At 67.3% G+C, this 56,248-nt stretch carries 48 protein-coding genes, 4 tRNA genes and 1 riboswitch (2 of these 53 running past the window's edge); of the genes, 18 read left to right on the forward strand and 34 right to left on the reverse strand.

What is annotated here, in order from left to right; genetic code table 11:
* The 6 genes from proB to PUN71_RS05895 all read right to left on the reverse strand — a co-directional run.
* A protein-coding gene (gene proB / locus PUN71_RS05870; protein ID WP_043451018.1) for a glutamate 5-kinase crosses the window boundary here: on the reverse strand, positions 1–780 show its 5' portion. 372 nt of this gene lie to the left of the window's left edge; 780 of the gene's 1,152 nt are visible here — the first part of the coding sequence; its start codon is at positions 778–780; the stop codon falls past the left edge of the window.
* Positions 770–2,359 carry a GTPase ObgE gene (gene obgE / locus PUN71_RS05875; RefSeq protein ID WP_043451016.1) on the reverse strand — a complete coding sequence of 530 codons (1,590 nt, stop codon included), beginning with the start codon at positions 2,357–2,359 and terminating at the stop codon, positions 770–772. The genes proB and obgE overlap by 11 nt, the downstream gene beginning before the upstream one ends.
* A 118-nt stretch (positions 2,360–2,477) precedes the next feature.
* A complete protein-coding gene (gene rpmA / locus PUN71_RS05880; RefSeq protein WP_009372867.1) occupies positions 2,478–2,741 on the reverse strand; it encodes a 50S ribosomal protein L27 in 264 nt (87 codons plus the stop codon).
* Between the two features lie 61 nt (positions 2,742–2,802).
* On the reverse strand, positions 2,803–3,111 hold the full coding sequence (rplU, locus tag PUN71_RS05885) for a 50S ribosomal protein L21 (protein WP_003803420.1): 309 nt from the start codon (positions 3,109–3,111) through the stop codon (positions 2,803–2,805).
* A gap of 264 nt (positions 3,112–3,375) precedes the next feature.
* Positions 3,376–4,893 carry a bifunctional hydroxymethylpyrimidine kinase/phosphomethylpyrimidine kinase gene (thiD, locus tag PUN71_RS05890; RefSeq protein ID WP_277797728.1) on the reverse strand — a complete coding sequence of 506 codons (1,518 nt, stop codon included), beginning with the start codon at positions 4,891–4,893 and terminating at the stop codon, positions 3,376–3,378.
* A 7-nt stretch (positions 4,894–4,900) separates the two neighbouring features.
* Positions 4,901–4,995: riboswitch (TPP riboswitch) on the reverse strand.
* Positions 4,996–5,140: 145 nt separating this feature from the next.
* Positions 5,141–8,665, reverse strand: coding sequence for an Rne/Rng family ribonuclease (locus PUN71_RS05895; protein WP_277797673.1), 3,525 nt, complete (start codon positions 8,663–8,665; stop codon positions 5,141–5,143).
* Positions 8,666–9,101: 436 nt separating this feature from the next.
* Between PUN71_RS05895 and PUN71_RS05900 the strand changes: the two genes are divergently transcribed.
* The gene (locus PUN71_RS05900) at positions 9,102–9,770 is read left to right on the forward strand and encodes a vitamin K epoxide reductase family protein (protein WP_277797674.1); all 669 of its coding nucleotides are present in this window, start codon (positions 9,102–9,104) and stop codon (positions 9,768–9,770) included.
* 64 nt (positions 9,771–9,834) lie between these two features.
* On the opposite strand, the gene ndk is transcribed toward PUN71_RS05900, so the two are convergent.
* From ndk to ileS, 4 genes are read right to left on the reverse strand one after another with little or no spacing between them, the layout of a single operon-like run.
* Positions 9,835–10,257, reverse strand: coding sequence for a nucleoside-diphosphate kinase (gene ndk / locus PUN71_RS05905; RefSeq protein WP_043451010.1), 423 nt, complete (start codon positions 10,255–10,257; stop codon positions 9,835–9,837).
* Positions 10,258–10,309: 52 nt separating this feature from the next.
* The gene (locus PUN71_RS05910) at positions 10,310–10,774 is read right to left on the reverse strand and encodes a DUF4233 domain-containing protein (protein ID WP_277797675.1); all 465 of its coding nucleotides are present in this window, start codon (positions 10,772–10,774) and stop codon (positions 10,310–10,312) included.
* A 2-nt stretch (positions 10,775–10,776) separates the two neighbouring features.
* Positions 10,777–12,135: a bifunctional folylpolyglutamate synthase/dihydrofolate synthase gene (locus PUN71_RS05915; RefSeq protein WP_277797676.1), complete on the reverse strand. Its 1,359-nt coding sequence runs from the start codon at positions 12,133–12,135 to the stop codon at positions 10,777–10,779.
* Positions 12,136–12,138: 3 nt separating this feature from the next.
* Entirely contained in the window at positions 12,139–15,453 is a 3,315-nt protein-coding gene (ileS, locus tag PUN71_RS05920) for an isoleucine--tRNA ligase (RefSeq protein WP_277797677.1), read from the reverse strand.
* 360 nt (positions 15,454–15,813) lie between these two features.
* Here ileS and PUN71_RS05925 point away from each other — a divergent pair, with 360 nt between their 5' ends.
* Positions 15,814–16,818: an endonuclease/exonuclease/phosphatase family protein gene (locus PUN71_RS05925; RefSeq protein ID WP_277797678.1), complete on the forward strand. Its 1,005-nt coding sequence runs from the start codon at positions 15,814–15,816 to the stop codon at positions 16,816–16,818.
* 9 nt (positions 16,819–16,827) lie between these two features.
* On the opposite strand, the gene PUN71_RS05930 is transcribed toward PUN71_RS05925, so the two are convergent.
* Entirely contained in the window at positions 16,828–17,586 is a 759-nt protein-coding gene (locus tag PUN71_RS05930; RefSeq protein ID WP_277797679.1) for an SDR family oxidoreductase, read from the reverse strand.
* Positions 17,587–17,604: 18 nt separating this feature from the next.
* Positions 17,605–17,976 carry a DUF488 domain-containing protein gene (locus tag PUN71_RS05935; protein WP_277797680.1) on the reverse strand — a complete coding sequence of 124 codons (372 nt, stop codon included), beginning with the start codon at positions 17,974–17,976 and terminating at the stop codon, positions 17,605–17,607.
* An 81-nt stretch (positions 17,977–18,057) separates the two neighbouring features.
* Between PUN71_RS05935 and valS the strand changes: the two genes are divergently transcribed.
* The gene (gene valS / locus PUN71_RS05940) at positions 18,058–20,679 is read left to right on the forward strand and encodes a valine--tRNA ligase (RefSeq protein WP_277797681.1); all 2,622 of its coding nucleotides are present in this window, start codon (positions 18,058–18,060) and stop codon (positions 20,677–20,679) included.
* A 354-nt stretch (positions 20,680–21,033) separates the two neighbouring features.
* Here valS and PUN71_RS05945 read toward each other — a convergent pair whose 3' ends face one another.
* The 6 genes from PUN71_RS05945 to PUN71_RS05970 all read right to left on the reverse strand — a co-directional run bounded on the left by PUN71_RS05945 (position 21,034) and on the right by PUN71_RS05970 (position 26,234).
* Complete coding sequence (locus PUN71_RS05945; RefSeq protein WP_277797682.1) at positions 21,034–21,648, reverse strand: mycothiol-dependent nitroreductase Rv2466c family protein; 615 nt, start codon at positions 21,646–21,648, stop codon at positions 21,034–21,036.
* 15 nt (positions 21,649–21,663) lie between these two features.
* Entirely contained in the window at positions 21,664–22,944 is a 1,281-nt protein-coding gene (gene clpX, locus PUN71_RS05950) for an ATP-dependent Clp protease ATP-binding subunit ClpX (protein WP_043450993.1), read from the reverse strand.
* A 174-nt stretch (positions 22,945–23,118) separates the two neighbouring features.
* Positions 23,119–23,778, reverse strand: coding sequence for an ATP-dependent Clp protease proteolytic subunit (locus PUN71_RS05955; RefSeq protein WP_018769476.1), 660 nt, complete (start codon positions 23,776–23,778; stop codon positions 23,119–23,121).
* Between the two features lie 37 nt (positions 23,779–23,815).
* Complete coding sequence (locus PUN71_RS05960; RefSeq protein ID WP_018761581.1) at positions 23,816–24,439, reverse strand: ATP-dependent Clp protease proteolytic subunit; 624 nt, start codon at positions 24,437–24,439, stop codon at positions 23,816–23,818.
* Positions 24,440–24,672: 233 nt separating this feature from the next.
* Positions 24,673–26,082 carry a trigger factor gene (gene tig, locus PUN71_RS05965; protein WP_277797683.1) on the reverse strand — a complete coding sequence of 470 codons (1,410 nt, stop codon included), beginning with the start codon at positions 26,080–26,082 and terminating at the stop codon, positions 24,673–24,675.
* 77 nt (positions 26,083–26,159) lie between these two features.
* A tRNA-Pro gene (locus PUN71_RS05970) sits at positions 26,160–26,234 on the reverse strand.
* Between the two features lie 131 nt (positions 26,235–26,365).
* Here PUN71_RS05970 and PUN71_RS05975 point away from each other — a divergent pair.
* Positions 26,366–26,439: transfer RNA gene (locus PUN71_RS05975), tRNA-Gly, on the forward strand.
* Between the two features lie 156 nt (positions 26,440–26,595).
* Here PUN71_RS05975 and PUN71_RS05980 read toward each other — a convergent pair.
* The 3 genes from PUN71_RS05980 to PUN71_RS05990 form a co-directional block, all read right to left on the reverse strand.
* On the reverse strand, positions 26,596–27,552 hold the full coding sequence (locus PUN71_RS05980; RefSeq protein WP_277797684.1) for an Fpg/Nei family DNA glycosylase: 957 nt from the start codon (positions 27,550–27,552) through the stop codon (positions 26,596–26,598).
* Complete coding sequence (locus tag PUN71_RS05985; RefSeq protein WP_277797685.1) at positions 27,552–28,046, reverse strand: ribose-5-phosphate isomerase; 495 nt, start codon at positions 28,044–28,046, stop codon at positions 27,552–27,554. The genes PUN71_RS05980 and PUN71_RS05985 overlap by 1 nt, the downstream gene beginning before the upstream one ends.
* An 86-nt stretch (positions 28,047–28,132) precedes the next feature.
* Positions 28,133–29,146 (reverse strand): hypothetical protein, encoded by a 1,014-nt coding sequence (locus tag PUN71_RS05990; RefSeq protein ID WP_277797686.1) that lies wholly within the window; start codon positions 29,144–29,146, stop codon positions 28,133–28,135.
* A 173-nt stretch (positions 29,147–29,319) separates the two neighbouring features.
* On the opposite strand from PUN71_RS05990, the gene pepN reads away from it, so the two are divergent.
* Together pepN and PUN71_RS06000 are read left to right on the forward strand one after the other, a co-directional pair.
* Positions 29,320–31,890 (forward strand): aminopeptidase N, encoded by a 2,571-nt coding sequence (pepN, locus tag PUN71_RS05995; protein ID WP_277797687.1) that lies wholly within the window; start codon positions 29,320–29,322, stop codon positions 31,888–31,890.
* Complete coding sequence (locus PUN71_RS06000) at positions 31,887–32,360, forward strand: OsmC family protein (RefSeq protein ID WP_277797688.1); 474 nt, start codon at positions 31,887–31,889, stop codon at positions 32,358–32,360. Before pepN ends, PUN71_RS06000 begins: the two co-directional genes overlap by 4 nt.
* Here PUN71_RS06000 and PUN71_RS06005 read toward each other — a convergent pair.
* A complete protein-coding gene (locus PUN71_RS06005) occupies positions 32,357–33,355 on the reverse strand; it encodes an NAD-dependent epimerase/dehydratase family protein (RefSeq protein ID WP_277797689.1) in 999 nt (332 codons plus the stop codon). The genes PUN71_RS06000 and PUN71_RS06005 overlap by 4 nt on opposite strands.
* Before the next feature lie 66 nt (positions 33,356–33,421).
* On the opposite strand from PUN71_RS06005, the gene PUN71_RS06010 reads away from it, so the two are divergent.
* On the forward strand, positions 33,422–34,105 hold the full coding sequence (locus tag PUN71_RS06010) for a mechanosensitive ion channel family protein (protein WP_043450978.1): 684 nt from the start codon (positions 33,422–33,424) through the stop codon (positions 34,103–34,105).
* Between the two features lies 1 nt (position 34,106).
* A complete protein-coding gene (locus PUN71_RS06015) occupies positions 34,107–34,565 on the forward strand; it encodes a globin (RefSeq protein ID WP_043450976.1) in 459 nt (152 codons plus the stop codon).
* 42 nt (positions 34,566–34,607) lie between these two features.
* Here PUN71_RS06015 and PUN71_RS06020 read toward each other — a convergent pair whose 3' ends face one another.
* Entirely contained in the window at positions 34,608–35,267 is a 660-nt protein-coding gene (locus PUN71_RS06020) for a DUF8185 domain-containing protein (RefSeq protein WP_277797690.1), read from the reverse strand.
* Positions 35,268–35,331: 64 nt separating this feature from the next.
* On the opposite strand from PUN71_RS06020, the gene PUN71_RS06025 reads away from it, so the two are divergent.
* The gene (locus PUN71_RS06025; protein WP_043450974.1) at positions 35,332–36,261 is read left to right on the forward strand and encodes an acyl-CoA thioesterase; all 930 of its coding nucleotides are present in this window, start codon (positions 35,332–35,334) and stop codon (positions 36,259–36,261) included.
* Positions 36,262–36,276: 15 nt separating this feature from the next.
* Here the strand turns inward: PUN71_RS06025 and PUN71_RS06030 are convergent, their stop codons facing one another.
* From PUN71_RS06030 to PUN71_RS06045, 4 genes are all read right to left on the reverse strand, one after another.
* Positions 36,277–37,725 carry an alpha/beta hydrolase gene (locus tag PUN71_RS06030; RefSeq protein ID WP_277797691.1) on the reverse strand — a complete coding sequence of 483 codons (1,449 nt, stop codon included), beginning with the start codon at positions 37,723–37,725 and terminating at the stop codon, positions 36,277–36,279.
* A 252-nt stretch (positions 37,726–37,977) separates the two neighbouring features.
* Entirely contained in the window at positions 37,978–39,660 is a 1,683-nt protein-coding gene (gene ettA / locus PUN71_RS06035; protein ID WP_277797692.1) for an energy-dependent translational throttle protein EttA, read from the reverse strand.
* 62 nt (positions 39,661–39,722) lie between these two features.
* Positions 39,723–40,277, reverse strand: a complete 555-nt coding sequence (locus PUN71_RS06040; RefSeq protein WP_277797693.1) for a DUF6993 domain-containing protein — start codon at positions 40,275–40,277, stop codon at positions 39,723–39,725.
* A gap of 184 nt (positions 40,278–40,461) precedes the next feature.
* Positions 40,462–41,016 carry a single-stranded DNA-binding protein gene (locus PUN71_RS06045; RefSeq protein WP_043450971.1) on the reverse strand — a complete coding sequence of 185 codons (555 nt, stop codon included), beginning with the start codon at positions 41,014–41,016 and terminating at the stop codon, positions 40,462–40,464.
* A 207-nt stretch (positions 41,017–41,223) separates the two neighbouring features.
* Between PUN71_RS06045 and PUN71_RS06050 the strand changes: the two genes are divergently transcribed.
* Positions 41,224–41,296, forward strand: a tRNA-Arg gene (locus PUN71_RS06050).
* A 49-nt stretch (positions 41,297–41,345) separates the two neighbouring features.
* Here the strand turns inward: PUN71_RS06050 and PUN71_RS06055 are convergent.
* The gene (locus tag PUN71_RS06055) at positions 41,346–42,569 is read right to left on the reverse strand and encodes an ROK family protein (protein WP_277797694.1); all 1,224 of its coding nucleotides are present in this window, start codon (positions 42,567–42,569) and stop codon (positions 41,346–41,348) included.
* A gap of 141 nt (positions 42,570–42,710) precedes the next feature.
* Here PUN71_RS06055 and xylA point away from each other — a divergent pair, with 141 nt between their 5' ends.
* Together xylA and PUN71_RS06065 are read left to right on the forward strand one after the other, a co-directional pair.
* Positions 42,711–43,898 (forward strand): xylose isomerase, encoded by a 1,188-nt coding sequence (xylA, locus tag PUN71_RS06060; RefSeq protein ID WP_043450968.1) that lies wholly within the window; start codon positions 42,711–42,713, stop codon positions 43,896–43,898.
* A gap of 3 nt (positions 43,899–43,901) precedes the next feature.
* Positions 43,902–45,320 (forward strand): xylulokinase, encoded by a 1,419-nt coding sequence (locus PUN71_RS06065; protein WP_277797695.1) that lies wholly within the window; start codon positions 43,902–43,904, stop codon positions 45,318–45,320.
* A gap of 151 nt (positions 45,321–45,471) precedes the next feature.
* Here PUN71_RS06065 and PUN71_RS06070 read toward each other — a convergent pair whose 3' ends face one another.
* Genes PUN71_RS06070 through PUN71_RS06080 form a run of 3 tightly spaced genes read right to left on the reverse strand, consistent with a single transcriptional unit; the run spans position 45,472 to position 48,691 of the window.
* Positions 45,472–46,311, reverse strand: a complete 840-nt coding sequence (locus tag PUN71_RS06070) for a sugar phosphate isomerase/epimerase family protein (RefSeq protein ID WP_277797696.1) — start codon at positions 46,309–46,311, stop codon at positions 45,472–45,474.
* Positions 46,308–47,522: a dihydrodipicolinate synthase family protein gene (locus tag PUN71_RS06075; protein ID WP_277797697.1), complete on the reverse strand. Its 1,215-nt coding sequence runs from the start codon at positions 47,520–47,522 to the stop codon at positions 46,308–46,310. The genes PUN71_RS06070 and PUN71_RS06075 overlap by 4 nt, the downstream gene beginning before the upstream one ends.
* Entirely contained in the window at positions 47,522–48,691 is a 1,170-nt protein-coding gene (locus PUN71_RS06080) for a Gfo/Idh/MocA family protein (RefSeq protein ID WP_277797698.1), read from the reverse strand. Before PUN71_RS06080 ends, PUN71_RS06075 begins: the two co-directional genes overlap by 1 nt.
* Positions 48,692–48,858: 167 nt before the next feature.
* Between PUN71_RS06080 and PUN71_RS06085 the strand changes: the two genes are divergently transcribed.
* A complete protein-coding gene (locus tag PUN71_RS06085) occupies positions 48,859–49,938 on the forward strand; it encodes a LacI family DNA-binding transcriptional regulator (protein ID WP_277797699.1) in 1,080 nt (359 codons plus the stop codon).
* Entirely contained in the window at positions 49,935–50,717 is a 783-nt protein-coding gene (locus tag PUN71_RS06090) for an alpha/beta hydrolase (protein WP_277797700.1), read from the forward strand. Before PUN71_RS06085 ends, PUN71_RS06090 begins: the two co-directional genes overlap by 4 nt.
* On the opposite strand, the gene PUN71_RS06095 is transcribed toward PUN71_RS06090, so the two are convergent.
* Positions 50,714–51,616, reverse strand: coding sequence for an aldose 1-epimerase family protein (locus PUN71_RS06095; protein WP_277797701.1), 903 nt, complete (start codon positions 51,614–51,616; stop codon positions 50,714–50,716). The two genes, PUN71_RS06090 and PUN71_RS06095, sit on opposite strands and share 4 nt — an antisense overlap.
* 77 nt (positions 51,617–51,693) lie before the next feature.
* On the opposite strand from PUN71_RS06095, the gene PUN71_RS06100 reads away from it, so the two are divergent.
* Complete coding sequence (locus tag PUN71_RS06100; RefSeq protein ID WP_277797702.1) at positions 51,694–52,410, forward strand: DNA alkylation repair protein; 717 nt, start codon at positions 51,694–51,696, stop codon at positions 52,408–52,410.
* Here the strand turns inward: PUN71_RS06100 and mptB are convergent.
* Positions 52,403–53,959 carry a polyprenol phosphomannose-dependent alpha 1,6 mannosyltransferase MptB gene (gene mptB / locus PUN71_RS06105; RefSeq protein WP_277797703.1) on the reverse strand — a complete coding sequence of 519 codons (1,557 nt, stop codon included), beginning with the start codon at positions 53,957–53,959 and terminating at the stop codon, positions 52,403–52,405. The two genes, PUN71_RS06100 and mptB, sit on opposite strands and share 8 nt — an antisense overlap.
* Positions 53,960–54,113: 154 nt before the next feature.
* On the opposite strand from mptB, the gene orn reads away from it, so the two are divergent.
* The 3 genes from orn (at position 54,114) to def (ending at position 55,650) form a co-directional block, all read left to right on the forward strand.
* Entirely contained in the window at positions 54,114–54,743 is a 630-nt protein-coding gene (orn, locus tag PUN71_RS06110; protein WP_082006999.1) for an oligoribonuclease, read from the forward strand.
* Positions 54,744–54,873: 130 nt separating this feature from the next.
* Positions 54,874–54,946: transfer RNA gene (locus tag PUN71_RS06115), tRNA-His, on the forward strand.
* Between the two features lie 131 nt (positions 54,947–55,077).
* Positions 55,078–55,650, forward strand: a complete 573-nt coding sequence (gene def, locus PUN71_RS06120) for a peptide deformylase (protein WP_277797704.1) — start codon at positions 55,078–55,080, stop codon at positions 55,648–55,650.
* Positions 55,651–55,693: 43 nt separating this feature from the next.
* Here the strand turns inward: def and PUN71_RS06125 are convergent, their stop codons facing one another.
* Positions 55,694–56,248, reverse strand: the 3' portion of a protein-coding gene (locus PUN71_RS06125) for an HNH endonuclease family protein (protein ID WP_277797705.1). 258 nt of this gene lie beyond the right edge of the window; the window shows 555 of its 813 coding nt (coding positions 259–813); the start codon falls outside the window, past its right edge; it ends in the stop codon at positions 55,694–55,696.

A 56,248-nucleotide genomic window follows, 5' to 3' on the forward strand; every position in this document is an offset into this window, starting at 1 on the left:
CGCAGCCGCAGCGTTGGGGGTGGACGTCACCAGGGCGTGGATTCCGGAACCTGCCGCCATGGTGGCAGCCTCCACTTTGGTCATCATTCCGCCGGTGCCCACGCCGGCCTTGCCGGCCTTGCCAATGGAGACGCCTTCGAGGTCGTGCGCCCCGGTAACCAGGGGGATGCGCCTGGCACCCTGGGCGGGCGGACCGTCGTAGAGGGAGTCGACGTCGGAGAGCAGCACGAGTGCGTCGGCCCGGACCAGGTGCGCCACCAGGGCGGCGAGCCGGTCGTTGTCGCCGAAGCGGATCTCGTGCGTGGCCACGGTGTCGTTTTCGTTGACCACGGGGACGACACCCAGGTTGAGCAGGCGGTCCATGGCGCGCAGGGCATTGGTGTGCTGGCTGCGGCGCATCAGGTCCTCGGCCGTGAGCAGGACCTGGCTGACGGTGACGCCGTGCGCGGCGAAGGCCTGGGTGTACCGGGCCATCAGGAGTCCCTGGCCCACACTCGCGGCTGCCTGCTGGGTGGCCAGGTCCCGGGGACGCTTGGCCAGGCCCAGGGGCGCGAGACCGGCGGCGATGGCGCCGGAGGAAACCAGGATGATTTCGGCACCTGCGTTGCGTTTGGCCGCCAGCGCATCCGCCAGGGCGGTCAGAGACTCCTCCGAGATGCCGCCCTTGATGCTGGTCAGCGAGGAGGATCCCACCTTAACGACGATCCGGCGGGCTCCTGCCAGCGCACTTCTGTCCGCGGTGCGCGCAGCCGGCTCCGCGGTCATGCCCCTAGAGGTCATCGTCCGCTTCCAGTCCGCTCTCCTTGACCGGCTTGGCAGCGCGGCGCCCGCTGACGGATTCGGTCCAGATTCCGGCTTTCCGTTCCGCCTCAAGCTCGGCGCGGGCGGCTGCCTTGGCATCCCGCCGCTCCTGCTGCTCTTCGCGCTTCTGGCTGCGCGTGGGCCGGTCGCCGATATCGGCGAACCGCACATCGGTGCCGCGCGGGGAGGCAAGAAGCTCGGCGCCGGCCATCATGGTGGGCTCCCAGTCGAAGACGACGCCGTCTTCGCCGCCGATAACCACAGTGTCGCCGGGCTTGGCGCCCTGCTTGAAGAGTTCGGTTTCCACGCCGAGCTTGGCGAGGCGGTCGGCCAGGTAGCCGATGGCTTCCTCGTTGGTGAAGTCCGTCTGCTTGACCCAGCGCTCGGGCTTTTCGCCCAGGACGCGGAAGAGCGGTTCCAGGTTCTTCTCTTCGCGGCGGATCTTGAACCCGGCCTCGTTGACGGCGCGGGGGCGCAGCACGGTGGGCTGGACCTTGGGCGGGGCGGCGGCAATGGCGTCGCGGGCCGCCTTGACGATCTCTGCCATGGCGAAGCCCAGCTGGCGCAGGCCCTCATGGCTGGTGGCCGACACCTCGAAGACGCGGTAGCCGCGGGATTCGAGTTCCGGCCGGACGAATTCGGCCATGTCCTTGCCGTCAGGCAGGTCCACCTTGTTGAGCGCTACCAGCCGGGGCCGGTGGTTCAGCGGAACCACCTCGCCGTCCTGGCCCGCGTAGCTCATGTCCACCGCATACTTCTCCAGCTCGCCTTCGATGATGGCGAGGTCCGAGAGGGGGTCACGCTCGGATTCGAGGGTGCCGCAGTCCAGCACGTGGACCAGGGCGGCGCAGCGCTCCACGTGGCGCAGGAAGTGGTGGCCCAGGCCGCGTCCCTCGCTGGCCCCTTCGATCAGTCCGGGAACGTCAGCGATGGTGAACCGGACGTCGCCGGCCTGCACCACACCGAGGTTCGGCACCAGGGTGGTGAACGGGTAGTCGGCGATCTTGGGACGGGCAGCGGACATGGCGGCGATGAGGCTGGATTTGCCGGCGGAGGGGAACCCCACGAGGGCGATGTCAGCGATGGACTTCAGTTCCAGGACGATGTCGCGGGACTCGCCTTCGAGGCCCAGCAGCGCGAATCCGGGGGCGCGGCGCTTCTGCGAAGAGAGCGCGGCGTTACCCAGTCCGCCCAGGCCGCCGGCTGCGGCAATGTACTCGGTGCCTTCTCCCACCAGGTCGGCCAGGACTTCGCCGTCCTTGGTCTTGACGACGGTGCCGTCCGGAACGGGCAGGACCAGGGTCTCGCCGTTCTTGCCGCCGCGCCAGTCGCCCATGCCGGGCCCGCCGTTGCTGGCGTGGCGGTGCGGTGCGTGGTGGTAGTCGAGGAGCGTGGTGGTCTGGTGGTCCACGCGGAGGATCACGTCGCCGCCGTTGCCGCCGTTGCCGCCGTCGGGACCGCCGAGGGGCTTGAACTTCTCACGGTGGACGGAGACGCATCCGTGGCCGCCGGTACCGCCGGATACATGCAGTACTACCCGGTCTACAAAGCTGGCCACGTGGATCTCCCTCAGATGCTGTTTACATGGCGCCCGGGGACGCCACATCGATTGTAATGCGGTTAAAAGAACAGTGGAGCGGACCCTCAGGCCCGCTCCACCGGTTCAGAACTTGTTGTTACTCTGCAGCTGCAGCAGCAACGATGTTGACCACGCGACGACCGCGGCGGGTGCCGAACTCGACGGCGCCCGGGGTCAGGGCGAACAGGGTGTCATCCCCGCCGCGGCCAACGCCGGCGCCCGGGTGGAAGTGGGTGCCACGCTGGCGGACGATGATCTCGCCTGCGGAAACGACCTGGCCGCCGAAGCGCTTGACGCCGAGGTACTGAGCGTTGGAATCGCGACCGTTGCGAGTGGAGCTCGCGCCCTTTTTATGTGCCATCTGAAATGCCTGCCTCTAAATTCTGGGGAATCTGTTGAAATACCTGAACAGTAACCGGTGGTTACTTGATGCCGGTGATCTTGACCTTGGTCAGTTCCTGGCGGTGACCCTGGCGCTTCTTGTAACCGGTCTTGTTCTTGAACTTCTGGATGACAATCTTAGGACCACGCAGGTCCTGGAGGATTTCAGCCGTAACAGTTACCTTGGCCAGGTCGGCGGCGGCGGAGGTGACCTTGTCACCGTCAACCAGGAGCAGTGCGGGCAGCTCAATGGTGCTGCCGGCTCCACCGGCGACGCGGTTCAGGGTAACGAAGTCTCCAACGGAAACCTTCTCTTGGCGGCCGCCTGCGCGGACAATCGCGTACACCACTTGGGAACTCACTTCTCTCGACGTTTATAACAAAATTTGCGTGCGTAACCGACTCATTAAAAGCCTGGTTTTTCGCTGTGCCTCAACGCCGTGGGGTCATAACCCAAGTGTTGGCGTAAGCACCGAAGATCCAGAATACGCTAAATCCGACTCCGGCCGCAAATGAGGCTGGTTCCGGCGGGCCGGCTGTGATAGCAACCACAAGCCGGCGGCGGCGCCGTCACCGTGCCGTTCCATGATACTGGTGCCGCCGCCTGCCGGCGGTCAGGAATGCAGCCGCGGCGCGTCGAAAAACTCGAGTTCGAGGCGGCACGACTGTTTGAAGGCGGTGACCATGGCTGACCGCTCATGGTCGGACGCGTTCCGTCCCGCTGCGTCCACGATGGCAATGGCCCTGCGGGTGGCCTCGGCGAAGCCCTCGTCAGCATAAGTGCGGAGCCAGTCCGCGTAGGCGTGCCCGGCCGGTTCGCCGGAGCCAAGGAAGCGGGCGTGCAGTTTTTCGCCCACCTCCGCGTAGAGCCAGAAACAGGGCAGGACCGCGGCGGCGAGGACAGCATAACTGCCCGACGCCGAGGCCGCAGTGAGGTGGTCGACGTACGCCTTGGTGACGGGGCCCAAGCCGGTGGGCGCGGGCCGGGTGCTGAGCCACGAGCGGTGCAGTTCCGATTCCACCTCGAGGCACTGCTGGGCGGAGCCGGCCCAGAACAGCTGCTCGGCCTCGGAGGGGGCCATGGCGCTGGCACGGGCAAGCACCCGCGAGTAGCCGTTGAGGTAAAGGGCATCCTGGGCCAGGTAATAGGCGAAGTCCTTTTCGGCGAGGCCGCCGGAGGCCAGGCCGTTGATGAAGTCCAGCGCGTAGATAGCCTCGAGGTCCTGCTGCGCTTCCGCCCACAGGAGGGCCGCGAAGCCGCCTTCCGGCAGGGCCGGGCGGACGTGGTGGAAGTGGTGGACCGGTCCGTTCCCCTGGCCTACCTCGAGCGTGCCGGAGCTTTCCAGGGCACCTGCCAGCCAGGGCTTGACCGTCCGGAGGGCAGCTTCCCAGTCGCCCACGCGCGCCTGCACGGTGGCCATGGCGGAGGACAGCGAGCAGCCGGTACCGTGGCTGTTGCGGGTGGCAACCCGGGCACCGTGGACTTCCACCACTTCCTGGCCCAGGAGGCCGCCGGTGTTGACCAGGGCGTCCGGGCAGCCGGGACCCGCGAGGTGGCCGCCCTTGACCAGCACGGTGGCCCCGGTGGCCGCTGCGAGGCGCCTGCCCTGGTCCAGCGCCGCTTCCCAGTCCGACGCCGGGTCCTCCCCCACCAGCATGGCGAGCTCGGGCACGTTCGGGGTGATGAGGTGGGCAAGGGGCAGCAGTTCCCGCAGCGCGGCTTCGGCCGATTCCTGCAGGAGCCGGTCACCGCTGGTTGCCACCATCACCGGGTCGAGGACCACGACGGCGGGGCGCACCTTTTCGAGCCACCCGCGGACAGTGCGGATGACCGCTTCATCACCCAGCATGCCGATCTTGACGGCGTCAATGCTGATGTCATCACTGACAGCATCCAGCTGCCGGGCCAGGAACCCGGCGGGAGGAACATGCACGTCCTGCACACCCCGGGTGTTTTGTGCGGTGAGCGCGGTAATGGCGGCCATACCGTAGCCGCCATGGGCGGCGATGCTCTTGAGGTCCGCCTGGATGCCGGCCCCGCCTGACGGGTCGGAACCGGCGATGGAGAGCACTCGGGGGACGGCACGGCCAGCGGGCTGCGGGGCAGCCTCCAGGACAGCCGGGAGGGGCATGGAGAGGGTCGAAGACAAGAGACATCCCTTCGCCGGTACTAGCCGGACAGGTTCAACGGGTCTGGATCTCAGCCGGCCTGTGCGGCACCCCGTGTCGGTTTCCAGACTAGCTGCTGACGCCCGGGCGCGGGAAAGGTGACAGCCCCCGGCATGCAGGAAGTCCCCGCCCGGTGGACTGTTCCCCCGTTATTCGGAGGGGAACAGTCCACCGGACGGGGACTTCCCGGCGCGGTGGTCCGGCGTGGGCTTAGAGCTCCGAGGCGGGCACCCCGACGCCGAGGATGATGGGTTCCTCCGCCGCCTTGCCCGGTTCCGCCGTGGCAGCCCCGGGTTTGCCGGACTCGGGTGCCTTCGCGGCGTGCGAGTGCCCGGCGCCAGTGGCCTGGACATTCTCGTGGTGCTGGACGGCGGTCTCGTTGGCGGCACCCTGGGCACGGCTGGCGGCCCGGTGGCGCCGGGGCCGGCGTTGGCGGGACTGCTCCAGCGTGTGGTCGGAGTAATCATTTTCCGCCGGGGCTTCCACCGCAGCCGGCTGCTGCACCGGCGCCGCTTCTTCCCTGGGCCGTTCGGCGTTCCTGGGCTGTTCGGCTTCGGCAGGCTGTTGGGCAGCCGCGTCCTTGGCCGGTGCATCCTCCATGGCAGAGGCGGGCTGGCCGAGGTGCGCGAACGCTTCGGCCAGGCGGTCCAAGGTGAGTGCCGGCTTGGGCTGGTGCTCCTCAGCGTGCTCCACGAACGGAAGCGGGACCTGCTCGCCGCCGAACGTCAGGACCGCCGCGGGACGCGCCGGGGAGCCGTCGTCGTGCTTCTCCCCGTCGGGTGCGGCAGCAGGCGGAACGGACGGCATCTGCCGTGCAGCGGCCACCTCGTCGTCGTGCAGGTGCGCCGCGTGCGCGGCCGCTGCGATGTTGGCCAGGGCAAGCCTGGTGGCCTCCGCTTTGGCGTGCCGCTCGGCATCTGTCGGGTCGGGCTGGACGGTGTGGACGTGGACTGCCGGGGCCGGAGCCGCTTCAGGCTGCTGGTTGCCGCGGCCGCGGCGGCGTTTGCGCTCCGGGCGGACCCCGGGCTGGGCGGCGTCGTTCCGGTGCCCTTCCGGGCGGTGCGCTTCGCCGCGGGGCTCGGGACGGTTGTCGGTGCGCTGGACATGGTGCTCGGCGGCCACGATGTTGGCGCGGCGGTGCTCCACGGGATCGTCGTGGGTCACTACACCGCGGCCTGCGCAGGCCTCGCACTGTTCGCCGAAGACTTCCAGCAGCCCGGTGCCCATGCGCTTGCGGGTCATCTGGACCAGGCCCAGTGACGTCACTTCCGCGACCTGGTGCTTGGTCCGGTCGCGGCCCAGGCATTCCACCAGGCGGCGGAGGACCAGGTCACGGTTGGATTCGAGCACCATGTCGATGAAGTCGATCACGATGATGCCGCCGATGTCGCGCAGCCGCAGCTGGCGGACCACTTCCTCGGCGGCTTCGAGGTTGTTCTTGGTGACCGTCTCCTCGAGGTTGCCGCCGCTGCCGGTGAATTTGCCGGTGTTGACGTCCACCACGGTCATGGCTTCGGTGCGGTCGATCACCAGGGAGCCGCCGGAGGGCAGGAAGACCTTGCGCTCCAGGGCCTTGTGGATCTGCTCGTCGATGCGCCAGGCGGAGAAGATGTCCTGGTCCTTGGTCCACTTCTCGAGCCTGCCCACCAGATCGGGCGCCACGTAGGTGACGTAGGCCTCGATGGTGTCCCAGGCTTCCTCGCCGGAAACGATGAGCTTGGAGAAGTCCTCGTTGAAGACGTCGCGGACAACCTTGATGGTCAGGTCCGGCTCGCCGTAAAGCAGCTCGGGGGCAAGGATCTTGGTGGACGCCGCCTGGCTTTCGATGCCTTCCCACTGGGCGCGCAGCCGGTTGATGTCGTGCGTCAGCTCTTCCTCGGACGCGCCTTCGGCGGCGGTGCGGACAATGACACCGGCGTGCTCGGGCAGCCGGTCCTTGAGGATGCGCTTGAGGCGGTTGCGTTCGACGTCGGGCAGCTTGCGGGAGATGCCGGTCATGGATCCGCCGGGCACGTACACAAGGTAGCGGCCGGGAAGCGAGATCTGGCTGGTGAGGCGGGCACCCTTGTGGCCCACGGGGTCCTTGGTGACCTGGACCAGCACGGTATCCCCGGACTTCAGCGCGTTTTCGATGCGGCGCTGCTTGCCTTCGAGGTTCACTGCCTCCCAGTTGACCTCGCCGGCATACAGGACGGCGTTGCGGCCGCGCCCGATGTCAACGAACGCCGCTTCCATGGACGGCAGCACGTTCTGGACCTTGCCCAGGTAGACGTTGCCGATCAGCGAGTCCTGCTGCGTCTTGGACACGAAGTGCTCAGCCAGGACGCCGTCTTCGAGGACCGCAATCTGGATCCTGTCGTCGCGCTGGCGGACGATCATCTGCCGGTCGACGGATTCGCGGCGTGCCAGGAACTCGGCTTCCGTGATGACGGTGCGGCGGCGGCCCGTGTCGCGGGATTCGCGGCGGCGCTGCTTCTTGGCTTCCAGGCGGGTGGAGCCCTTTACGCTCGTGACCCGGTTGTTCACCGGTGCTTCGCTCACCGGCCGTGGTGCACGGACGCGGGTCACCGTGTTGGGCGGATCGTCGTCCCCGCCGCCGGTCAGTTCAAGGTCCTGGTCCCCGCGGCGGCGGCGGCGACGGCGGCGGGAGGTGACACCGTCTTCCAGCTGTGCGGCGTTGTCTTCGTCGGCTTCGTCCTCGGCGTCAGTGTCTGAGCTGCCGGCCTCGGCGTCCTCACTGGCCCGGTCGCCGGTGCGGCTGCGGCCCCGCCGGCCCCGGCTGCGGCGCCTGCGGCGGCTGGAGGAGTCGTCGCCGTCGTCGGTTTCGTCTTCCTCAGGCTCCTCCACAGCCGGCACAGCGGGGCGGACCACGGTACTCAGGTCGGGTGCCTGGAAGATGACGGACGTGGGGGAAGCGGGTTCAAGGAACAAGGACCCGAACGGGCTGGCGGCTGCCGGGGCGGACCCGGCCTTGGACGGCTCCCCCGCCTGGGCTGCGGCGGGTTCCTGTGCCGGCGCGGGTTCCTGTGCCGGCGCGGGTTCCTGGGTCCGCTCCTGGGCTGATGCGGCAGCTGCTTCCACGGCGCCGGCAGCTCCACCGGCGGTGGTGGCCTGTGGGGTCTGGTCCTGGTCCTGTTCGGGGGCTGCTGCCGGGCCTGCGGCCTGCGTGGCTGGCGCTTCCTGGGCGGGAGCTTCCTGGGCGGCCGCCTCGGCATCGGCTGGTTCCCCAGCCTGCGCTTCCGCAACAGCGGATTCCGCCGGTACGGCCACGGCCTCTGCTTCTGGCTGCGGCGCGGCGGCGGGGGACGCAGCCTTGCGGGTGGCTACGCGACGGCGGCGCACGGGCTTGGCCTCCGCCTCAGCCGCCTCGGGGGCAGCCGCGGCGTCGGAAGCAGCTTGCGGTGCGGGGCTCACGGCCGCTGCCGCAGGAGCCTCGGCGACGCCGGTATCCGGCGAGGCGGCGTCCGCTTCACCGGCGAAGGCGGGCAGGGGCTCGGCGGCGTCAACTTTCTTCCGGGCGCGGGTGCGCCGGGCCGGAGCCTTGGGCGCCGCGAGGGCCTCTACTGCTCCGCCGTCGGCACCGGGGGTGGCGGCTGCCTCCGCAGGCGCCACGGCGCCGGCGTCCGCCGGGGCGGCCTCGGCCTTGGGAGCCGTCTTGCGGCGGGTGCGCACAGCCCTCTTGGGTGCAGCGGCCGCTGCATCTTCGTTAACGGCCAGTTCCTGATCATTGTCCATATGTGGCAACACTCCTGCCCCTGACGTACCGCCACATCCGGCACCCATTGGGGCACATATTGTCAAAACCCGCAGGCGTTGACAGAAGTCAAGTGGATACTCCCAGGTTCGCACCGTCGTTGGGGTGCGGCAGCCCGTGGGAGCCGGCGGATGTTTCGAAAACCCGTTGTTCTGCGTGCCACAACCAGGTGCCGCCCAATGGAGTCGCGGGAGTGCCGGAAGAATCCGAAGCCTGCCCTGCTCATCATTGGCGGTCTTGGAACAAACCACCGGACCGGAGTCCGAATGTGGATCGGCTTCCAGCCACGTTCATTCTCTCATACCCGCGCCGGATCGCCGCGGAGGCAGCCGATGCTCTTCCGTTGTTGTGTGGTGGCCTCAGGGTCCGGCGTTACAATCAGGCACAGGAGCACCGGACGAAAAGGACGCCACACCAATGCCCAGCATCTCCCCCGTCAGCGCCCACCACCAGGAACGGGCCGCCGATCCGCAGTCCAGTCCTGCCGCGAATGTCCCGCGGATGACCCGCAACCGGCCCTTCGGCTGGCTGCTGGTCGTCACCGGCTTTGTGGGTTGGCTTGCCTCCGGAACCTTGGTACTGGAGAAGCTGGAAGTGCTCAAGGATCCCAACCACGTCACCGTATGCGACGTGAATCCCTGGATCTCCTGCGGCGAAGTCATGAAGACATGGCAGAGCTCGCTCTTCGGCTTCCCGAACATGTTCATTGGCATCGTGGCGTTCGCCGTCATCATCACCGTGGGCATGGCCCTGCTGTCCGGGGCCACCTTCGCCCGCTGGTACTGGATCGGTCTGCAGGCAGGCGTCACCCTCGGTTTCATCTTCGTCGTGTGGCTGTGGTCCCAGGCGCTGTACGCCATCCACGTCCTGTGCCCTTTCTGCATGATCGTCTGGGCCGCCATGATTCCGCTCTTTGTCTGGACCACCATCCGCAACATCTCGGCCGGCGTGATTCCGATGCCCGCAGGCGCAGCCCGTGTCCTGGGTGACTCCGGCTGGATCATCACCGCGCTGCTGTACGTGGCCGTCATCGCCACCATCTTCTTCGCGTTCATCCAGATCTTCGCGGGAACGTCAGGGTTCTAGCCGCAGTTACAGCAAAGGGAGGGCCGGTGTTCACATCGAACACCGGCCCTCCCCTTTGCTGCTGTTAGTTCTCCTGGAACCAGATCTTGATCTCGCGCTCAGCGGACTCGGTGGAGTCGGAACCGTGCACAAGGTTCTGCTGGACTTTCAGGCCCCAGTCGCGGCCGAAGTCGCCGCGGATGGTGCCGGGGGCCGCCGTCGTGGGGTCCGTGGTGCCGGCCAGGGACCGGAAGCCCTCGATCACGCGGTGGCCTTCGAAGATGGCCGCCACGACCGGGCCGCTGAGCATGAACTCCACCAGCGGCTCGTAGAACGGCTTGCCCACGTGCTCCTCGTAGTGCTGCTCCAGCAGTTCGCGGGTGGCGTCAACCTTCTTCAGCTCGACCAGGCTGTAGCCTTTGGCTTCGATCCGGGCCAGGATGGCGCCGCTCAGGTTACGGGCGACGCCGTCGGGCTTGATCAGGACGAGGGTGCGCTCTGTAGTCACAACTGCTCCAATGGGTTGGTGGGGGTTTCGGGATAAGTCTACGGGGACTGGTTTACGGAGTTTGGGGCTGCGCGGGGCCGGCGGCCTGGTCCGGATGGGCCGCCTCCCATTCAGCCTGCTCGCGGGCACGCTGCGCCGCTTCACGGTCCAGCCGGATGCCGGTCCGGATGCCGTACCACCAGGCCAGGGCGAAGAGCGCGCCCACCAGGAACATGGCCGGCTCAAAGATGCCGGTGAGGATCAGGACGAGCTGCAGGATCCAGCCCAATCCAATCCCCCAGGGTTTGTTGAGGACCGCGCAGGCGAAGACCATGACCACGCTGAGGGCAATGCCCACGCCGAGGATCAGCGCCGGCGGAAATTCCCCGCGCCGCAGGCCGAACACCACCAGGGTGGCGAAGAACATGACGAACGCTTCCAGGAGCAGCACCGTGGAGGCGAACATCACCTTGGTGGACCGGCGCTTCTTCGGCATCCCGGGACGCCATTCCCGCTGTGCCTTGGTCAGTTTGGCCATGCCTACGCCTCCGTCTTGCCGAGCAGGATGCGTGCTTCCGCCACCAGGGTGATCGATCCGGTGACCAGCACGCCGCCGGAGAGGTCGTCGTTGGCTTCGGCCCGCTCAACGGCCCATTCCAGTGCGTCGTCCAGTTTCTCCGCGATGTGCACGTTGTCCTCGCCAAAGCCGAGGTCCACCGCAAGCTCGGCGAGCTCGGCGGCCGGGACGGCGCGCGGCGAGTTGGACTGGGTGAAGCAGTACTCCGATGCCATGTCACCCAGGGATTCCCTGAGTTCACGGAGGATCTCCTCGGCGTCTTTCTCCTTGAGTACGCCGACCACCGGAACCAGGCGGGTGAACGTGAACGCTTCCTGCAGCGCGGCGGCTGAAGCCTTGATGCCGTCGGGGTTGTGGGCGGCGTCCACGATGATGGTGGGCGCGGTCCGGACCACCTCCAGCCGGCCCGGGGACGTGACAGCCGCGAAGCCTTCCTGCAGGACCTCGAAGTCGAGTTCCTTTTCGCCGCCGAAGAATGCCTCCAGGGCGGCAACCGCGACGGCGGCGTTCTGTGCCTGGTGTGCGCCGTGCAGCGGCACCAGCAGGTCCGGGTAGCGGCCGGCGATGCCCTGGATGGTCACCACCTGTCCGCCAACGGCCACCGTGCGGGACTCGACGCCGAACTCCACGCCCTCGAAGCGGAACGGCACGCCCACTTCCTTGGCCTTCTCCAGCAGTACCTGCGCCGCGTCGAGGGGCTGGGCAGCGCTGACAAGGTACCCGCCGGGCTTGATGATGCCGGCCTTTTCGCGGGCAATGTCCTCAGTGGTGTCCCCCAGGAGGTCGGTGTGGTCCAGCGAAATCGGCGTCACGACCGAGACCTGGCCGTCGCCGACATTGGTGGCGTCCGTGATGCCGCCCAGGCCCACTTCGATGATGGCCACATTGACGGGCTGGTCCGCGAAGATGGCGAAGCCCAGGATGGTGAGGCACTCGAAGTAGGTCAGCCGCGGCTGGCCCTCGGACTCGAGTTCGGAGTCCACGATCTGCAGGTAGGGCCGGATCTCGTCCCAGATCCTGACGAACGTTTCGTCCGGCACCGGGTGGCCGTCGATGCTGATCCGCTCCGTGATCTTGGACAGGTGCGGGCTGGTGTACCGGCCCGTGCTCAGTCCGTGGGCGCGGAGCACGGACTCGATCATCCGCGACGTCGAGGTCTTGCCGTTGGTTCCGGTCACGTGGATGATCGGGTACGCCTTGTTGGGCTCCCCGAGGACATCCATGGCGCGGAACAGCGGCGCCAGCCGGGGCTCCATCTTGTTTTCCGGCGCCCGTCCCAGCAGCTCGGCATAGACGCTTTCCACGGAAAATTCGTCGGTCATGTCCTAGGCCTCCACTTTTTCAACGGCGACGGCGGGTTCAGCCGCGGCGCCTGCCTGGGCGTCCAGGTGCACCGTCAGCGTTTCGCCCTTGACGAGTCCGGCGTTGGCCAGCAGGGCATCCACCACGTTCTGCGGTGCGGTCACGGACGTCCGGATCCGGTCGCTCACGTTAAGGCCGGCGTCCTTGCGCGCCTGCTGGATGGCGCGGACCATGTCGCGGGCCAGTCCTTCGGCTTCAAGCTCCGGCGTGACCTCGGTGTTGAGGACCACGAACCCGCCTCCGGGCAGCACGGCAACAGCGGCCGAACCGCCCTCGGACTCCGCCACCACGGTCTCCAGCGTGTACTCCTGGGGCTCCAGCTGGAGGCCCCCGGCGGTGACCACACCGTCGTCGTCCACTGACCAGTCGCCGGACTTGGAGCCCTTAATGGCCAGCTGGACGTTCTTGCCCAGGCGCGGGCCGGCGGCCCGGGCGTTGACCACCAGCTTCTGCTGGATGCCGAACTCCTCGGGCGAAGCGGTGGCGGCGTCCAGGAGGCGGACGGAACGGAGGTTGAGTTCGTCGGCGACGACGGCGGCAAATCCTTCCAGCGCGTCCGCACCGGGTGCCACGACGGTGAGTTCCTGCAGCGGCAGGCGCACCCGCAGGTTCGCTGCCTTGCGCAGCGAGGAGCCGGTGGAGCAGATCTGCTGGACCCGGTCCATGGCTTCCACCAGGGACGGGTTGGCCGGGAACAGGTCCGCGTCCGGCCAGTCGGCAAGGTGCACGGAGCGGCCGCCGGTCAGGCCGCGCCAGATCTCCTCGGAAACCAGCGGCAGCAGGGACGCCGCGGCACGCGTGACGGTTTCCAGGGCGGTGTACAGGGCGTCGAAGGCGTCCTGGTCCTCGTCGAAGAACCGCTGGCGGCTCCGCCGGACATACCAGTTGGTGAGCATGTCCAGGTAGCTGCGCAGCGAGTCGCAGGCTCCGGAGATGTCATAGGTGTCCAGCTGGGCGGTCATGCTGCGGACCAGGTCGCCGGTGTTGGCCAGCAGGTACTGGTCCAGGGTGTCCCGGTAGCCCTCGTAGCGCAGCTTGGCGTCGTATCCCGCGCCGCTGTTGGCGGCATTGGTGTACAGGGCGAAGAAGCTGTAGACGTTCCAGAGCGGCAGGATGACCTGGCGCACGCCGTCGCGGATGCCCTGTTCGGTGACGATGAGGTTGCCGCCGCGCAGGATGGGGCTGGACATCAGGAACCAGCGCATCGCGTCGGAACCGTCCCGGTCAAGGACTTCCGACACGTCCGGGTAGTTGCGCAGGCTCTTGGACATCTTCTGGCCATCGGAGCCCAGCACGATGCCATGGCTGATGACGTTGCGGAACGCGGGCCGGTCGAAAAGCGCGGTGGAGAGGATGTGCAGCATATAGAACCAGCCGCGGGTCTGGCCGATGTACTCGACGATGAAGTCGGCCGGGTTGTGGGTGTTGAACCAGGCCTCGTTCTCGAACGGGTAGTGCACCTGGCCGTACGGCATGGAGCCGGAGTCGAACCAGACATCCAGGACGTCCTCCACGCGGCGCATCACGGACTGGCCCTCTTCGGGCGTACGGGGGTCGTCCGGGTTCGGCCGGGTGAGCTCGTCGATAAACGGCCGGTGCAGGTCCACCTGGCCGTCCTTGTTCAGCGGCAGGCGGCCGAAGTCGGCCTCGATCTCGGCGAGGGAGCCGTAGACGTCGGTGCGCGGGTATTCGGGATCCGTCGACTGCCACACGGGGATGGGACTGCCCCAGAACCGGTTGCGGCTGATGGACCAGTCGCGGGCGTTTTCCAGCCACTTGCCGAACTGGCCGTCCTTCACGTTGCCGGGGATCCAGTTGATCTCCTGGTTCAGTTCGGACATGCGGTCCTTGAACTTGGTGACCTCCACGTACCAGGAGGACACCGCGCGGTAGATCAGCGGGTTGCGGCAGCGCCAGCAGTGCGGGTAGCTGTGCTCGTAGCTGGCCTGGCGCACCAGCCGGCCCTGGGCCCGCAGCACCTGCGTGATCGGCTTGTTGGCCTCGAAGACCTGCAGGCCCACGATCCCGTGAAGGTCGCCGTGCTTGAACAGCGGCAGGAACCGCGCGCCTTCGTCGACGGAGAGCACCACGGGGATACCCGCCTCCTCGCAGACTTTCTGGTCGTCTTCACCGTAGGCGGGCGCCTGGTGGACGATGCCGGTGCCGTCCGTGGTGGTGACATAGTCGGCCACCACGAAGCGCCAGGCGTTCTCCATGCCGTACTTCTCGTTGTCGGCGAAGTCGTCCCAGAGCCGCTGGTACTCGAGGCCTTCGAGTTCGGAACCGGCGTAGGTGGCCACGACGGCGGCTGCCGCGTCCTCGAAGCTGTCGTAGCCGAGGTCTTTGGCGTAGCTGCCCAGCAGGTCCGCGGCGAGCAGGAAGCTGCCGCCGACGGGAGCGTCGGGCGAGGCCGCCTTGATGCCGTTGGGGCCGGCCGGCAGCACGGCATACGCGATGGAAGGCCCGACGGCGAGCGCGGCGTTGGTGGGCAGCGTCCAGGGCGTGGTGGTCCAGGCCAGGGCCTGAACGCCGGCAAGCTTCTGCGACAGCTCCGACTTCCCGGCGAGGATGGGGAACGTGACGGTCACCGTCTGGTCCTGGCGGTTCTTGTAGACGTCGTCGTCCATGCGCAGTTCATGGTTGGACAGCGGCGTTTCGTCCTTCCAGCAATACGGCAGGACCCGGTAGCCGTTGTAGGTCAGGCCCTTGTCGTGCAGCTGCTTGAACGCCCAGAGGACCGACTCCATGTATTCGACGTTGAGCGTCTTGTAGTCATTGTCGAAGTCCACCCAGCGGGCCTGGCGGGTGACGTAGCTGCGCCACTCGTCGGCGTATTTCATCACCGAGGCGCGGCACGCGTCGTTGAACTTGTCGATGCCCATGGCTTCGATCTGGGTCTTGTCGGTCATCCCCAGCTGCTTCATGGCTTCGAGCTCGGCGGGAAGGCCGTGGGTGTCCCAGCCAAAGCGGCGCTCCACGCGCTTTCCGCGCTGGGTCTGGTACCGGCCCACCAGGTCCTTGGCATAGCCGGTCAGCAGGTGTCCGTAGTGCGGCAGGCCGTTGGCGAAGGGCGGGCCGTCGTAGAACACGAATTCGTTGCTGCCGGGCTCACCACCGGGGACGTCGGCGCTGCGCTGGTCGATGCTTGCCTGGAAGGTGCCGTCCTGGTCCCAGTACTTCAGGATGCGCTCTTCGATCTCCGGGAACTTCACGGAGGCGGAAACGCCGGCGCTGCCATTGGCAGAGGTACTGGCTGAGGCCTTGGGGTAAAACGTCATGTTCGACATCCTGGGTTGAGCGCGGGTGAACCTCCGGCACGGGCCGGAGGTTCCGTTCAGGATGCGAGGACGGCTGCCGTACGGTCCGAAGACTGCACGCCTACCGCGGTACCACCTCACTTACCGGCGCTGCGTGTTCCCGAAGGAACGGCCGCTGGCCCCGGCCTCTCATTACTGCTGTAACGGGCTTACCCGTCCGGTTCTACTAATGCCGCCCGCCCTGCATGGCGCGGCCGCACGTTCTTCCGGAAGCTCACCGGTGATTGCCGGGTCATAGCCACTGTTGAGTCTACTATTCCACCGGCATCCTGTGCCATTCAGGGCCTGACGCGGACCCGGTGGTGTGCCTAGACTCGCCTCATGGCAGCTCCCGGGGATTCGGTTGCGCGCAGGCGTGCGGCTGTGGCGTGCAGATGGCTGTTCGTTCCCGCCGCCCTTCCGGTCGTGGCAGTATCCGTGATCCGGGCGGTACCCGCCGACTGGCCCGTGTTCGCGGTGCAGCTGGTGGCGTTCACGCCCTGGGCCGCGGTGCCCGCCGCCGCAGCCCTGCTGTTGGCGTTCCTGGGACGGAGCAGGTGGCAGCAGGTGCTGGCCGCGGCGCTGGCGGGCTGCCAGGCGTTCTGGCTGTTCCCGCTGGACATCCGTGAACCGGCCCCCGAGGCCGCCGGCAGCCAGGTGTCCCTGGTTGTCCTGAGCATCAACGCCGAGTTGGGCGGGGCTGACGCGGCGGCCCTGGTGAAGCTGGTCCGTGAACGGCGTGTTGATCTGCTGGCAGTCGAGGAGTACACACCCCAACTCGCACGAAGGTTCACGGCGGCGGGACTGGACGGCGTGCTCCCCCACCGGGTTGCCCGTCCGCGGGACCGTGCCGCCGGCAGCGCCATCTACTCCTCTTACCCGCTGCAGGAGGCCGGCGCGCTGCCCGGCACCCGGTTCAGCATGCCGTTGGCCGACGTGGACCTGGGAGCCGGCAACGGTACCGTCCTGCGCGTGGCAGCGGTGCACGCCCTGGCGCCGGTGGGAAAGGGCCTCGGCCAATGGCGCAGCGACCTGGTTGCCGCAGCCGGTGCTGACCCGGGGTCGGGTCCCCTGCTGCTGGCCGGGGACTTTAACGCGACCTACGACCACCGGGAATTCCGGGCGCTGCTGGGAGGAACAGGAGGCCGCCCCCTCCTGGACGTGGCGGCATCGCTGGGCAGCAGGCTGGTCCCCACCTGGCCGATGCGGGGCTACCATCTCCCGGGGATCGCCCTTGACCACCTGGTCACCAGCCCGGACATCCAGGCGTCCGGGTATTCGGTGGACAGGCTGGAGGGGACGGACCACGCCGCGGTGTCCGCCACATTGAACATCCGGGTCCCCTAGCGTCCCTTGTCAGCCCTTGCGGATCAGCTTGTGCGTTGCCGCCTGCGCCACGGGCCGGATGACGATCTGGTCCAGGTTGATGTGGTGCGGAACGGTGACGGCGTAGCGGACCACGTCGGCTACATCCTCTGCCGTCAACGGCTTCTCCACGCCCTGGTACACCTTGCCCGCGGCCTGGGCATCCCCCAGCCGGTTGAGGGCGAACTCCTCGGTCTGCACCAGGCCGGGGGCCACCTCGATCACGCGGACGTTGTGCTCGGCTTCCTCCAGCCGAAGCGCATTGGTCAGGGCGTGCTGGCCGAACTTGGCGGCGTTGTATCCGCCGCCGCCTTCGTAGGCGTCCAGCCCGGCCGTGGAGGTCAGGTTCAGCACCGTTCCCCCGCCGGTGGCGCGCAGCATGGGCAGGAACGCGCGGGTCAGCTTCATGGTGCCCAGGACGTTGACGCGGTACATCCATTCCCAGTCGTCGGTGCTGGCATCGCCCACCCGGTCGGCACCGCGGGCGCCGCCGGCGATGTTGACCAGCGTGTCGATGCCGCCCGCCTCCGTGACCTGCGCGAGGAGCCGGGACACGTCGTCGTCCTCTGCAATGTCGGCAGGAATGGCGACGGCGCCCGTCGCGCTTTCCAGGGCGGCCAGACGGTCGGCCCGGCGGGCCACGGCGAAGACCGTCCAGCCGTCGGCGCGCAGCGCGCGCACGGTCGCTTCCCCGATGCCGCTGCTCGCGCCGGTCACCAGTGCTGCCTTTTTCTGCAAGTGCTCAGTCATGGCACCACCCTAGCCGGATCAGTCCGCCGGGCGTCCCCGGAGGTAATCCAGCAGGACCAGGGCATGGTTGGCCTCCGTGTTCCGGGCAGCGTAGAGCAGGGTGATCCGGGGATGGTCTGCGGCCAGTTCGAGCAGCTCTTCCACCGCTGGATTGGAGTCCAGTTCGAGCCGGTAGCGTGCACCGAAATCGGCAAACCGCCCAGGCCGGTGATCGAACTCCTTGCGCAACGCGGTGGACGGCGCGACCTCCTTGAGCCAATGGTCGACGGCGGCCCTTTCCCTGGGCATCCCCCGCGGCCAAAGCCGGTCCACCAGTACCCGGCAGCCGTCGTCGTCCGCAGGCGGCTCATAGATGCGCTTCACGCCAAAGGTTCCCCGGATCCGGCCCATAGGCGGCATGCTACCCCCACTGGGGCCCGGCCGCGGGTGACGGGTTGGGTGGGATGGAACCAGGCATGAAAGAATTGCCCAATGGCTGAAGACACGCAGGGTACAGACACGCCCACCACCGCCCCCATCAACGTTCCGGACAAGCCGGCCCTCGAAGGCCTCGAAGCGGCGCTCACCCAGCGCTGGCTGTCCGAGGGCACCTACAAGTTCAACCCCGACACCACCCGGGAGCAGGTCTACTCGATCGACACTCCCCCGCCCACGGCGTCGGGATCCCTGCATGTGGGGCACATGTTCTCCTTCACCCAGACGGATGTCCAGGCACGCTACATGCGCATGACCGGCAAGAACGTCTTCTACCCCATGGGCTGGGACGACAACGGGCTGCCCACGGAGCGCCGCGTCCAGAACTACTACGGTGTCCGCTGTGATCCCGCCATCCCCTACAACGCCGACTACCGGCCACCGGCGCAGCCCGCCAAGAACCAGCGCGATTTCGACGTCGTGTCCCGCCAGAACTTCATCGAACTGTGCGAGGAACTGGCCGTCGAGGACGAGAAGGTCTTCGAAAACCTGTTCCAGACGCTGGGCCTCTCCGTCGACTGGGACCTGACGTACCGCACCATCGACGACACCTCCCGCGCAGTGTCCCAGCGCGCCTTCCTGGCCAACCTTGCCGCCGGGGACGCCTACATGGCCGAAGCCCCCACCCTGTGGGACGTCACCTTCCGCACCGCCGTGGCCCAGGCCGAGCTTGAGGACCGCGAGGTCCCGGGCGCCTACTACCGGTACCCCTTCCTCACCGAGGACGGCGGCAAGGTGTTCATCGAAACCACCCGGCCGGAGCTGCTCGCAGCGTGTGCCGCGCTGGTGGCAAACCCCGACGACGAGCGGTACCAGCCACTGTTCGGCAAGACCGTGAGGTCCCCGCTGTTCGACGTGGAGCTTGAGGTCAAGGCCCACCCGCTGGCCAAGGCGGACAAGGGCTCCGGCATCGCGATGGTCTGCACCTTTGGTGACCTGACCGACGTCACGTGGTGGCGCGAGCTGCAGCTTCCCACCCGGGCCATCATGGGCCGCGACGGGCGCATCATCGCCGAAACCCCGGAGTGGATCACCAGCGAAGCCGGCAGGGAAGCGTACGCGGCGATTGCCGGCAAGACCGCCTTCTCCGCCAAGGAAGCAGTGGTTGAACTGCTCAAGGAAGCCGGGCTGCTGGACGGCGAACCCAAGAAGATCACCCACCCGGTGAACTTCTTCGAAAAGGGCGACAAGCCGCTGGAAGTGGTCACCTCACGCCAGTGGTACATCCGCAACGGCGGACGCGACGAGGACCGCCGCGAACGCCTGATCGGCCGGGGCAAGGAGATCGACTTCCACCCGTCGTTCATGCGCTCCCGCTACGAGAACTGGATCGCCGGGCTGAACGGCGACTGGCTGGTCTCCCGGCAGCGGTTCTTCGGCGTGCCCATCCCCGTCTGGTATCCGCTGGATGCCCAGGGCAACCCGGACTACGACAACCCCATCCTGCCCTCCGACGACCTGCTTCCCGTCGATCCGGCGGCTGACGCTGCGCCGGGCTTTGACGAGTCGCAGCGTGACCAGCCGAACGGCTTCACCGGTGACGCCGACGTCCTGGACACCTGGGCCACGTCGTCACTGACGCCGCAGATCGTTGGCGGCTGGAGCCGGAACGAGGACCTGTTCGCCAAGGTGTACCCGTTCGATCTCCGGCCCCAGGGCCACGACATCATCAGGACCTGGCTGTTCTCCTCGGTGGTCCGCGCGGATGCGCTGCAGAAGAACGCCCCCTGGAAGCACGCGGCCATCTCCGGCTGGATCCTGGATCCGGACCGCAAGAAGATGTCCAAGTCCAAGGGCAACGTGGTGGTCCCCACGGATGTGCTGAACGAATACGGTTCCGACGCCGTCCGCTACTGGGCTGCCTCGGCGCGGCTTGGCGCGGATACCGCCTACGAGATCGCGCAGATGAAGATCGGCCGCCGCCTGGCCATCAAACTGCTCAACGCGTCCAAATTTGTATTGAACCTTGGCGCCACAGAGAACTCCGTGCTCTCCGGTGACCTGGCTGTCCTGACCAACCCCCTGGACAGGGCGCTGCTGGCCCAGCTGGCGGACGTCGTCGCGCAGTCCACCAAGGCGTTCGACAACTACGACTACGCGCGCGCCCTGCAGCTCACGGAGTCGTTCTTCTGGCAGTTCACCGATGACTACGTGGAGCTGATCAAGGACCGTGCCTACGGGGCCGCGGGCGGGGCCGAGCAGGCCTCCGTGCTGGCCGCCCTGGCCACCACCCTGGATACGCTGCTGCGGCTGTTCGCCCCGTTCCTGCCTTTCGCCACGGAGGAAGTCTGGAGCTGGTGGCGCAGCGGGTCGGTGCACCGGGCCGCATGGCCGGCCGCGCTGGAGATTCCCGGCGGGGACACCACCATGCTGGCCACCGTTGGCGTGGCCCTCAGCGGTGTCCGCAAGGCCAAGTCGGAGGCGAAGGTCAAGCAGCGCACCGAGGTGCTGTCCGCAACCATCACCGCTCCGGAAGCACTGACGGCACAGCTCCGGGCGGGGCTGGCCGACCTGAAGGCTGCGTCCAACGCACGGGACATCACGTTGGTGGTGGGTGAGGGCGAGCTCGCCGTCACCGGCGTGGCCCTGGCGCCGAGCGACGAACCCGCCAAGGCCTGACGCGGTCCAGTGAGTGGCCCGTTTCCGGGCAAAGGGGAAGCCCCATCAGCGTTTTGCCGTTGGTGGGGCTTCGACTTTTCGGCCATCTGGTGACGAACTCTGATGGTCTGGCAGGATCCGCTGATCTTCAGGTCTTACTACACCGTCACTGGTAGCTTGCATTCAACTTTGCCGATGGCTGCGTCAAACTACATATCACTGAATCTTTGGTTCCTGCGTCCCGCTTCTTTCGAAGTGGGTAAAAACCATTGTTCTCCTGCTCCAGGGCATGCACAAGGGCCCCGGGATAACTACACAACGGTAGTTATCCCGGGGCCCTTTGCGCGTGAGGTGAGCCCGGACGCCGCCCGGTCTCTAGTCGAATTCCGGGCTCTCCGTGCGGCTGCGCTTGAGCTCGAAGAAGTGCGGGTACGCGGCGATGGCGGTGGTGGCGTCCCAGATTTTGCCGGCTTCCTCGCCGCGCGGAATGCGGGTCAGGACGGGCCCGAAGAAGGCGGTGCCGTTGAACGCGACCACGGGCGTTCCCACATCCTGCCCCACCAGCGAGATGCCCTCCTCATGGCTGGCACGGAGTTGGGGGTCGTAGGCGTCTGTGGTGGCGGCCTCGGCCAGGGAGGCGGGCAGCCCGCACTCGGCCAGGGCCTTGGTGATCACCTGCGTGCGGTCCTTTTCACCCTGGTTGTGGATGAGCGTGCCCATGGCGTCATACAGCGGCTTGATGACCTGCGGCCCGTGCTCCTCCCGGGCGGCGATGATGACGCGCACCATCCCCCAGGCGTTGTCCATGGATTCGCGGTAGCCGGGTTCAAGGTCGCGTCCCTCATTCAGGACGGCCAGGCTCATGACGTGCCACTCCGTCTCGATGTCGCGGACGGTTTCCACCTCACCGATCCAGCGGGAGGTGACCCACGCGAACGGGCACAGGGGGTCGAACCAGAAATCGGCTTTGTTCTTGGCAGGTGAAGTCAAGGGTTTTCCTCCAGGTCAGGCAGACTTACGGCGCTTGGCCACGTGCGGAATCATGGTGGGCTCAGCCCCCCGCAGGACCACGTCCTCGGTGATCACCACGCTGGCCACGTCCTCGCGGCTCGGCAGGTCGAACATCACGGGAAGCAGGACCTCTTCGAGGATGGCGCGGAGGCCGCGTGCCCCCGTGCCGCGTTCCAGTGCCTGGTCCGCGATGGCTTCCAGGGCGGTGTCGTCGAACACGAGTTCCACGCCGTCGATCTGGAACATCTTCTGGTACTGCTTCACCAGGGCGTTCTTGGGGGTGGAGAGGATCTGGATCAGGGCGTCGCGGTCCAGGTTGGAGACGGTGGTGATCACCGGGAGCCTGCCAATGAATTCGGGGATCAGGCCGAATTTGAGCAGGTCTTCAGGCATGACCTCGCCGTAGGAATCCACTTTCTTGCTGGCCTCGTTGAGCGGAGCGCCGAAGCCGATGCCCTTCCGGCCGGAGCGGGAGCCGATGATCTCCTCAAGGCCGGCGAACGCGCCGGCGACGATGAACAGGACGTTGGTGGTGTCGATCTGGATGAATTCCTGGTGCGGGTGCTTGCGTCCGCCCTGCGGCGGCACAGAGGCGACGGTGCCTTCCAGGATTTTCAGGAGCGCCTGCTGCACGCCTTCACCGGAGACGTCCCGGGTGATGGAGGGGTTCTCACTCTTGCGGGAGATCTTGTCGATCTCGTCGATGTAGATGATGCCCTGTTCGGCCTTCTTGACGTCGTAGTCCGCGGCCTGGATGAGCTTGAGGAGGATATTTTCCACGTCTTCGCCCACGTAGCCGGCCTCGGTCAAAGCCGTGGCGTCGGCGACGGCGAACGGTACGTTCAGGCGCCGGGCGAGGGTCTGCGCGAGGTAGGTCTTTCCACAGCCGGTGGGGCCGATGAGGAGGATGTTCGACTTGGCGATTTCGACGTCGTCATGGTGCCCGCCGTCGCCAAGGCTTCCGGACTTGGGCGCGTGGCCGGCCTGGATGCGCTTGTAATGGTTGTAGACCGCGACGGCGAGGGAGCGCTTGGCAGGTTCCTGGCCAATGACGTATTCCTGCAGGAAGTCGAAGATTTCACGCGGCTTGGGCAGTTCGAAGCTGCCGAGATCCGCGACCTCCGCGAGCTCCTCTTCGATGATTTCGTTGCACAACTCGATGCATTCATCACAGATGTAGACACCGGGCCCGGCAATGAGCTTGCGCACCTGCTTCTGGCTCTTTCCGCAGAAAGAGCACTTCAGCAGATCCGTGCTCTCGCCAATCCGAGCCATATGTGAACCCCTTAGTATCCTGCTGCCAGGCAGCTCTGCACCATTGCTGAAATCTTCCCGGCCATCGCAGACCGGATTGTGACAACATCCACTCTAGGTCACATTCGCCGCCAAGGGTGGAAAGAAAAGGCCGGTGCGGCCAAATGAACTGGGCCGCACCGGCTTTCCGTACTGCTACCGCGTAATTGCCTGCGGCTTGATCTTGCGTGAATCGAGGACCTGGTCGATCAGGCCGTATGCCTGGGCCTCTTCGGCGGTGAGGATCTTGTCACGCTCGATGTCGTTGTTGACCTGCTCGGACGTGCGCCCCGAATGGTGGGCCAGCGTATCCTCCAGCCAGGAGCGCATGCGCATGACCTCTGCGGCCTGGATTTCCAGGTCGGAGGCCTGCCCGCCCTGGCCGCCGGACAGTGCCGGCTGGTGGATCAGGACGCGGGCGTTGGGCAGTGCCAGCCGCTTGCCGGGGGTACCGGCGGCCAGCAGGACGGCGGCCGCGCTGGCGGCCTGGCCCAGGCAGACGGTCTGGATCTCGGGGCGGATGTACTGCATCGTGTCGTAGATCGCCGTCATGGCCGTGAAGGAGCCGCCGGGCGAGTTGATGTACAGGGTGATGTCGCGGTCCGGGTCCGTTGATTCCAGGACCAGCAGCTGGGCCATGATGTCGTCAGCGGAAGCGTCGTCAACCTGGACGCCGAGGAAGATGATGCGGTCCTCGAAGAGCTTGGTGTAGGGGTCCTGGCGCTTGAAGCCGTAGGGGGTCCGTTCCTCGAACTGCGGCAGGACGTAGCGGCTGGACGGAAGATTGCCGGCTGACCACCCGAAGTTGTAGTTCATTGTGTTTGCTCCTGATCGAAGGGGTTCTGAGTGCCGGTTAGTTCTGGGAGGCTGATTCGCCGGAGGATCCGTTGGACGTTCCGCCGCCGCCGGAGACGGAGCCGGCGTGGGCGGCGATCTTGTCGAAGAAGCCGTACTCGAGCGCCTCGGTGGCCGTGAACCACTTGTCGCGGTCGTTGTCCTTGAGGATGGTCTCAACGGTCTGGCCGGTCTGCTCGGCGGTCAGTTCCGCCATGACCTTCTTCATGTGCAGGATGAGTTCGGCCTGGATCTTGATGTCGGACGCGGTGCCGCCGATGCCGCCGGAGGGCTGGTGCATCAGGACGCGGGCGTTCGGGGTGGCGTAGCGCTTGCCCTTGGTGCCCGAGGAGAGCAGGAACTGCCCCATCGATGCTGCCAGGCCGGTGGCGACAGTGACGACGTCATTGGGGATGAACTGCATGGTGTCGTAGATGGCCATGCCTGCGGTGACGGAGCCGCCGGGCGAGTTGATGTAGAGGTAGATGTCCTTTTCTGGGTTCTCGGCCGAGAGCAGGAGCAGCTGCGAGCAGATCGCGTTGGCGTTGTCATCACGCACCTCCGAGCCCAGCCAGATGATCCGCTCCTTGAGAAGGCGGTTGTAAATGTAGTTGTCCTGGGCTGCAGGATCGACGGTCGCCATCCGGGGGGCCTCTGAGTGCTGTGACATGTTTACTTACCTCTCACTGGTGACGGTGACATCACTGAAAATCACTACTTGGACACTAACCGGTTTCCACGGTGTTTTGTTCGCGCACTGACGGCTGTTCGCTGACGGCGCACGATCCCCGAATCTCCGGCCCATGGCTGCGCTGCAACGCGAACGGCCCCCGGATCTCAATTGATCCAGGGGCCGTTGCATCGGGCCTGTGGGGACTAGGCCTTGGCGTCTTCCTTGGTGTCCTTGGCTTCGACAGCCTCGGTCCCGGCGGCCTCAGCCTCGGCGGCGTCGGCTGCTTCGGTGTCTGCTGCGTCGGCGGCGGGCGCTTCCTCACCGGCGGGGCGCACGAAGTCGCTCAGGTCAACGGCGTTGCCCTCGGTGTCGGTGACGGTCGCCTGGCCCAGGACAACGGCCAGGGCCTTCCGGCGGCGTACCTCGGAGACCATCATGGGGACCTGGCCGCTCTGGTCGATGATCTGGGCGAACTGGTTGGGGTCCATGCCGTACTGGCTGGCGGTGCTCACGATGTAGTCGATCAGCTCGCTCTGGCTGACGTTGACTTCTTCCTTCTCCGCAATGGCGTCGAGGATGATCTCGTTCTGGAAGGCGCGGGCCGTGTTGGCACGGACCTCTTCGCGGTGTTCCTCGGTGTCGTGCTCGCCGTCGCCGTGGCCGTTGCCCTCCTGGAAGTGGGCTTCGAGCTGCTCTTCGACTACCGAGTCCGGAACCGGAACCTCGACCAGTTCGACCAGCTTGTCCAGGACCTTGTCGCGGGCTTCGACGCCCTGCTCCACGATCTTGGAGTCGGCGGCCTGCTTGGCCAGGTCCTCGCGCAGTTCGGCGAGGGTGTCGAACTCGGAGGCGAGCTGGGCGAAGTCATCGTTCGCTTCGGGCAGTTCGCGTTCCTTGACGGCCTTGACGACAACCTTGACCTGCGCGGCTTCGCCGGCGTGGTCACCGCCCACCAGGGTGGTGTCGAAGATGGCGTCCTCGTCGGCGCTGAGCCCGGTCACGGCCTCGTCCATGCCCTCGAGCATGGTGCCGGCGCCAACCTGGTAGGACAGGCCGGACGCGTTGTCGACTTCTTCGCCGTCGATGCTGGCCGTGATGTCGATGGTGAGGAAGTCGCCATCGGCAGCGGGGCGGTCAACGGACTTCAGGGTGCCGAAGCGGCCGCGCAGTTCATCCAGGGCCTTGTCGACGTCGGCCTCGGAGGATTCCGCTGCGGCAACCTGGACCTCGATGCCGGCGTAGTCCGGGAGTTCGATTTCGGGGCGGACGTCAACCTCGGCGGCGAACTTCAGGCCGCCGTCGGTTGAGGAGGGGTCGGGGACCTCGGTGATCTCGACCTCGGGACGGCTCAGGGGACGGATGCCGGATTCCTGCACGGCAGCCTGGTACCAGCCGTTGAGGCCGTCGTTGATGGCGGTCTCCAGGACGTAGCCGCGGCCGACGCGCTGGTCGATGATCCGGGCGGGAACCTTGCCCTTGCGGAACCCGGGGACCTGGATCTGCGAAGCGACGGTCTTGTAGGCCGAGTCGATGCTGGGCTTCAGTTCCTCAAAGGGGACCTCAACATTGAGCTTGACCCGCGTGGGGGTGAGGTTCTCGACAGCGCTCTTCACGGTCTAAGTACTCCTGGGTTGTGGGATGGGTTTCTGCAACGCATATGTGTCCAGGCCGACTGGTCCTGGCCGCAGAGTCGGGGTGACAGGATTTGAACCTGCGACTTCCTGCTCCCAAAGCAGGCGCTCTAGCCAAGCTGAGCTACACCCCGTAAGTGCACAGGCAAGTCTACGGTGATACGCGTCGCGAATGCACATTTGACACGTAGGCCATGGATTAGGTTTAGTTGTATCCGGCTTGAACAGCCAGCCCGGAGTTTCCGCGAATACCGGATCTTCCTTCGGGGACGTAGCTTAATGGTAAAGCCTCAGTCTTCCAAACTGATTACGCGGGTTCGATTCCCGTCGTCCCCTCCACCGCGAAGGACCCCTCAGCAGAGGGGTCCTTTTGGTTTTAACCGTGCCGCCCCCCCCTGTCGCGGGGCACTTTGACGGGGCGGCAGCCGGGATACGGGACAGCACACGGCGTGTCAGTGTCGAAGTGCCCCGTTTTCGCCGCGCGCCAGGCCGTTCCTAGTCCTGCGGCTGCTGGCACAACGGGCACCAGTAGAGGTTGCGTCCGGCCAGGTCGGCCATGAGCACAATGGTCCGGCACACCCGGCACGGCAGCCCGTGGCGTTTGTAGACGAAGTGCACGTCCTCGCGGTGCGGAAACCGGGCACTCTTTCGCGGCACCTCGATACCTGCCCTGGCGGCCCGGGCAGCGGTGGTGCCGTCAAGGGTCCAGTATTTCGGCGGGGTGGTGATGATCCTGCCGTCCGCCACGCCGTCGGCCATGACGGCCACGATGTCGCGCCAGAGCTTCCGGGCGTCGCCGTCGGCGAGTGCCGTGCCGGGAAGCCACGGGTCCAGGCGGCGCCGGAAGAGGACTTCGGCGCGGTACACGTTGCCGACGCCGGCAATCACCTTCTGGTCCATGAGCAGCGCCGCGAGCGGGGTCTTCCTGGCCTGGACGTTGGCAGCGAAACGGGCGGCATCGCCGCGGAGGTTGCGCAGCGGATCCGGTCCCAGCCGGGCCAGCACCGCGCCGGCCTCCGCCGCGGTGATGGTCTCGCAGGTGGTGGCACCGCGGAGGTCGGCCCAGCCGTGGCTGCCGGCGAGCCTGACACGGACGGCTCCCACCGGGGCCGGCGGCCCGGCGTAGGCGGCACCGCCGTCGCCGTCCTCCGCAAAAGCCTCCTGCTCCCCTACCCGCCTGGGGGCACCGATGCTCGACGCGCCGGCGAACGTGCCGTCGCCGCCGAAGCTCCACGCACCGTACAGGCCGAGGTGCACGTGCAGCACCAGGCTGTTGTCGAAGTGCAGGAAGAGGTGCTTGCCGTGGGCTTCGGCTGCGGCCAGGACGTGCCCGTCGAGCAGCGCCGCTCCCCCGCTGAACCTGCCCTGGGGACTGGACACAGCAAGCGTCTCTCCGAGGAACACGTCGCCGAACTGGCGCGCGAGCCGCCGGACGGAATGGCCCTCAGGCACTACTCGATGACCTCGCCGGTGGTTTCGTAGGCAGCGATCTTGCCGATCCTGCGGACGTGGCGTTCGTCGTTGCTGAAGGGTTCGTTCAGGAACGCCTCGATCAGTTCGGTGGCTTCCTCCACCGAGTGCTGGCGGCCGCCCACGGCCACCACGTTGGCGTCGTTGTGCTCCCGCGCCAGGGTGGCGGTGGACAGGTTCCAGGCGAGGGCAGCGCGCACGCCCTTGACCTTGTTGGCCGCAATCTGCTCCCCGTTGCCCGATCCGCCCAGCACGATGCCCAGGGCGTGGATGCCCGCCTGCTGGTCGGCCACCACGGCGAGCGCGGCGTTGATGCAGAAGGAGGGGTAGTCGTCCTGGGGGTCGTAGGACGTGGGACCGTGGTCCACCACCTCATACCCCTTCCCGGTCAGGTGGGTCACCAGGTGGGCGCTGAGTTCCATGCCTGCGTGGTCGGTGGCGATGTGGACCCGAGGGAAGGCAGGGGTTGTTGTCACGTGCAAAGTCCGTTCGGTTGTGGGGAGCTGGCGGCCCGCCGGGTGCAGGCCGGAACGACACGGATAAGGATATAGGACTGCCGCGGTCAGGAATCCTGGGCCGCAGGCGGCGCTCCGCCGCTTTTGCGGGCCCGGGCGGCGACCCGGGTGAGGACTTCGGCGAGCCGGGCAGCGGAGTCCTGGCTGCCGCCGCTGACGGCCAGGCGCTGGCCGTCCGTCCTGCTGACGACGACGGCGGGCCCGCTGCTGACGAGCATGGCGGCAGTGCCGCCGTGGTGCCGGTAGCCCCACCCGCCATAGTCGGCGGCCCTGACATCCTCGGCGCTGGCGTTCGAGATGGCCCCGGCGGGCACATCCATGACCGGTACCAACCCGGCCAGCAGGACCTTCAGTCCGCGCCGGTCCGCCCTGATCCGGGCGAACAGGAAGGCGGCGCCTACGAGGGCCAGCACCACGAGCAGGATGCCCAGCCATGGGACCACGACGGCGATGAGGGCCGCCGGGAACAGCGAGGCGATGGCGATCATGACAAAGACTGAGCTCCGTGCGTGGACCCACAGCCGGATGCTGTCCCGGGTGAGGTCGGGGTCCAGTTCCCTGGCGATCGCGGCCTGCAGCGCCCGGTCGTCGTCAGGTGACCATTGCCGGTCTGCCTTGTAGACCATGGCCATGGCGACGCCGAGTGATACTGCGGCTCCGCTGCCGAGCGCAAGGACGGTCATGTCCACGTGGGACTGCCGGGCGTCGGCCAGGCCGGTCTGGCCGATGAGGCCGGCGGCCAGGGCCGATGTGAGGAAGAGGCTGAGGAACAGGCCTGCGCCCATCATGATCCTGCGCATCAGCACGGGCCTGCCCAGCGGGACGGCCTGCAGCAGCACCAGCCAGCCGGCGGCGATGAGCCCGGCCGCCCCAACGCCGACGTAGGCGCCGAACGGCGCAAAGGCGGTCCCGCCGTCGTTCGTCCACATGAAGGCGACTGGCTCCGGAAGGTTCGGGCGCAGCAGCGTGGCGCAGTATACGAAGGCAGCGGCCAGGACGACGGGGAACCCGACGGCGAAGCGCAGGGCCTTGGTGTCCACCGAATCCAACAGCTTTCCCATGCATTTAACGCTACCCCTGCGGCGCCCCGTCCAACCCCCTCCCCGGCGCGCGGGGCCGCTGTGAGCTGCGCAACTTGCCAAGGACCCCAAGGATGAAAGAATGCAACACAGTGCCCGTACCGGGACCACCGGACGGCAGCCGAAACTTCTCTGGAGGACCTCCTTTGCCAGGCATGAACCTGACGCGCGCCGAAGCCCGTGAGCGCGCCGAACTGATCACCGTCGACTCCTACGATGTCAGCCTGGACCTGACCCGCGGCGGAGAGGTCTTTGGCAGTACCACCACCGTGAAATTCACCGCGGCGCCCGGATCGGCCAGCTTCATCGATGCCGTGACCCGCACCGTGCACAGCGTCACCCTCAACGGACGCAGCCTGGACCCCGGAACGGTTGCCGACGGCGTGCGGATCCAGCTGCCTGACCTGGCGGAGCACAACGAGCTGACCGTGGTGGCGGAGATGCCGTACATGAACACCGGTGAGGGCCTGCACCGGTTCGTTGACCCGGTGGACAACGAGGTCTACCTCTACACCCAGTTCGAAGTCCCCGACTCCCGCCGGATGTTCACGGTCTTCGAGCAGCCGGACCTGAAGGCAACCTTCGCCTTCACCGTCACGGCGCCGTCCCACTGGGACGTCATTTCCAACTCGCCCACCCCCTTCCCCGTGGAGGCCGGGGCCGCAGAGGACGGCAGCGCAAGGTCGGTGTGGACGTTTGCCCCGACGCCGCGGCTGTCTTCCTACGTCACCGCGCTGATCGCCGGGCCGTACCAGTCGGTCCGCAGCGAGGTCACCAGCTCGGACGGCCGCGTCATTCCACTGGGCGTCTTTGCCCGGAAGTCGCTGATGCAGTACCTGGACGCGGACAACATCTTCGAACTGACGCGGCAGGGCTTCGGATTCTTCGAGGCGCAGTTCGGCTGCCCCTACCCCTTCGAAAAGTATGACCAGCTGTTCGTCCCCGAGTTCAACGCCGGGGCCATGGAGAACGCCGGGGCGGTGACCATCCTGGAGGGCTATGTCTTCCGCAGCAAGGTCACCGGCGCCCAGATCGAGCGCCGCGCCATCACCGTGCTGCACGAACTGGCGCACATGTGGTTCGGCGACCTGGTGACCATGCGGTGGTGGAACGACCTGTGGCTCAACGAATCCTTTGCGGAGTACATGTCCCACCTGGCTGCGGTGGAAGCCACCTCGTTCACCAGTGCCTGGACCACCTTCGCTTCGGTGGAGAAGTCCTGGGCGTACCGGCAGGACCAGCTGCCCACCACGCACCCCATCTTCGCTGAGATCAACGACCTGCAGGACGTGGAGGTCAACTTCGACGGCATCACCTATGCCAAGGGCGCCTCGGTGCTCCGGCAGCTGGTGGCCTGGGTGGGGCCGGAACAGTTCATGGCCGGGGTCCGGGAGTACTTCGCCAAGCACTCCTGGCACAACACCGAGCTGCGCGACCTGCTGGTGGAGCTGGAGAAGGCCAGCGGCCGCGATCTGGACCGCTGGGGCCGGCAGTGGCTGGAGACGGCGGGCGTCAACACCCTGGCCCCCGAGCTGGACGTGGATTCTGACGGGAAGCTGCGCTCCTTTGCCATCCTGCAGTCCGCTGTTCCGGAGTGGCCCACCATCCGGCCGCACCGCCTCGCCGTGGGCTTCTACAACCTGGACGGCGGCAGGCTCACCCGGGTGCATCGTGAGGAGCTGGATGTCGACGGCGAACGCACCGAAGTGCCGGCACTGGCCGGCCTGGACCAGCCGGACCTGATCCTCATCAATGACGACGACCTCGCCTACGCCAAGGTACGGCTCGATCCGACGTCGCTGGCCACCGCCACCGCCCACCTGAAGGACTTCGCCGACAGCCTGCCGCGGACCCTGGTATGGAACTCCGCGTGGGACGCTGCGCGGGACGGTGAGACGCCGGCGCGCAAGTACGTTGAGCTGATCCTGTCCAACGTGGCCGCGGAAACGGACTCCTCCGTGATCCTGGTCCAGCTCCGCCAGCTGGCCACCACCCTGAACTTCTATGTGGCGGAGGAGCACCGCGAAGCCACCACGGTTTCGGCCGTGGACCGGCTGTGGGAGCTGGCGTCCACGGTGCCGGGCGGATCGGACGCGCAGCTGCAGTTCATCAAGTCCTTCGCCCTCCTGGCCCGCAGCGCGTCCCAGCTGGACAGGGTGGCCGGACTGTTGGACGGTTCCGCCGTCCTTGAGGGGCTCACCGTTGACCAGGACCTGCGTTGGGAACTGGTGGCGTCGCTGGTTGCCGGCGGCAGGATGGGGCAGGACGGTATCGACGCCGAGCTGCAGCGGGACAACACCTCCAGCGGCCAGAACGCAGCCTCCCTGGCGAAGGCTGCGATTCCCACGGCGGAGGCGAAGGCGGCGGCCTGGGAATCGATCGTGGTCAAGGGCGAGCTGTCCAACGCGCTGCAGGGATCGGCCGTGACCGGATTTATGCGGGTGCTGGACCGTTCGCTGCTGGAACCGTACGCGGAGAAGTATTTCGCGGCCGTGCCGGGCATCGTGGCAACCCGGACGCACGCACTGGCCCAGCAGATCGTCGTCGGGCTGTACCCTGCGCTGCTGACCACGCAGGCCACCATCGACCGGACCGACGGGTTCCTTGCCTCGTTGCCGGCGGAGAGCGCCGCACTGCGGCGCATGATGCTGGAGAACCGCGACGGCGTGGCGCGCGCCATGCGTGCCCGGGCCGCCGACGTCGTTGGGGAGGGCGGCCCGGAGTGAACCTTTCGGAACACCGCTATGCGCTGACGGTCCAGTGGACGGGCAACCGGGGTGACGGCACGTCGTCGTACCGGAGCTATTCCCGGGACCATGACGTGCTGATTCCGGGCCTGCCGCCCCTGAAGGGGTCGGCGGACCCCGCCTTCCACGGGGACCGTGAACGCTACAACCCCGAGCAGCTGCTCCTGGCTGCGCTGGCACAGTGCCACATGCTGTCCTACCTGCACGTGGCGGTGAAACATGGCGTGGTGGTAACGGATTACCGGGACGAGGCCACCGGGATGATGCGGCTCAACCGGGACGGCAGCGGGCAGTTCGAGCGCGTGGTCCTGAATCCGCGCGTGACGGTGGCCGATTCCGGCCAGGCGGACCTGGCGGCCTCCCTGCACCACGAGGCGAACCAGGTGTGCTTCATTGCCCGCAGCGTGAACTTCCCGGTGGAGCACCGGCCGGTGACGGTGGCGGCCTAGGCCGGTCTGCCGGTCCGGAGCAGGTCCACGAGCTGTTCCTCGGTTCCGGGCGAAAGGCCGGCCTTGCGCGGCCGGTCCAGTCCGCGGGTGCGTTCATCAGCCAGGGTATCCGCCACGGTCTCCTGCCAGGGCCGCAGCACCATGCCTGCGGCCTTGGCGGCCCGGTTGCTGCGGGCCATGAAGCCCTCGTGGCGGGGCGGAAGCCAGAGCGGCAGCGAATCGGGCCCGGACCAGTAACCCACCCCCTGCTCCACCAGCCAGTCTTCACCGGCAACCACAGTGGCGGGGCTGCCGGAGGATGATGCGCGGCAGGCGGTGAGGAGATCGGCAAAGGACACCTGGTCCCCGCCCGCGTTCAGCGCACCGGTGATAGCGCGTTCGGCCGCGAGCAGGATCCAGGCCGCGAGGTCCCGCACGTCGATGACCTGGGTGGGCTGGTGGCCGGTGTCCGGAACCAGCACCGGCCCGGAGGTCCTGGCGAAGCGCGCCGGCCAGTAGCCGTAGCGGTCGGTGGGGTCGCCGGGACCGCCGACCAGCCCCGCCCGGCACAGGTGTGCCCGTTCCCCGGCGGCCGCCAGGGTTGCTTCCTCGATGGCCGCCTTGGATTCGCCATAGGTCTCGGGGGTGGAAGGCGTCCCCGGGGGAAGCGCCGGAAGGAGGGCGGCATCTTCCGCGGCGTCAGGAACGGAGTGGTCGGCGTAGACGGAGCAGCTCGACACGAAGGTCCAGTGCGCCGACCTGCCGGCCAGTTCTCCCAGGGCGTCCCGGGCGGGTCCGGGGTCGCGCGCCACCTCGACGGCGGCATCCCACTCCCCCTTCACCTGGGCATACGCAGCAGCCCCGATGGAGCGGTCCGCCCGCACCCATGCCGCGCCGGGCGGCGGTTCAGCCGTTGTCCCCCGGGCCAGGCATGTCACTTCATGGCCGGCGGCGACCGCCTGCCTGGCAATTTCGCGGGAAAGGAAGGCTGTTCCGCCGAGGATGAGGATGCGCATTGCTCCACGCTACGGCGCTAGGGTTGAAAGGGAACAGAGCAATATTCCGAGGAGCTATATCCATTCATGGTCAGTATGTTGTCCATCCTTCCCCCTGCCACCAGCCAGCCAAGCGGCGTGAGCATTCCCGGCATCGTGATCAGCCTTGGCGTCGGGGTCGCCGTCTGGCTCGTGGCGACGTTCATCATCTCCCGCATCACCAAGCGGGTGGCCTCGGGAAGCAACTTCTTCAAGAAGCCCACGTTTAAGTGGGTGGCACCCGCCTTCCGCGCGCTGGACCACGAACGGCGCGTCCAGCGCGCCGAAACCATCGGTTCGCTCCTCAACAGCGTGGTCGGCGTGCTGGTGGTCATCATCACCGGCATGTACGTGCTGCAGAACCTGGACATCAACATTGCCCCGCTGCTGACCAGCGTCGGTATCCTCGGTGTCGCCATCGGTTTCGGTGCACAGCAGCTGATCCGGGACTTCCTGGCCGGTATCTTCATTACCATTGAGGACCAGTACGGCATCGGTGACGTCATCGAGACCAGCGAAGTGGTGGGTGTCGTGGAGTCCATGGGGCTGCGCATCACGCGGGTCCGGTCGGACGACGGCGCCATCTGGTACCTGCGCAACGGGGAGATCCTGCGCGTGGGCAACCGGTCCCAGGGGCGGTACGTCCCGCTGCACGAATCCGAAGACGGCACTACCGACCAGGGCTCGGCCCACGCCGACGACAAGAAGACAGACCAGAAAGCCGGAGACTAGCATGTCGCTTCCCATCGAACCGCGCCCCGGGCAGCGGCCCCAGCTGATGCAGAACGATCCCTTCAGCAAGCCGGCGTACACGGACAGCTTCTACGACGCCGTGGGCGGCCACGACACCTTCGTCAAGCTGATCGACGTTTTCTACGACGGCGTGGCCACCGACCCCGTCCTGCGGCCCATGTATCCGGAGGAGGACCTGGCGCCGGCGAAGCGCCGGTTCCTGATGTTCCTCGAGCAATACTGGGGCGGCCCCACCACGTACGGCGAGGAACGGGGACATCCGCGCCTCCGCATGAGGCACATGCCCTTCAAGGTCACGCCCGAGGCCAAGGACCGCTGGCTGTTCCACATGCGGACCGCCGTGGATGCGCTCGAGTTGCCGCCGCTTTACGAGGGCACCTTGTGGGAATACATGGAGCGGGCGGCGCTGTCCATGGTGAACAGCCCCTCCGGAGCCTGAGGCCGGCCAGGACCAGCGTTTCCTCCGCGCGGAAGGCGGCTGCTACAGCAATGCGCTGCCGGTCCGCGCCAGGACGTGTCCGCGCGGGCCGGTAAGCCGGAACCAGCGGCCGGCACGGTAAAGCTTCTGGTCGCCGTCGGCCAGGAAGCCCAGCGCGAAGGCGGCGAAGGCAGCGCCGGCGGGCAGGCCGGCGTCGTCCAGTGCCCGCCCCCACACCGCTGCCCGGGCGTTGTTGACGATCAGGGCCCCCGGCTTGTCCGGCACGATGCCAGCCACTTCCGCGATCCCTGCTTCCGCCGCCGCTTTCAGGCCGGCGTCGCTGACCGCGCCCAGGAGTTCCCAGCCGCCGCGGGGTGCTCCCACGCCGGTCCAGGACTCGGTGACCCTGGTGGGCGGCACTGGCAGTTCGACGTCGTGTTCCCCCGACCGTGCCAGCCGGTCCAGGACGGCGGACACGGACACGGTGACGTCCGTGGCGGACGGTTCTGCAAGGGCCATGGTGCGAAGGCCCAGGATAGTGGGCGTCGATTCCCCAAGGAGCCGGGGCCGCAGGACACACACGTAGGCGGCCAGGACCGGCCCCGCGGCCTGCAGGCGGATGGCGCCGTCGTCGATGGCTTTGGCGCGGGTGGCGAACGTCTTCAGGTCGGCGAGATCCCGGGGATCGGCGAAGCGGAAGGACGAGGTGAGAAGATCTGACACACCTAAAACACTACCGGCTGCGCCGCGGTTGAGTGGTTCCCCGGGCGCCGTCTAGAGTCGGACCATGACTGAAGCCGAAGCCGGATTGCTGGCGCCGCCCAGCGGAGACCCCACCGCGTCGCTGATCGAACTGTTGGACCTTGGCGAACTCGAGGGCGCGCGGACGGACGAGGACATCTTCCTGGGTCCCTCGCAGCAGCAGCCGCACCACCGCGTGTTTGGCGGCCAGGTGCTGGCCCAGTCGCTGGTAGCGTCCATCCGGACCGTTGATCCGGAACGGTTCGTCCATTCCATGCACGGTTATTTCCTGCGGCCCGGCGACGCCAACAAGCCCATCACTTTCGGGGTGCAGCGGCTGCGTGACGGCAGGTCATTTTCCGCCAGGCGAGTCCACGCGTACCAGGACGGCGTGCCCATCCTGTCCATGATTGCCTCGTTCCAAGGTGAGGACGAAGGAATCGAGCACTCCGCGGCCATGCCGGCCGGCATCCCCGACCCCGAATCGCTGCCCAGCACCGCAGACCTGCTGGGCAAGTTCGACCATCCGGTGGCCCGGCACTGGGCCTATGAGCGCCCCTTCGACATTCGGCATGTCGACCCGCCGCTGTACGTGTCGGCGAACGGGCCCCGGGAGGCCCGCAACGCCGTGTGGATGAAAACGTTCGGACCGATGCCGGACAACCCCAACCTGCACCGCGCCGCCCTGGCCTACGCCAGTGACTACACCCTCCTCGAATCGATCCTCCGGCGGCATGGCCTGAGCTGGATCACCCCCGGCATGAACGTTGCCAGCCTTGACCACGCCATGTGGTGGCACCGTCCGGCCCGGGTGGACGAATGGCTTCTGTACGTCCAGGAGTCCCCCAGTGCGCAGGGAGCCCGGGGCCTGGCCACCGGCAGGATCTTCAGCCGTGACGGGCAGCATGTGGCGTCGGTGGCCCAGGAAGGCATGGTGCGGATCCCTTCGGGCCCGGACCTCCAGCAGGCGCCGTAGCCGGCGTCCCTGCGCCTACCGCGGCAGCGGTGCCCCCGTGCGCACTGAGGAGACGACGTCGAGGATGGCCTGCGTGGTGCCCGCTGCGTCTTTTTCCACTGCAACGAGTGATTCGTGGGATGCTTCGCTGATGGTTCGGTGCGCACTGTTCGTGGACAGCGTGGCGAGTTCTTCCTGGTCTGCCAGGTGTTTGCCGTCGCTGCCTGATCCGGCGGTCAGGACGACCAGGGGCTTGTCACCAAAGCCGCGCAGCGATGCTGCTTCCTTCATCGAGTCGTTCGCCCGGACGTACTCCTCCAGTGTGCTGCGCAGGTTCCTTGGTATGGAAATGTTGGCGCGGACCTCGTCGCGTGACCGCGGCGGGAGGGTGCCGACTTCGAGCGGCGCATAGAGCCGGGCGAGACCGAGCCGGGCCGGTGTCGAGAGCAGGACGCAGAGGCGGTCCACCGGGTCGTAGGAGCCTGGGGCGGCGCGTGGCGCCGGCGGCTGGATGGGGCCGCCTGCGGGTGCGGTGGAGTCCACGAGGACCATTCCCGCGACCTCCCCGGGATAGCGGGCGGCGTAGGTAAGGACGTAGAGGCCGCCGAACGAATGGCCTGCCAGGACGTAGGGTCCGGGGACATCCGCTGCCTGCAGCAGGGTGTGAAGGTCGGTGGCTATCTGCGTTGCGTCCTGGTCGGTGTCCGGCTGCCCGCTCCACCCCCGGCCCGCACGGTCATACACGCACACCCTCGTGTCCCTGGCCACAGCCGCCGCAATCCATCCATGGTTCGAGGAGATCTCGCCGGCGCCCGGCTGGAGCACCACGGTGGGGCTGCCCGAGCCTGTGCAGTTCAGGTGCAGGCTGTATCCGCCGACATTGACCAGCCGGCCAGGCACGGGGAAGGCCGCTGCATCCGCCTGGGCACCAATGGTCTGGTATGCACCGCCCAGGCAGGCGAGGGCCAATACCCCGATCACCGGATAGAGCAGCCAGCGGCTCCGGCTGTGCAGCCTCCTTCTGGCCTGGATGGCCATCCAGGCCGCCAACACCAAAAGGGCCGGGGGCCATACCCAGCCGAGGACTTGGTCCGCTGGAGAACCGAACAGCACCAGGAGGAGGCCGCACACGCCCATGAAGAGCGCCGGGACCACCGCCCAGAGTTGCGGCTGCGCGGTGAAACGAACGGAGAGGAAAGCCAGCAGGGCCCACCCGAGGGCGAAGCCGCAGAGGACGGCCCCGGTGACTTCGCTTTCCTGGTTCCGGATGAAGGGCGCAAGCGCAAGCAGGAGGGCTGCCAGGAACCCTGCGGCCAGGGAGACGCCGACTATCCAGCCGATGCGTCCCCCGGGCCGTGGGCGGGCCACACTGCGGCCCTTGCCGGCCGGTTGTTCAATTGGTGCAGGAGTTTGTGGGGTGGTGGCCACGGCGGGCTCGATTCCATCAACAGCGGCGCCGCGCGGACAGCTGTCTGCTCGGGTCATACGGTGCCAACACCTCTGACGTTAGGCGCGTCCGCCGGTACCGGCTGGGGCCTTAAGGCCTGTATTCCTGCCGCTTTCCCTGACTGCACGGACGGCCGGGCGGGCGGTCAGAGAGAGGGGCAGTGCGGGAGGGGGCGGCCCGGAGGTGGCTGCCGCATGGCCTGCTTAAACACGGGAGGCCGGCAGCGTACGTGATGTGATCACGTACGCTGCCGGCCTCCCTGTGCCTGCTTATGCCGAAGCGGCCTGCCGCTAGTCGCGGGTCAGGCGGCGGTGCGTGACCCGGTGCGGCTTGGCGGCATCGGGACCGAGGCGCTGAACCTTGTTTTCCTCGTAGGATTCGAAGTTGCCCTCGAACCAGTACCACTTGGAGGGGTTCTCGTCGTCACCTTCGTAGGCAAGGATGTGGGTGGCCACACGGTCCAGGAACCACCGGTCGTGCGAAACCACCACGGCGCAGCCCGGGAATTCAAGCAGGGCGTTTTCCAGGCTGCTGAGGGTTTCGACGTCGAGGTCGTTGGTGGGCTCGTCGAGCAGCAGCAGGTTTCCGCCCTGCTTCAGGGTCAGGGCCAGGTTCAGCCGGTTCCGCTCACCACCGGAGAGCACGCCGGCTTTCTTCTGCTGGTCCGGGCCCTTGAAGCCGAAGGCTGCCACGTAGGCGCGGGACGGCATTTCGACGTTGCCCACCTGGATGAAGTCGAGTCCGTCGGACACCACTTCCCACAAGGTTTTGTTGGGGTCGATGCCGCCGCGGCTCTGGTCGGCGTAGGAGATCTTGACGGAGTCGCCGATCTTCAGTTCGCCGCCGTCGAGCGGTTCCAGGCCCACGATGGTCTTGAACAGGGTGGACTTGCCCACGCCGTTGGGGCCGATGACGCCGACGATGCCGTTCCGGGGAAGACTGAAGGACAGGCCGTCGATCAGGACGCGGTCGTCAAAACCCTTCTGGAGGTTCTTGGCCTCCAGGACCAGGCCACCCAGGCGCGGTCCCGGCGGGATCTGGATTTCCTCGAAGTCCAGCTTGCGGGTCCGGTCTGCTTCCGCAGCCATTTCCTCGTACCGGGCCAGGCGGGCCTTCGACTTGGTCTGGCGGCCTTTGGCGTTGGAGCGGACCCAATCGAGTTCCTCGGCGAGGCGCTTGGCCTGCTTGGCGTCCTTCTTGCCCTGGATCTCGAGGCGGGCACGCTTCTTCTCCAGGTAAGTGGAGTAGTTGCCCTCATACGGGTAGAGGTGTCCGCGGTCCACCTCGGCGATCCATTCCGCCACGTGGTCCAGGAAGTACCGGTCGTGGGTAACGGCCAGCACGGCGCCGGGGTAGCTGGAGAGGTGCTGCTCCAGCCACAGCACGCTTTCGGCGTCCAGGTGGTTGGTGGGCTCGTCGAGGAGCAGCAGGTCCGGCTTCTGCAGGAGGAGCTTGCACAGGGCGACGCGGCGGCGCTCACCACCGGAGAGGTTGGTGACATCGGCATCCGCCGGCGGGCAGCGGAGCGCGTCCATGGCCTGTTCGAGCTGGGAATCGAGATCCCAGGCATCGGCGGCGTCGATGGCTTCCTGGAGCTTGCCCATTTCCTCGAGAAGGGTGTCGTAATCGGCGTCCGGGCTGGCCATTTCCTCGGAAATCTCGTTGAAGCGCTGGATCTTGCTGTAGATCTCGCCAACGCCTTCCTGCACGTTGCCCAGGACGGTCTTTTCCTCGTTGAGCGGCGGCTCCTGGAGCAGGATGCCCACGCTGTAGCCGGGGCTCAGCCTGGCTTCACCGTTGGAGGGGGTATCCAGCCCGGCCATGATCTTGAGGATGGTGGACTTACCGGCACCGTTCGGGCCCACAACACCAATCTTGGCGCCCGGGAAGAAAGACATGCTTACGTCATCAAGAATGAGTTTTTCGCCAACGGCCTTGCGGGCCTTGGTCATTGTGTAGATAAATTCCGCCATGGTCTCAAATCTAGTGGGTTGGCGGGCAGATCTCACATTTTGCTGCGGGACGACCGGCGGGTTCAGGACCCTACGAAGCACTTGCCGCTGGCCAGAACCGGGAGGACGGTGACAGTCACGGCGCCTTCCCGCACCTGTCCGATCACGCAGTCGCTGCCCTGCAGTACGGCGGCTTCGATGGCGTCCGCCTCCAGCCCTGTGGGCGTGCGGCTTTGCGAGACCTGCAGGGCTGCCGGGGCGATGCCCGCTCCGGTCAACGCGTCAGTGACCTGCGCGGTGGCCGGCTTGGGGGTTCCCGCCGCCAGGGTGGACAGGGTGTCTGTAACCGTCCGCTTCACCGTGTCGGTGGCAGTAGGCGCCGACGCACCGTCCGGCGTTGCGCCCAGTGGATCTCCTGTTGAGCCCGTCGCCTGCGGGGACGCTCCGGATACCGCGGCCGCCTGGCCTTGTGGGGCGGCAGGGGATTCCGGTGCTGCTGGAGACCCGTTCGTGTTTCCGGATGCCGGCTGGTTTGCTGACCCGCCGGCACCACAGCCGGCCAGGAGAACAGAAAGGACACCGCATGCCAGCACTGCTCCTGCAGCACTGCCCTGCCGGCTGTTGGGGGTGGGAAGCATGGTGCCATTGTGCCATGCCGGCCGGGACAGCCCGGTCCAGGACGGGCGATCTGCCACGGTCCCGTGGCGCATGCAGTGGTTCCGGAATTGGCGGGCGGACGGAGGACGGCCGGGGGTGCCGCCCTCCGTCCGCCCGGGACTGAACGGGACTGAACGGGACGCTGCTGTCTGGCAGGTGCTTCCCTCAGACCTCGGCGAGCTCCCCTGTCTCCAGGTCCAGCGAGGCGGGGCTGCCGTCGCTGTCTTCGATGATGACGGCGGGTTGGCCCGGATCGTCCGGATGTTCGTTGTCCCGGTCCTCCGGTTCATCGTCCGGGAACTGATCCATTGCAGCCGCATCCGGGGCAGGCGGCTGCTCCACCAGGGAGAGCGCGGGCCTGGCAGCAGTACGGATGAAGTTGGCCGACCCGAAAGTGAGATCGTGTCCGACGGCCTCAGCGTCAATGATGGTGGAGTGGTACACCCGCCCTTCCTTTTCCCAGGTCCGGATCTTCAGCTTGCCCACCACAATGACGGGTTGCCCCTTCCTGATGCTGCAGCCGAGGGTTCCGGCAAGGTTGCGGTAGCCCTGGACCGTGAACCAGTTGGTGTGTCCGTCGCCCCAGGTCTTGGATGCCTGGTCGAAACGGCGGGCGGTGGAACCGAGCCGGAAGGAGGCTGTTGCCACTCCCCCCGGCGTGGTGGAACTTGTTATCTCCGTGGCCACGAAGCCCCGGATGGTAATGGTCGTGTCGCTCATGTCTACGTCCTGTCTGGATGGTGGCGCCCTTAGCAGGCATGACCAGCATGGCGCCGGGACGGCAGGGGGCAGGAGTCCCGGTTCTCCCTATGTGGACAACGCCGGTGCAGGCAAAGCCTGTGGAGGGGCAGTGGGGCCGGATGACGCCGCCGGCAGCCCGGGCAATGTAGACTTTTTGAGGCGCCGGCCGGAAGGCCGGAAACCCATGCCTCAGTAGCTCAGGGGATAGAGCAGCGGCCTTCTAATCCGCCGGTCGGGGGTTCGATTCCCTCCTGGGGCACGTGCGGAGGACGCCCCGGTCTTTGCACCGGGGCGTCTTTTGTTGCCTGCTAGGCCTGCAACCGGTGCGGCGCGTCGATGAGGGATCTGACAACGCTGCCGGCGGCTCCCAGCAGGGCGCCCGGTTCACCCACAGCCGACACCGACACCTGGTCGGGCCCGAACTTCCCCGGCGCATATTTCTGCAGGCTCTTCAGCAGCGGGACGCGGAGCCAGGGTTCCAGGACGGCGAAGTGGCCGCCCAGGACCACTGATTCGACATTGACCACGCGCGCCGTGGAGGCGAGCGCAATGCCCAGGCAGCGGCCGGCGCGCTCGACGGCGGCGACAGCCTGGGGCTCGCCCGCTTCCAACGCCTGCAGGAGCAGGGACACAGCCGCAGAGCGTGAAAGACCGCCGGGGGCCACGCCGGCGGCGGCGACAATGGCGTCCTGGCCGGCCACGGTTTCCAGGCAGCCTGTTCCCCCGCATGAACAGCGGCCGCCGTCGGGGTCCACCACGATATGGCCCACCTCGCCCGCATGCCCGCCGGGTCCGGTGAAGAGTTCGGAGCCGATGACAATGCCACCGCCGACACCCACCTCACCGGAGACGAAGAGGAAGGTGGAGGCGCCGTCCGGCCGGTGACGCAGTTCTGCCAGCGCGGCGGCGTTGGCTTCGTTGAAGAGTGCGACGCCCAAAGGTGATTCGGGCAGCAGGGCGTCGGGATCGAGGTCCACGTTGGCCCAGCCCAGGTTGGGGGCAGTCAGCACCCGCGACCGTGCGGGGTCTACGAGTCCGGGCACGGCCAGGCCTCCGCCCAGGACCTCGATACCCCGCTCCCCCGCAGCGCTCCGCACCTTGGCGGCGAGGACCGCCAGCGCCGCCAGCACCGGCCCGTCCGGGCTGTTGCGGTTGTCGCGTTCCTGCACTTCCCGGATAAGGACGGTGCCTGCCAGGCCGACCACAGCGGCCGAAATGTAGTCGACGTTGATCTCCATTCCCATGACGGCACGGCTGGGGCTGAGCTCCAGCCCCACCCCGGGACGGCCGCGGCCTTGCGGGTTCAGGCCGATTTCGCGGATGATCCCGGTGTCCAGCAGGTCGAGGACCAGGCTGGACACCGACGCCTTGGTCAGTCCCGTGGCGGCCGCCACCTGTGCGCGGCTGGGATTGAGGCCGGGAGGGAATTCGGCGATGGCACCGAGGACCAGGGCGAGGTTGCTGCGGCGCACATCGCCCACGTTCCCGGGGGCGCCTCCGGGCATGGGCGCTGCGGGCACCGGCATTACCATCACAAACCTCCCGGCTGGACATCCCTCAATTTTCGGGTTGTTTCGAGCTGACCCTTGACCCCACCCTACGTCGGCTCATAAAGTTCAGGCAATGAACTAAAGCTTCGCAATCCCGCGGAGCGTTGATCGCAAGGACGCATCATGACTCTCTCCCCCACTCCCGACGACAAGTTCACGTTTGGCCTCTGGACGGTCGGCTGGACCGGCGCCGACCCGTTCGGTGTGGCCACCCGCAAGGCCCTTGACCCCGTGGAAGCCGTGCACAAGCTCAGCGAACTGGGCGCGTACGGCATCACCTTCCACGACAACGACCTGGTCCCGTTCGACGCCTCCGCCTCCGAGCGGGAGCTGATCCTGAAGAACTTCCGCTCGGCGCTGGCGGAAACCGGGCTGAAGGTTCCGATGGTCACCACCAACCTGTTCAGCCACCCTGTCTTCAAGGACGGCGGCTTCACGTCCAACGACCGCTCCATCCGCCGTTTCGCCCTGTCCAAGGTCCTGCGGAACATCGACCTTGCCGCCGAGCTCGGCGCCGAAACGTTCGTCATGTGGGGCGGCCGGGAAGGCAGCGAGTACGACGGGTCGAAGGACCTCGCCGCTGCCCTGGACCGGATGAAGGAAGGCGTGGACACAGCGGCGGGCTACATCAAGGACAAGGGCTACAACCTGCGCATTGCCCTCGAGCCCAAGCCGAACGAGCCCCGCGGCGACATCTTCCTGCCCACCGTGGGCCATGGCCTGGCCTTCATCGCCCAGCTCGAGCACGGCGACATCGTGGGCCTCAACCCGGAAACCGGGCACGAGCAGATGGCAGGACTGAACTTCACCCACGGCATCGCCCAGGCCCTCTGGGCGGGCAAGCTCTTCCACATCGACCTCAACGGCCAGCGCGGCATCAAGTACGACCAGGACCTGGTCTTCGGCCATGGCGATCTGACCAGCGCCTTCTTCACTGTGGACCTGCTCGAAAACGGCTTCCCGGGCGGTGGCCCGAAGTACGACGGCCCGCGCCACTTCGACTACAAGCCCTCCCGCACCGACGGCTACGACGGTGTCTGGGAATCCGCCAAGGCCAACATGGCGATGTACCTGCTCCTCAAGGAACGCGCACTGGCCTTCCGCGCAGACCCCGAGGTCCAGGAAGCACTCAAGGCATCCGGCGTCTTCGAACTCGGTGAGCCCACCCTCACCGCGGGCGAGACCACCGCCGACCTGCTCGCCGATGCCGCCTCGTTCGAGGACTTCGACGCCGACAAGGCCGCCGAACGCTCCTTTGCCTTCGTCCGGCTCAACCAGCTCGCCATCGAACACCTGCTGGGATCCCGCTAGGCCATGGTGCTCGTTGCAGGCATCGACAGCTCCACCCAGTCCTGCAAAGTCGTCATCCGCGACGCGGACACGGGAGCACTGGTGCGGCAGGGCCGTGCCAGCCATCCCGAAGGCACGGAAGTCCATCCGGACCACTGGTGGACGGCGCTGCAAAAAGCGGTGGCCGACGCCGGTGGGCTGGATGACGTCGCCGCGGTCTCCGTCGGTGGCCAGCAGCACGGCATGGTCTGCCTTGATGCGGACGGTGCCGTGGTCCGGCCGGCGCTGCTGTGGAATGACACCCGCAGCGCCGGCGCAGCGGCGCAGCTGATCGAGAGCGCGGGCGGTGGCGATCCCGCCGCCGGCGCCCGCTACTGGGCCGGCGCCACGGGCACGGTCCCAGTGGCCTCGCTGACCCTGACCAAGCTCCACTGGCTCGCGGCCAACGAACCGGACAACGCGGCAAAAGTAGCCGCCGTATGCCTTCCCCACGACTGGCTGACCTGGCGGCTTGCCGGTTACGGCCCCGGCAGCGGCAAGGACGGCCTGGCCGCGCTTGCCACTGACCGCTCAGACGCCTCGGGAACCGGGTACTACTCGGCAGCGGAGGGTGCTTACCTCAACGACGCCGTGTCCGCGGCCCTGGGGCATGTCCCGGTCCTGCCGAGGGTGCTGGGCCCCCTTGAAGCGGCGGGACGGACACCGGCGGGCAGCCTTCTGGCCGCCGGCGCCGGTGACAATGCGGCCGCCGCCCTGGGTGCCGGCGCAGGATTAGGTGACGTCGTGGTGTCGCTGGGTACCTCCGGGACCGTGTTTGCCGTTTCGGAGATGCCGGCGGCGGATGCCTCGGGACTGGTGGCCGGATTTGCCGACGCAGCAGGGCATTACCTGCCCCTGGTCTGCACCCTGAATGCCACCCGGATTTTCGATGCCACAGCCGGGCTGCTGGGCGTGGACCTGCCGGAGTTCAACCGGCTGGCCCTGTCGGCAGCACCCGGAGCGGGCGGCCTGACTCTGGTCCCATACTTCGACGGCGAGCGCACGCCCAACCTGCCGGACGCCACGGGATCGCTGCACGGCATCACCCGCGCCAACTACACCCCCGCCAACCTGGCGCGTGCCGCCGTCGAAGGCGTGGTCTGTTCCCTGGCGGACGGCCTGGCGGCACTACAGGCGCAGGGGGTTGCCGCCCGGCGGATCCTGCTGGTGGGGGGGGGCGCCCAGTCCACCGCCGTCCAGGAAGTTGCGGCAGCCCTGCTGTCAGCCCCCGTTACCGTTCCCCGGCCCGGGGAATACGTGGCCGACGGTGCGGCCCGGCAGGCCGCCGCGGCACTCACCGGACGCTTCCCTGCCTGGGCGGCAGACGCCGTCGACCTTCCAACGGGGAAGGACGACGCCGGCCTGCTGGCGAGGTACCGCCGGTTCGCCGCGCTGTACGCCTAGGGACGGGGACAAGCAGTACGAGGAAGAGAGAGCACAAAGAAAGGACCCGGCCCCGGGGGTGGTAAGCCACCGCAGGGGCCGGGTCCTTCCATGTGGTGCGGGCTCCTGCCGTGACGTAGCAGGAACCCGCGGTCTGTTGGGTCCGGGCCACTCAGGCGTACGGGAGGACGAGCTCCGCGTAGCGTTCCTTGACCGTTGCCAGGACAGTGTTGCCGTCCGTGTCCCAGATCTTCTGGTTGAAGATCTCCACTTCGATATCGCCCGTGTAGCCGGCGTCGCGCACCCAGGTGCTGATCGTGGCGAAGTCCACCACGCCGTCGCCCATGTATCCGCGGGAGAGCAGGGGGTCGGCGGCGATGGGCATGGTGAAGTCGCACACCTGGTAGGAGGCGATCCGGTGTTCCCGGCCGGCGCGTTCGATCTGCCCCTTCAGTTCCGGGTCCCACCAGACGTGGAAGGTGTCGACGGCGACGCCCACGGTTGCGGCGTCGAACGGTGCGGCGAGGTCCAGGGCCTGGCCAAGGGTGGAGATCAGCGCACGGTCCGCGGCGTACATCGGGTGCAGCGGCTCAAGGACCAGGCGGACCCCGTTTTCCTCCGCAAACGGGACGAGGTCGGCAAGACGGTCAGCCACGCGCTGCCGGGCGGCCACCACGTCCTTCTCCCCCGGGGCCAGCCCGCCCACCACCAGGAAGAGTTCCCGGGTGTCCAGGGCCACGGCCTCAAGGATGGCGGCGCGGTTGTCGGCGAGCGCGGCGGCTTGGCCGTCGGCGTCGGGGGCGGTGAGGAAGCCGCCCCGGCACAGCGAGGAAACGCGCAATCCCGCGTCCTTGATCAGGCGTGCTGCCTTGTCCAGCCCGGCCTCTTCGACGCGGTCGCGCCATGGGCCGATGGCAGGAATGCCGGCTTTGACGCAGCCCTCCACCACTTCGGCGAGGGTCCACTTCTTGGTGGTGGCGCTGTTGATGGACAGGCGGGAAAAGTCGCTCATACTCCCACCCCGTTGATGCGCAGGTAGTCGGACATCCGGAAGGCGGCCAATGCGGGATCCTTGAGCAGGCCTGCCTTGTCTGCCAGTTCGAAGGTCCGGGCGAGGTGGCACACCGAACGCCCGGAATGCAGGCCGCCCACCATCTGGAAGCCGGGCTGCTTGCCGTTGAGCCACGACATGAAGGCGATGCCGGTCTTGTAGTAGAACGTGGGGGCGCTGAAGATGTGCTTGCCCAGTTCCCGGGTGGAGTCAAGGATTTCCCGCGCCTTGGCGGCGTTTCCGGCGTCGTAGTTCTGCAGGGCCACGGAGGCTGCAGGGTAGATGGCCGCGAAGATACCCAGCAGGGCGTCGGAGTGGTGCGTGCCGTCGCCGTCGATGAGTTCCGGGTAGTTGAAGTCGTCACCGGTGTAGAGGCGGACCCCTTCGGGCAGTGCCGCACGCAGCGCAACCTCGTGGCCGGCATCCAACAGCGAGACCTTGACGCCGTCCACCTTGTCCGCGTTGTCCCGGATGAGGCCGAGGAAGGTGTCGGTCGCGGCTGCAACGTCGTCGGAGCCCCAGTAGCCGGCCAGCGCGGGATCGAACATGGTGCCCAGCCAGTGCAGGATGACGGGCTGGTCCACTTCCTGCAGCAGGGTTGAGTACACCGCCAGGTAGTCCTCGGGCCCGCGGGCTGCCTTGGCGAGGGCCCGGGATGCCATGAGGATGACCTTGGGACCGGCCTCGCTGATAACGGCGATCTGTTCGCGGTAGGCCTCGAGCACAGCCTTGAGCCCGGCTTCGCCGGTGGGCACCGCGTCAAGGTCGAGCTGGTCGGTGCCGGCGCCGCAGGAGACGAGGTCACGGACGGATTTTCCGGCGGTGGCCGGGTTGCCGGCGGACACCACCGAGGCGGCTTCCACACCGGTGCGCTTAATGAGCTGCTGTGTGGCAGCCCAGTCCAGGCCCATGCCGCGCTGCGCAGTGTCCATGGCATCGGCAACGCCCAGGCCGTAGGACCACAGCTCGTGCCGGTACGCCATGGTGGCGTCCCAGTCCAGCCGGGCAGGGGCGCCGGGTGTGTTGTCGGCCAGCACTTCGGGGATGACGTGGGCGGCCGCGTAGGCGCGGCGCGCGGTCAGCGGGGCAGTGGGGCGGGCCCAGGTGGTGCCGCCCTGCAGGCGGTACTCCCTGGTGCCGCCGTCTTCGGAGGGAAGGATGAGGGAAGTCATTAGAGCGTGATCTCCGGGATGTCGAGGGTGCGGCGTTCGGCGCTGGACTGCAGGCCAAGTTCGGCGAGCTGGACACCGCGGGCCGCGGAAAGCAGGCCGAAACGGTGTTCCCGGCCTGCCACGACGTCGCGGAGGAATTCCTCCCACTGCAGCTTGAAACCGTTGTCGAGTTCGGCGTTGGCGGGAACGTCCTGCCACTGGTCGCGGAAGGATTCGGTGACCGGCAGGTCGGGGTTCCAGACGGGCTTGGGGGTGTGGGCGCGCTGCTGGGCGACGCACTTGTTCAGGCCTGCCACGGCGGAACCGAGGGTGCCGTCCACCTGGAATTCCACCAGCTCGTCCCGGTACACGCGCACGGCCCAGGAGGAGTTGATCTGGCCGATGACCTCGTCGCCGCCGGGGGTCTCGAGCTCGAAGATGCCGTAGGAGGCGTCGTCCGCGGTGGCCTTGTATTCCTTGCCTGCCTCGTCCCAGCGGGTGGGGATGTGGGTGGCGGTCTTGGCGTTGACGCTCTTGACCTTGCCGATGATGCCTTCCAGGACGTAGTTCCAGTGGCAGAACATGTCGGTGGTCATTCCGCCGCCGTCTTCCTTGCGGTAGTTCCACGACGGCCGCTGCGCAGCCTGCACGTCGCCCTCGAACACCCAGTAGCCGAACTCTCCCCGGATGGACAGGATGCGGCCGAAGAAGCCTTCATCCACCAGGCGCCGCAGCTTGACCAGGCCGGGGAGGTAGAGCTTGTCGTGCACGACGCCCGCCGTGACGCCGGCTTGCTTGCCGATGCGGGCCAGCTCGATGGCCTCCTCCAGCGTTTCCGCCGTGGGCTTCTCGGTGAAGATGTGCTTGCCGGCCTGCATGGCCCTCTTCAGCGTCGCGGCCCGGAGGCTGGTCATGGAGGCATCAAAGACGACATCGACTGTGGGGTCGTTGATCACGGCGTCCAGGTCGGTGCTCCATTCGGCGACCTTGTGCTTTTCGGCGAGCTCGCGGATCTTGGCCTCGTTGCGGCCCACCAGGATGGGCTCGACCTGGACGCGGGTCCCGTCTTCCAGCGTGAAGCCGCCGGCATCGCGGATGGGCAGGATGGAACGCAGCAGGTGCTGGCGGTAGCCCATCCGGCCGGTGATGCCGTTCATGGCAATGCGGATTGTTTTCGTTTCGAAGCCCATGTGTCCTCCACGGTGAGTGAGCAAGTAACTCAAGCTAACTGGGAAAGCGCATTCCCACTGCTTCTATGATGCACGGCGCGCTTGCGGTTGGCAAGCGCTTTCCGGAAGTAGTTTGAACTGACATAATGTGCAGAGGCCTTGAGTTCCCCCGAACCGCAGGAGATGAAGTGGCTGCAAGTACCCTTACCGAGGTGGCCCGCCTGGCCGGCGTCTCCCCCGCTACCGCGTCGCGCGTGCTGAACGGGTCAGCGCGCAAGCCTGGCAAGGACATTGCCGAGCGGGTCCGGCAGGCAGCGGACTCCCTGGGTTACATTCCCAATGCCCAGGCCCAGGGGCTGGCGAAATCCAGCTCCGGCCTGATCGGCCTGATCGTCCATGACATCGCCGACCCCTACTTCGCAGCGATTGCCAGGGGCGTGCAGGAGGCTGCCCGGGAGCAGCGCAAGATGGTGCTGCTCGCCACCACCGGCGGCGGCCCTGCCGAGGAAAAGGAAGCGGTGGCCGCATTCGCGGCCCGCCGCGCCGACTCCATTGTGATTGCCGGCTCGCGTTCGTCCCGGGATGAAGACGCCGAGGGCAACGCCGAACTCGCGGCCGAACTGGACCGGTACTGCCGCAACGGAGGCCAAGTCGCCGTTGTGGGGCATCCGGTGGTGGGGGCCGCCGCGCAGGAGGGCTACCACGTACTGAAGGTTCCCAACCAGGAGCTGGCCGGGCAGCTCGCCACCGAACTTGCCGCCGGTTGGGATGGAGAATTCGTGATCGTGGCCGGGCCCGAAGGGCTGCTGACCTCCGATGACCGCGTCCGCGGCTTCCAGGAAGGCCTGGAGCAGGCCGGGCACCGGGCGGCAGAGGTGCTGCGGACCACCTTCAACAGGTCCGGCGGCTACGATGCAGGCCTGCAGCTGGCTGCACGGATCACGGCGGCGGCCTCCGGGGGCGCGGCCGCGCCGAAGCTGTGCATTTTCGCCGTCAACGACGTAATGGCCATTGGGGCCGCAGCGGCGCTGCGGTCGGAAGGGCTGCGCATCCCCCGCGACGCCGCAATTGCCGGCTTTGACGACATCGAGACCCTCCGCGATTTCCGCCCGGCCCTGTCCACGGTCCGCCTGCCCCTGGAGGACATCGGCCGGTTGGCCACCCGGGCCACCGGCCGGCACCAGGACAACGGCGACGACGACGGAGCGTCCCCTGGCGGGATCTCCGGCGAGGTCACGCTGCGGCGCAGCACGGAGCCGGCGGCATGACGGGCCCGCGTGGACTTACCGCTGTTCCGGCCCGCCAGGACGGCGGGGCGCCCGGGCGGCGCCCCGCTGTCCTGGTCCTTCCGGGGGGAGGCTACGCCCGCCAGGCGGACCATGAAGCGGAACCGGTGGCCGAATGGCTCGCCTCGCTGGGCATCCATGCTTTCGTGCTCCGCTACCGGGTGGCCCCGGACCGGCACCCGGCCCCGTTGACGGATGCCAAGGAAGCCATGCTCCACATCCGCGGCGGGCAGCACGGTCTCGAGGTGGACCGGGACCGCGTCGGCGTTCTGGGCTTCTCGGCGGGCGGCCATCTGGCGGCGACCCTGGCGACGGGAGCAGCCACCGGCAACGCGGACCTGGACGTGCCCGGGGCCGTTCCGGACCTTTCGGTACTGTGCTACCCCGTGGCGTCCCTGACGCATGAAACGCACCAGGGATCGCTCGCGAACCTCCTCGGGGACGCGCCGTCGCCGGACCTTGTCCAGGCCCTCTCAGCGGAACTGAACGTCACGCGCCGGACGCCGCCGGCGTTCGTGTGGCACACCGCGGACGACGACGCCGTACCGGTGGGCAACAGCCTGAACTACGCCAGGGCTCTCATCGCCGCCGGCGTGCCGGCCGAACTGCACATCTTCCCGGAAGGGCGGCACGGCCTGGGCCTGGCAGCGGACGAACCCGGCCCCGCGCAATGGACCGGGCTCTGCGCCGCATGGCTGCACCGTGCGGGATGGGCGGACTCCCCCGCAGTTACGCAGGCGGCCACAGGACGCATCGGCTAGCGCACGGCCCTGATGGTCCAGGAGGCGGAGTGGGAGCCACCCGGCTGCAGATGGACCACGTCCGTGCCGGAGTTCAGGGCGTCCGGCGGGCAGGTCATCGGCTCAACGGCCAGGCCCAGCCGGTCCGGGCCCACAGGCTTGTCCCCGGTGTGCACCTGGACCCAGGGCCATTCCTTTCCCCATTCCAGCTCAACACCCGTCCCCGACGGATCCAGCACCCGCACCCGTGCCGTCCCGCCGCTGTCCCGGCGGAGGTCCGTGAACGCGTGGTCGATCCTGACTGCACCCAGCCGCCGGGGGGCCCGGAAGTCGAACGGGTCCCCGTCCACCGGCCGCATACCCACCGGGAGCAGCCGGTCCGGCGTGACCTCCAGATAGGCGTCGGCCGGCAGCTCCAGCGACCATTCGTCGAGCGGGGACGGGCCGGCCACCAGGTAGGGATGGGGGCACACGCCGTAGGGTGCGGACGAGGGGCCGGCGTTCACCGCCTGGACCGTGCCGTGGAAGCCGTCGTCGGAGAGCCGGTAGGTGACCGTGAGTTCCAGGTCGGTGGGGTAGTCCGGGCCGGCAGGGATGCGGCAGCCCAGGACAGCGTGGCCTGAGGCTGCCTCCAGCACGTCCCAGGCCTGGTGGATGGCCAGTCCGTGCAGTGCTGCGGCACGTTCCGGTTCGTTGACTGCGGCAGCATAGGACGTGCCGAGATAGGTGTAGGTGCCGTCGGCAAGCCGGTTGGGCCACGGTGCGCAGATGACGCCCCGGTAATCGGGGACCGGACCGTCCGGGCCAAAACCCACCACCAGGTCCCTGTTTCCGTAGCGCAGTTCGCGCAGCGCCCCGCCGCGGGGGGTGACGGTGGCGTTGTAGGATCCGCGGGCAAGCTGGATATCGGTTCCGGACATGGGTCCCCTTTGACTATTGCGGTGTTAGCGCTCACCAGCGTACCTCACCGGATGGCACCGCTGGCTAGAGTAACCCCATGGAAGACTCCGCCGATCACGCCCTGATCCGTGCCCTGAGGGAAGCCCTGGGAAAGCGCGCCGATCCGGTGCGCGCGGCGGGAGCCCAGACGTACATGAAGTCTTCCCTGCCATCGCTGGGCGTCCGGGTTCCCGAGGTCCGGCACATCGCGGCGTCAGCGGCCCGGGACTTTCCGCCCGCATCCGCCGGGCAGCTGCGGGCCACGGTACTGGAGCTGTGGCGCAGCTCCGGCTTCCGCGAGGAGCGGTACGCCGCCATCGACCTGACGGCGCACCGTCTCGTCGCCGGCGACCTTGCAATGCTGCCGGTATACGAGGAAATCATCCGCACGGGCGCCTGGTGGGATTATGCCGACGGCGTGGCTGGCCGTTTGTGCGGCCTGCTGCTGGCGCACCCCCGGGAGATGTCGGCGGTGCTTCGGCGCTGGAGCAGGGATCCGCAGCTGTGGATCCGCAGGGCTGCCATCACCTCGCAGCTCAAGGCGAAGAAGGCGACCGACACGGCCCTGCTTGCAGCCGTCATCGAGCCGAACATGGCGGATCCGGAGTTCTTCATCCGCAAGGCCATCGGCTGGGCGCTGCGTGAATACGCCAAGACGGATCCGGAGTGGGTCGGTGTGTTCGTGGCGCGGCATGCCGGCGAACTGAGTCCCCTGTCCACAAACGAAGCCCTGCGCAGGATCGCCGGCGTGGGGCAGCAGCTGCGAACTAGATGACCGGGCGTTCGACGACGGGCTGGTGGGTCTTGCGGAACAGCCGCCGGGTGCCCGGATCCCAGAAGATCAGGTACAGGGCGAAGAGGAGGGCCGTCAGGGCGGCGGCCACGCGGGCAAGGGCAAGGGCGAAGCCGAGGTCCTGCGTCTGCAGGTAGGGGAAGACATCCAGCTGGTCCGAGATGGCATAGATCATGAAGAAGGACACCACGAAGTACAGGGCTTTGACCTGCCAGTCATTCCTGATGCCGGTCACGGCAAAGAGCGGTATGAGCCACACGACGTACCAGGCCTGGATGATGGGGGCCAGCAGGACCACGGCCGCCAGGGCCAGCGTAAGCCGGCGCATGAGCCGGTCGTAGTCACCCTTGAAGATCTGCCAGGCGACCATGCCCACGGCAAGCAGCTTCCCGGCGTCGAACACCCAGCCCGCGGGGATGGAACCGTCCAGCCCGAAGGCGCTGGCGAGGGAGTCCACCACCATGCCGATCAGGCCAACCGGGGCGTACCAGATCGAGATGCTGCCGGGAGCGGAAAGCCCGTTGATCCAGCCGAAGCCGAAGCCGTTCACCATGCTCATCGCCGTCAGGACCCCCAGGCTAAGCCCGGCCGTCAGGGCCCAGAACGCACCCTTCCGCAGCCACCCCGCCCCCTTTCCTGCCCACAGAAGGCCGATGAACGGCAGGAAGACGATGGTGATGGGCTTCACCGCGATGGAAAGCGCCACCAGCACGATGCCGCGCACCTCGCGCCTGGTGGCGGAGTAGTAAAGCCCGGCCAGGGCCAGTCCAATCATCAGGGAGTCGTTGTGGACGCTGGCGATGAAATTGGTCAGGAAGAGCGGGTTGGCCACCGTCAGCCAAAGGGCCCGGTGCGGATTGACGCCATGGAGTTCCGCGAGCCGGGGAACGTAGATGACGCAGAGCACCACGCCCGCCACCGCCACCAGCCGGAAGAGCATGACACAGGCCTCCGGCTGGACGTTGGTGATCCAGACGACGAACTGCTCGATCCACAGGAACAGCTGCCCATAGGGAACCGGGGCCTCGGTCCACATCTTGTCGGCCCCGAGCTGGAAGTAGTTGGAGAGGGCGGAGATGCCGTTTTCGTAGGGATTGAAGCCCTCCACCATCAGGCGTCCCTGCCCGATGTAGGCATAGACGTCACGGCTGAACAGCGGCACGCTGAACATCATGGGCAGCCCCCACGCCGCCAGGGCCGCCAGAGTTGCCCTGCGCGCCTCCAGCCCCCACACCCTCACCTTCTGGCCCAGCCGAAGCCAGGCACGCACCAGCAGCATGCCGCCGACAGCCACCAGGACAATGGACAGGGCGACGCCCGGGGCCTCGGTGCGCATCCAGATGAAGAGCGGCATCCGCCGCAGTTCCGAGACCGGGGCCAGCCAGCCCACCCCGAAGGATCCAATGAGCATGAATACGGAGCCCAGGAAACCGGCCAGCAGGGACGACCGCGGATTGTCCACCTCGGCACTGCCTGCCCCGGCGATGCCCGCCGCCGCCAGTTCGCCCGTTGCGGGCCGAGGCGCCGTCATTTCAGGAACGTCCAATCGTCTTGCGTCTCCGCGGTTTGCCCGGCGGGACACGCGGCCCGGCCGGGGCATGGTTCAGGGCGGAAGTGCGACCCGCCGCGTATCCGAAATCCTAGCATCGGCCGGGCGCCCGGGAGTGTAACGGTAGGCTGGACCGGTGCCTATATCTAACGAACGAATCGTCTGGATCGACTGCGAAATGACCGGCCTGGACATCAAGAACGACGCCCTCATCGAAGTGGCAGCCCTGGTCACCGATTCAGAACTGAACATCCTCGGCGACGGTGTGGACGTGGTCATCAAACCCGATGATGCAGCCGTGGCCCAGATGTCCGACTTCGTCCGCGACATGCACACAAAATCCGGGCTGCTGGCGGAACTTCCGCACGGCAAGACCATGGCGGAGGCGGAAGCAGCCGTCATGGAGTACATCTCGACCTGGGTTCCGGATCCCCGCAAGGCACCCCTGGGCGGAAACTCGGTGGGGACGGACCGCGTCTTCCTGTCCCGCGACATGCCCGCCGTGGTGGAGCACCTCCACTACCGGGTCATCGATGTCAGCACCATCAAGGAACTGTCCCGCCGCTGGTACGCGCGGGCATACTTCCAGTCGCCCGCCAAGAAGGGCGGCCACCGGGCCCTGGGCGATATCAAGGACTCGATCGACGAACTGCGTTACTACCGTGAAGCGGTGTTTGTCCCCTCCCCCGGCCCGGACAGTGCCACGGCGCAGAAAATCGCGAAGGGAATCACCGGCGCCGGACCCGGCGGGCAGCCCGGCGAGTAATCTGCGCCACGTTTGCACAAATTTTTCCCGCAAATCACCGAAAGTGGACAAAGCACCCCTGTTGAGCAGGTAAGCTATTTGAGTTGCGTTTCCGGGGAGCCGCTAAGGCGGAAATCCCCTGAGGCACATGGTGGGCGTAGCTCAGTTGGCAGAGCGCCTGGTTGTGGTCCAGGAGGTCGCGGGTTCAACCCCCGTCGCTCACCCTCACGGGGCGGCACATGCAGCCGTCAACAAAGGAGGCCGCACCGGATATCCGGTGCGGCCTCCTTTGTTGTGCCCCACGGGGCGCGTCCACACGAGCCGGGGACACCGCGAAAGCCGAAGGACTACTGATATGACTGTTCTGCCGATCACCATCTGGGGTGAGCCCGTCCTCCACCGGCGTGCCGCCGAGGTGGAAGTTTTCGACGACGAACTCCGCACCCTGATTGCCGACATGTTCGAAACCAACGAAGCCGCGAACGGTGTGGGACTCGCCGCCCCGCAGGTTGGCGTGGGCAAGCGGATCTTTGTCTACAAGTACGCCAATGATGATGGCGCTCCCCCCGCCGGGGTCCTGGTGAATCCCGTCCTGACCCTGTCAAAGGTCTCCGGCGCCGCTCCGGACCCCGATGAGGAGGAAGAGGGCTGCCTGTCCTTTCCAGGCGAGCAGTATCCGCTGAAGCGTGCGGAATGGGCACGCGTTGAGGGTTTTGACGGGTTCGGCCATCCCGTGAAGTTCGAGGCAACGGGCTGGTTTGCGCGGGTAATCCAGCACGAGTACGACCACCTGGACGGCAAGTTGTACGTCAACCGGCTGATTGACCGCTACTCCCGCAAGGCCATGAAGCAGGCAAAGAAGAACGGATGGGGTGTGCCCGGGCTGACCTGGCTGCCCGGCGTTGATCCGGACCCGTTCGGGCACTGACCGCGACCTCCCGGACGAGCCTTTCCCCGGATCTCCCCGCGGGTCAGCCGGCGGCGTGGGCGGGCTGGACTCTGATGGTCGGCTGCTGGGGGCAGGTGGAGAGGACCTTCTTCATGGCGTCCTTTTCGGCTGCCGTGACCCACAGCCCGTAGGCGGACTTCACCGAGATCTGGCGGGCCACGTAGTGGCAGCGCAGGGCCGTATTCTTCGGCAGCCAGGTGGCAGCATCTCCGGCACTTTTTTGCTGGTTCGCTGCACCCTCCGCCGCGATGAGGTTCAGGGGGTCGTTCGCGAGGCTCTGCCGTTGCACTGGGTCCAGGCCCTGCGCCCCTTTTTGCCAGGCGTCGCCCAAAGCCACCACATGATCGATCTGGACCTCACGGCTGCTGTCCTGGCCACGGCGGAAGTCGATGTCCCGGCCGGTATAAGGTTCGCGGAAGTGCCCGGCCGTAACCTTGCAGGTGGAGCCCTCGGAAAAGACCACGCCGGCCAGGTCGCGGCGGAGGATGTCATTGCGGGTGTCGCAGCCGTTCCGGTCCACATCGAGCCAGGCCTGGCCAAAGGCCTCCCGGCTGTAGCCGGTGTTCGGGGCTCTGCC

It is taken from the genome of Arthrobacter sp. NQ7, from assembly GCF_029581595.2.
GTDB classification, from domain to species: domain Bacteria; phylum Actinomycetota; class Actinomycetes; order Actinomycetales; family Micrococcaceae; genus Arthrobacter; species Arthrobacter phenanthrenivorans_B.

Bases quoted from the DNA above. Each gene is read 5' to 3' on its own strand.
- rpmA (WP_009372867.1), bottom strand. From the start codon at position 2,741: ATGGCACATAAAAAGGGCGCGAGCTCCACTCGCAACGGTCGCGATTCC.
- thiD (WP_277797728.1), bottom strand. From the start codon at position 4,893: ATGCCCCTCCCGGCTGTCCTGGAGGCTGCCCCGCAGCCCGCTGGCCGT.
- PUN71_RS05895 (WP_277797673.1), bottom strand. From the start codon at position 8,665: ATGGACAATGATCAGGAACTGGCCGTTAACGAAGATGCAGCGGCCGCT.
- PUN71_RS05900 (WP_277797674.1), top strand. From the start codon at position 9,102: ATGCCCAGCATCTCCCCCGTCAGCGCCCACCACCAGGAACGGGCCGCC.
- PUN71_RS05910 (WP_277797675.1), bottom strand. From the start codon at position 10,774: ATGGCCAAACTGACCAAGGCACAGCGGGAATGGCGTCCCGGGATGCCG.
- PUN71_RS05915 (WP_277797676.1), bottom strand. From the start codon at position 12,135: ATGACCGACGAATTTTCCGTGGAAAGCGTCTATGCCGAGCTGCTGGGA.
- ileS (WP_277797677.1), bottom strand. From the start codon at position 15,453: ATGACGTTTTACCCCAAGGCCTCAGCCAGTACCTCTGCCAATGGCAGC.
- PUN71_RS05925 (WP_277797678.1), top strand. From the start codon at position 15,814: ATGGCAGCTCCCGGGGATTCGGTTGCGCGCAGGCGTGCGGCTGTGGCG.
- PUN71_RS05930 (WP_277797679.1), bottom strand. From the start codon at position 17,586: ATGACTGAGCACTTGCAGAAAAAGGCAGCACTGGTGACCGGCGCGAGC.
- PUN71_RS05935 (WP_277797680.1), bottom strand. From the start codon at position 17,976: ATGGGCCGGATCCGGGGAACCTTTGGCGTGAAGCGCATCTATGAGCCG.
- valS (WP_277797681.1), top strand. From the start codon at position 18,058: ATGGCTGAAGACACGCAGGGTACAGACACGCCCACCACCGCCCCCATC.
- clpX (WP_043450993.1), bottom strand. From the start codon at position 22,944: ATGGCTCGGATTGGCGAGAGCACGGATCTGCTGAAGTGCTCTTTCTGC.
- PUN71_RS05955 (WP_018769476.1), bottom strand. From the start codon at position 23,778: ATGAACTACAACTTCGGGTGGTCAGCCGGCAATCTTCCGTCCAGCCGC.
- PUN71_RS05960 (WP_018761581.1), bottom strand. From the start codon at position 24,439: ATGGCGACCGTCGATCCTGCAGCCCAGGACAACTACATTTACAACCGC.
- PUN71_RS05990 (WP_277797686.1), bottom strand. From the start codon at position 29,146: ATGGGAAAGCTGTTGGATTCGGTGGACACCAAGGCCCTGCGCTTCGCC.
- pepN (WP_277797687.1), top strand. From the start codon at position 29,320: ATGAACCTGACGCGCGCCGAAGCCCGTGAGCGCGCCGAACTGATCACC.
- PUN71_RS06005 (WP_277797689.1), bottom strand. From the start codon at position 33,355: ATGCGCATCCTCATCCTCGGCGGAACAGCCTTCCTTTCCCGCGAAATT.
- PUN71_RS06010 (WP_043450978.1), top strand. From the start codon at position 33,422: ATGGTCAGTATGTTGTCCATCCTTCCCCCTGCCACCAGCCAGCCAAGC.
- PUN71_RS06015 (WP_043450976.1), top strand. From the start codon at position 34,107: ATGTCGCTTCCCATCGAACCGCGCCCCGGGCAGCGGCCCCAGCTGATG.
- PUN71_RS06025 (WP_043450974.1), top strand. From the start codon at position 35,332: ATGACTGAAGCCGAAGCCGGATTGCTGGCGCCGCCCAGCGGAGACCCC.
- PUN71_RS06030 (WP_277797691.1), bottom strand. From the start codon at position 37,725: ATGACCCGAGCAGACAGCTGTCCGCGCGGCGCCGCTGTTGATGGAATC.
- ettA (WP_277797692.1), bottom strand. From the start codon at position 39,660: ATGGCGGAATTTATCTACACAATGACCAAGGCCCGCAAGGCCGTTGGC.
- PUN71_RS06040 (WP_277797693.1), bottom strand. From the start codon at position 40,277: ATGCTTCCCACCCCCAACAGCCGGCAGGGCAGTGCTGCAGGAGCAGTG.
- PUN71_RS06045 (WP_043450971.1), bottom strand. From the start codon at position 41,016: ATGAGCGACACGACCATTACCATCCGGGGCTTCGTGGCCACGGAGATA.
- PUN71_RS06055 (WP_277797694.1), bottom strand. From the start codon at position 42,569: ATGGTAATGCCGGTGCCCGCAGCGCCCATGCCCGGAGGCGCCCCCGGG.
- xylA (WP_043450968.1), top strand. From the start codon at position 42,711: ATGACTCTCTCCCCCACTCCCGACGACAAGTTCACGTTTGGCCTCTGG.
- PUN71_RS06065 (WP_277797695.1), top strand. From the start codon at position 43,902: ATGGTGCTCGTTGCAGGCATCGACAGCTCCACCCAGTCCTGCAAAGTC.
- PUN71_RS06070 (WP_277797696.1), bottom strand. From the start codon at position 46,311: ATGAGCGACTTTTCCCGCCTGTCCATCAACAGCGCCACCACCAAGAAG.
- PUN71_RS06075 (WP_277797697.1), bottom strand. From the start codon at position 47,522: ATGACTTCCCTCATCCTTCCCTCCGAAGACGGCGGCACCAGGGAGTAC.
- PUN71_RS06080 (WP_277797698.1), bottom strand. From the start codon at position 48,691: ATGGGCTTCGAAACGAAAACAATCCGCATTGCCATGAACGGCATCACC.
- PUN71_RS06090 (WP_277797700.1), top strand. From the start codon at position 49,935: ATGACGGGCCCGCGTGGACTTACCGCTGTTCCGGCCCGCCAGGACGGC.
- PUN71_RS06095 (WP_277797701.1), bottom strand. From the start codon at position 51,616: ATGTCCGGAACCGATATCCAGCTTGCCCGCGGATCCTACAACGCCACC.
- PUN71_RS06100 (WP_277797702.1), top strand. From the start codon at position 51,694: ATGGAAGACTCCGCCGATCACGCCCTGATCCGTGCCCTGAGGGAAGCC.
- mptB (WP_277797703.1), bottom strand. From the start codon at position 53,959: ATGACGGCGCCTCGGCCCGCAACGGGCGAACTGGCGGCGGCGGGCATC.
- def (WP_277797704.1), top strand. From the start codon at position 55,078: ATGACTGTTCTGCCGATCACCATCTGGGGTGAGCCCGTCCTCCACCGG.